This window comes from Paracidovorax valerianellae (assembly GCF_900102625.1).
In the GTDB taxonomy this organism is placed as follows: Bacteria; Pseudomonadota; Gammaproteobacteria; order Burkholderiales; family Burkholderiaceae_C; genus Paracidovorax; species Paracidovorax valerianellae.
Genome location: NZ_FMZC01000004.1, coordinates 1 through 54,875 on the forward strand (window position 1 = coordinate 1; position 54,875 = coordinate 54,875).

The 54,875-nt window shown below is 68.7% G+C and carries 56 protein-coding genes and 1 riboswitch (1 of these 57 running past the window's edge); of the genes, 26 read left to right on the forward strand and 30 right to left on the reverse strand.

Annotation, left to right across the window (positions count from 1 at the left end):
• The coding region (locus tag BLT03_RS07750) for a DUF6531 domain-containing protein (protein WP_245711286.1) at window positions 1-755 on the reverse strand (755 nt) is incomplete at its 3' end.
• A 285-nt stretch (window positions 756-1,040) separates the two neighbouring features.
• Here BLT03_RS07750 and scpC point away from each other — a divergent pair.
• Together scpC and BLT03_RS07760 are read left to right on the forward strand one after the other, a co-directional pair.
• The gene (gene scpC / locus BLT03_RS07755) at window positions 1,041-2,558 is read left to right on the forward strand and encodes a succinyl-CoA:acetate CoA-transferase ScpC (RefSeq protein WP_092742063.1); all 1,518 of its coding nucleotides are present in this window, start codon (window positions 1,041-1,043) and stop codon (window positions 2,556-2,558) included.
• A 97-nt stretch (window positions 2,559-2,655) separates the two neighbouring features.
• Window positions 2,656-3,078, forward strand: a complete 423-nt coding sequence (locus tag BLT03_RS07760; protein WP_092742065.1) for a hotdog fold thioesterase — start codon at window positions 2,656-2,658, stop codon at window positions 3,076-3,078.
• Window positions 3,079-3,099: 21 nt separating this feature from the next.
• On the opposite strand, the gene BLT03_RS07765 is transcribed toward BLT03_RS07760, so the two are convergent.
• The gene (locus BLT03_RS07765) at window positions 3,100-3,672 is read right to left on the reverse strand and encodes a cob(I)yrinic acid a,c-diamide adenosyltransferase (RefSeq protein WP_092742990.1); all 573 of its coding nucleotides are present in this window, start codon (window positions 3,670-3,672) and stop codon (window positions 3,100-3,102) included.
• Window positions 3,673-3,838: 166 nt separating this feature from the next.
• On the opposite strand from BLT03_RS07765, the gene BLT03_RS07770 reads away from it, so the two are divergent.
• On the forward strand, window positions 3,839-4,222 hold the full coding sequence (locus tag BLT03_RS07770) for an EF-hand domain-containing protein (RefSeq protein WP_092742067.1): 384 nt from the start codon (window positions 3,839-3,841) through the stop codon (window positions 4,220-4,222).
• Between the two features lie 101 nt (window positions 4,223-4,323).
• On the opposite strand, the gene BLT03_RS07775 is transcribed toward BLT03_RS07770, so the two are convergent.
• The 8 genes from BLT03_RS07775 to BLT03_RS07810 form a co-directional block, all read right to left on the reverse strand.
• Complete coding sequence (locus BLT03_RS07775) at window positions 4,324-5,127, reverse strand: amino acid ABC transporter ATP-binding protein (RefSeq protein WP_092742069.1); 804 nt, start codon at window positions 5,125-5,127, stop codon at window positions 4,324-4,326.
• Entirely contained in the window at window positions 5,111-5,764 is a 654-nt protein-coding gene (locus BLT03_RS07780) for an amino acid ABC transporter permease (protein ID WP_092742071.1), read from the reverse strand. Before BLT03_RS07780 ends, BLT03_RS07775 begins: the two co-directional genes overlap by 17 nt.
• A gap of 53 nt (window positions 5,765-5,817) precedes the next feature.
• Window positions 5,818-6,480, reverse strand: coding sequence for an amino acid ABC transporter permease (locus tag BLT03_RS07785; RefSeq protein WP_092742073.1), 663 nt, complete (start codon window positions 6,478-6,480; stop codon window positions 5,818-5,820).
• 68 nt (window positions 6,481-6,548) lie between these two features.
• Entirely contained in the window at window positions 6,549-7,358 is an 810-nt protein-coding gene (locus tag BLT03_RS07790) for a transporter substrate-binding domain-containing protein (RefSeq protein ID WP_092742075.1), read from the reverse strand.
• Window positions 7,355-8,128: a GntR family transcriptional regulator gene (locus BLT03_RS07795; protein WP_092742077.1), complete on the reverse strand. Its 774-nt coding sequence runs from the start codon at window positions 8,126-8,128 to the stop codon at window positions 7,355-7,357. The genes BLT03_RS07790 and BLT03_RS07795 overlap by 4 nt, the downstream gene beginning before the upstream one ends.
• An 83-nt stretch (window positions 8,129-8,211) precedes the next feature.
• A complete protein-coding gene (locus BLT03_RS07800; protein ID WP_092742079.1) occupies window positions 8,212-9,714 on the reverse strand; it encodes a carboxylesterase/lipase family protein in 1,503 nt (500 codons plus the stop codon).
• Window positions 9,711-10,706 (reverse strand): Bug family tripartite tricarboxylate transporter substrate binding protein, encoded by a 996-nt coding sequence (locus BLT03_RS07805; protein WP_092742081.1) that lies wholly within the window; start codon window positions 10,704-10,706, stop codon window positions 9,711-9,713. The genes BLT03_RS07800 and BLT03_RS07805 overlap by 4 nt, the downstream gene beginning before the upstream one ends.
• A 93-nt stretch (window positions 10,707-10,799) precedes the next feature.
• Window positions 10,800-11,528, reverse strand: a complete 729-nt coding sequence (locus BLT03_RS07810) for a TetR/AcrR family transcriptional regulator (RefSeq protein WP_092742083.1) — start codon at window positions 11,526-11,528, stop codon at window positions 10,800-10,802.
• Between the two features lie 136 nt (window positions 11,529-11,664).
• Between BLT03_RS07810 and BLT03_RS07815 the strand changes: the two genes are divergently transcribed.
• The 7 genes from BLT03_RS07815 (at window position 11,665) to BLT03_RS07845 (ending at window position 17,372) form a co-directional block, all read left to right on the forward strand.
• Window positions 11,665-13,089 (forward strand): FAD-binding oxidoreductase, encoded by a 1,425-nt coding sequence (locus BLT03_RS07815; protein ID WP_092742085.1) that lies wholly within the window; start codon window positions 11,665-11,667, stop codon window positions 13,087-13,089.
• A 17-nt stretch (window positions 13,090-13,106) separates the two neighbouring features.
• Complete coding sequence (locus tag BLT03_RS07820) at window positions 13,107-13,658, forward strand: STM3941 family protein (protein ID WP_092742087.1); 552 nt, start codon at window positions 13,107-13,109, stop codon at window positions 13,656-13,658.
• Window positions 13,659-13,664: 6 nt separating this feature from the next.
• The gene (locus BLT03_RS07825) at window positions 13,665-13,994 is read left to right on the forward strand and encodes a hypothetical protein (RefSeq protein WP_092742089.1); all 330 of its coding nucleotides are present in this window, start codon (window positions 13,665-13,667) and stop codon (window positions 13,992-13,994) included.
• A gap of 72 nt (window positions 13,995-14,066) precedes the next feature.
• Complete coding sequence (locus tag BLT03_RS07830; RefSeq protein WP_245711287.1) at window positions 14,067-14,489, forward strand: hypothetical protein; 423 nt, start codon at window positions 14,067-14,069, stop codon at window positions 14,487-14,489.
• Window positions 14,490-14,549: 60 nt separating this feature from the next.
• Window positions 14,550-14,933 (forward strand): hypothetical protein, encoded by a 384-nt coding sequence (locus BLT03_RS07835; protein ID WP_092742091.1) that lies wholly within the window; start codon window positions 14,550-14,552, stop codon window positions 14,931-14,933.
• 143 nt (window positions 14,934-15,076) lie between these two features.
• The gene (locus BLT03_RS07840; protein ID WP_092742093.1) at window positions 15,077-16,474 is read left to right on the forward strand and encodes an MFS transporter; all 1,398 of its coding nucleotides are present in this window, start codon (window positions 15,077-15,079) and stop codon (window positions 16,472-16,474) included.
• A 64-nt stretch (window positions 16,475-16,538) separates the two neighbouring features.
• Entirely contained in the window at window positions 16,539-17,372 is an 834-nt protein-coding gene (locus tag BLT03_RS07845; protein ID WP_092742993.1) for a shikimate dehydrogenase family protein, read from the forward strand.
• A gap of 86 nt (window positions 17,373-17,458) precedes the next feature.
• Here BLT03_RS07845 and BLT03_RS23830 read toward each other — a convergent pair whose 3' ends face one another.
• Window positions 17,459-18,007, reverse strand: a complete 549-nt coding sequence (locus BLT03_RS23830) for a hypothetical protein (protein ID WP_175537699.1) — start codon at window positions 18,005-18,007, stop codon at window positions 17,459-17,461.
• A 5-nt stretch (window positions 18,008-18,012) separates the two neighbouring features.
• The gene (locus BLT03_RS07850) at window positions 18,013-19,164 is read right to left on the reverse strand and encodes an AAA family ATPase (RefSeq protein ID WP_092742996.1); all 1,152 of its coding nucleotides are present in this window, start codon (window positions 19,162-19,164) and stop codon (window positions 18,013-18,015) included.
• Between the two features lie 171 nt (window positions 19,165-19,335).
• On the opposite strand from BLT03_RS07850, the gene BLT03_RS07855 reads away from it, so the two are divergent.
• Complete coding sequence (locus BLT03_RS07855) at window positions 19,336-20,346, forward strand: aldo/keto reductase (protein ID WP_092742095.1); 1,011 nt, start codon at window positions 19,336-19,338, stop codon at window positions 20,344-20,346.
• Between the two features lie 134 nt (window positions 20,347-20,480).
• Here BLT03_RS07855 and BLT03_RS07860 read toward each other — a convergent pair whose 3' ends face one another.
• Window positions 20,481-21,761: an MFS transporter gene (locus BLT03_RS07860; RefSeq protein ID WP_092742097.1), complete on the reverse strand. Its 1,281-nt coding sequence runs from the start codon at window positions 21,759-21,761 to the stop codon at window positions 20,481-20,483.
• 65 nt (window positions 21,762-21,826) lie between these two features.
• Here BLT03_RS07860 and BLT03_RS07865 point away from each other — a divergent pair, with 65 nt between their 5' ends.
• Both BLT03_RS07865 and BLT03_RS07870 read left to right on the forward strand, forming a co-directional pair.
• Window positions 21,827-22,846, forward strand: a complete 1,020-nt coding sequence (locus tag BLT03_RS07865) for an AraC family transcriptional regulator (RefSeq protein ID WP_139160348.1) — start codon at window positions 21,827-21,829, stop codon at window positions 22,844-22,846.
• Between the two features lie 56 nt (window positions 22,847-22,902).
• Window positions 22,903-23,529, forward strand: a complete 627-nt coding sequence (locus tag BLT03_RS07870; protein ID WP_092742099.1) for a flavin reductase family protein — start codon at window positions 22,903-22,905, stop codon at window positions 23,527-23,529.
• Here BLT03_RS07870 and BLT03_RS07875 read toward each other — a convergent pair.
• Complete coding sequence (locus BLT03_RS07875) at window positions 23,507-24,733, reverse strand: MFS transporter (protein ID WP_092742101.1); 1,227 nt, start codon at window positions 24,731-24,733, stop codon at window positions 23,507-23,509. The two genes, BLT03_RS07870 and BLT03_RS07875, sit on opposite strands and share 23 nt — an antisense overlap.
• A gap of 156 nt (window positions 24,734-24,889) precedes the next feature.
• On the opposite strand from BLT03_RS07875, the gene BLT03_RS07880 reads away from it, so the two are divergent.
• The 3 genes from BLT03_RS07880 (at window position 24,890) to BLT03_RS07890 (ending at window position 26,599) form a co-directional block, all read left to right on the forward strand.
• Window positions 24,890-25,798: a LysR family transcriptional regulator gene (locus BLT03_RS07880; protein WP_092742103.1), complete on the forward strand. Its 909-nt coding sequence runs from the start codon at window positions 24,890-24,892 to the stop codon at window positions 25,796-25,798.
• Window positions 25,799-26,006: 208 nt separating this feature from the next.
• Window positions 26,007-26,225, forward strand: coding sequence for a hypothetical protein (locus BLT03_RS07885; RefSeq protein WP_092742999.1), 219 nt, complete (start codon window positions 26,007-26,009; stop codon window positions 26,223-26,225).
• Window positions 26,226-26,296: 71 nt separating this feature from the next.
• Window positions 26,297-26,599 (forward strand): hypothetical protein, encoded by a 303-nt coding sequence (locus tag BLT03_RS07890; RefSeq protein WP_092742105.1) that lies wholly within the window; start codon window positions 26,297-26,299, stop codon window positions 26,597-26,599.
• Between the two features lie 43 nt (window positions 26,600-26,642).
• On the opposite strand, the gene BLT03_RS07895 is transcribed toward BLT03_RS07890, so the two are convergent.
• Together BLT03_RS07895 and BLT03_RS07900 are read right to left on the reverse strand one after the other, a co-directional pair.
• On the reverse strand, window positions 26,643-27,578 hold the full coding sequence (locus BLT03_RS07895; RefSeq protein ID WP_092742107.1) for an NADP-dependent oxidoreductase: 936 nt from the start codon (window positions 27,576-27,578) through the stop codon (window positions 26,643-26,645).
• A gap of 40 nt (window positions 27,579-27,618) precedes the next feature.
• Window positions 27,619-28,689 (reverse strand): alkene reductase, encoded by a 1,071-nt coding sequence (locus tag BLT03_RS07900; protein WP_092742109.1) that lies wholly within the window; start codon window positions 28,687-28,689, stop codon window positions 27,619-27,621.
• Between the two features lie 97 nt (window positions 28,690-28,786).
• Between BLT03_RS07900 and BLT03_RS07905 the strand changes: the two genes are divergently transcribed.
• A complete protein-coding gene (locus tag BLT03_RS07905; protein WP_092743002.1) occupies window positions 28,787-29,671 on the forward strand; it encodes a LysR family transcriptional regulator in 885 nt (294 codons plus the stop codon).
• Window positions 29,672-29,751: 80 nt separating this feature from the next.
• On the opposite strand, the gene BLT03_RS07910 is transcribed toward BLT03_RS07905, so the two are convergent.
• From BLT03_RS07910 to BLT03_RS07970, 13 genes are all read right to left on the reverse strand, one after another.
• Window positions 29,752-30,087, reverse strand: a complete 336-nt coding sequence (locus BLT03_RS07910) for a (2Fe-2S) ferredoxin domain-containing protein (protein ID WP_092743005.1) — start codon at window positions 30,085-30,087, stop codon at window positions 29,752-29,754.
• Between the two features lie 65 nt (window positions 30,088-30,152).
• Window positions 30,153-31,157, reverse strand: a complete 1,005-nt coding sequence (cobJ, locus tag BLT03_RS07915) for a precorrin-3B C(17)-methyltransferase (RefSeq protein ID WP_092743008.1) — start codon at window positions 31,155-31,157, stop codon at window positions 30,153-30,155.
• A 14-nt stretch (window positions 31,158-31,171) separates the two neighbouring features.
• Window positions 31,172-31,843, reverse strand: coding sequence for an energy-coupling factor ABC transporter permease (locus BLT03_RS07920; protein WP_092742111.1), 672 nt, complete (start codon window positions 31,841-31,843; stop codon window positions 31,172-31,174).
• Between the two features lie 69 nt (window positions 31,844-31,912).
• A complete protein-coding gene (locus BLT03_RS07925) occupies window positions 31,913-32,350 on the reverse strand; it encodes a cobalamin biosynthesis protein (RefSeq protein WP_092742113.1) in 438 nt (145 codons plus the stop codon).
• Window positions 32,347-33,156: a cobalamin biosynthesis central domain-containing protein gene (locus BLT03_RS07930; protein WP_217640150.1), complete on the reverse strand. Its 810-nt coding sequence runs from the start codon at window positions 33,154-33,156 to the stop codon at window positions 32,347-32,349. Before BLT03_RS07930 ends, BLT03_RS07925 begins: the two co-directional genes overlap by 4 nt.
• Window positions 33,153-34,019: a precorrin-2 C(20)-methyltransferase gene (gene cobI / locus BLT03_RS07935; RefSeq protein ID WP_092742115.1), complete on the reverse strand. Its 867-nt coding sequence runs from the start codon at window positions 34,017-34,019 to the stop codon at window positions 33,153-33,155. Before cobI ends, BLT03_RS07930 begins: the two co-directional genes overlap by 4 nt.
• Window positions 34,016-35,359, reverse strand: coding sequence for a precorrin-6y C5,15-methyltransferase (decarboxylating) subunit CbiE (gene cbiE / locus BLT03_RS07940; protein WP_092742117.1), 1,344 nt, complete (start codon window positions 35,357-35,359; stop codon window positions 34,016-34,018). The genes cobI and cbiE overlap by 4 nt, the downstream gene beginning before the upstream one ends.
• The gene (locus tag BLT03_RS07945; protein WP_092742120.1) at window positions 35,356-36,480 is read right to left on the reverse strand and encodes a cobalt-precorrin-5B (C(1))-methyltransferase; all 1,125 of its coding nucleotides are present in this window, start codon (window positions 36,478-36,480) and stop codon (window positions 35,356-35,358) included. Before BLT03_RS07945 ends, cbiE begins: the two co-directional genes overlap by 4 nt.
• A gap of 7 nt (window positions 36,481-36,487) precedes the next feature.
• Window positions 36,488-37,177, reverse strand: a complete 690-nt coding sequence (locus BLT03_RS07950) for a precorrin-8X methylmutase (protein ID WP_092742122.1) — start codon at window positions 37,175-37,177, stop codon at window positions 36,488-36,490.
• The gene (locus BLT03_RS07955) at window positions 37,174-38,181 is read right to left on the reverse strand and encodes a sirohydrochlorin chelatase (RefSeq protein ID WP_092742124.1); all 1,008 of its coding nucleotides are present in this window, start codon (window positions 38,179-38,181) and stop codon (window positions 37,174-37,176) included. Before BLT03_RS07955 ends, BLT03_RS07950 begins: the two co-directional genes overlap by 4 nt.
• Window positions 38,178-38,999, reverse strand: a complete 822-nt coding sequence (gene cobM, locus BLT03_RS07960) for a precorrin-4 C(11)-methyltransferase (protein WP_092742126.1) — start codon at window positions 38,997-38,999, stop codon at window positions 38,178-38,180. Before cobM ends, BLT03_RS07955 begins: the two co-directional genes overlap by 4 nt.
• A gap of 129 nt (window positions 39,000-39,128) precedes the next feature.
• Window positions 39,129-39,362: riboswitch (cobalamin riboswitch) on the reverse strand.
• A gap of 198 nt (window positions 39,363-39,560) precedes the next feature.
• Window positions 39,561-40,622 carry a peptidoglycan-binding domain-containing protein gene (locus BLT03_RS07965; protein WP_092742128.1) on the reverse strand — a complete coding sequence of 354 codons (1,062 nt, stop codon included), beginning with the start codon at window positions 40,620-40,622 and terminating at the stop codon, window positions 39,561-39,563.
• Window positions 40,623-40,730: 108 nt separating this feature from the next.
• The gene (locus tag BLT03_RS07970) at window positions 40,731-41,486 is read right to left on the reverse strand and encodes a class I SAM-dependent methyltransferase (protein ID WP_092742130.1); all 756 of its coding nucleotides are present in this window, start codon (window positions 41,484-41,486) and stop codon (window positions 40,731-40,733) included.
• 225 nt (window positions 41,487-41,711) lie between these two features.
• On the opposite strand from BLT03_RS07970, the gene BLT03_RS07975 reads away from it, so the two are divergent.
• The 9 genes from BLT03_RS07975 to BLT03_RS08015 all read left to right on the forward strand — a co-directional run bounded on the left by BLT03_RS07975 (window position 41,712) and on the right by BLT03_RS08015 (window position 54,206).
• Window positions 41,712-43,187: a UbiA family prenyltransferase gene (locus BLT03_RS07975; protein WP_271466137.1), complete on the forward strand. Its 1,476-nt coding sequence runs from the start codon at window positions 41,712-41,714 to the stop codon at window positions 43,185-43,187.
• Entirely contained in the window at window positions 43,181-44,494 is a 1,314-nt protein-coding gene (locus BLT03_RS07980; RefSeq protein ID WP_092742134.1) for an FAD-binding oxidoreductase, read from the forward strand. The genes BLT03_RS07975 and BLT03_RS07980 overlap by 7 nt, the downstream gene beginning before the upstream one ends.
• Before the next feature lie 51 nt (window positions 44,495-44,545).
• On the forward strand, window positions 44,546-45,313 hold the full coding sequence (locus tag BLT03_RS07985; protein WP_092742136.1) for an SDR family NAD(P)-dependent oxidoreductase: 768 nt from the start codon (window positions 44,546-44,548) through the stop codon (window positions 45,311-45,313).
• 3 nt (window positions 45,314-45,316) lie between these two features.
• Entirely contained in the window at window positions 45,317-47,041 is a 1,725-nt protein-coding gene (locus BLT03_RS07990) for a hypothetical protein (protein WP_092742138.1), read from the forward strand.
• A 44-nt stretch (window positions 47,042-47,085) separates the two neighbouring features.
• A complete protein-coding gene (locus BLT03_RS07995) occupies window positions 47,086-48,024 on the forward strand; it encodes an NAD-dependent epimerase/dehydratase family protein (RefSeq protein WP_092742140.1) in 939 nt (312 codons plus the stop codon).
• Window positions 48,024-49,364 carry an NAD(P)/FAD-dependent oxidoreductase gene (locus BLT03_RS08000; protein ID WP_092742142.1) on the forward strand — a complete coding sequence of 447 codons (1,341 nt, stop codon included), beginning with the start codon at window positions 48,024-48,026 and terminating at the stop codon, window positions 49,362-49,364. Before BLT03_RS07995 ends, BLT03_RS08000 begins: the two co-directional genes overlap by 1 nt.
• Window positions 49,365-49,376: 12 nt before the next feature.
• The gene (locus BLT03_RS08005; RefSeq protein ID WP_092742144.1) at window positions 49,377-49,787 is read left to right on the forward strand and encodes a GtrA family protein; all 411 of its coding nucleotides are present in this window, start codon (window positions 49,377-49,379) and stop codon (window positions 49,785-49,787) included.
• Entirely contained in the window at window positions 49,784-50,713 is a 930-nt protein-coding gene (locus BLT03_RS08010; protein ID WP_092742146.1) for a lysylphosphatidylglycerol synthase transmembrane domain-containing protein, read from the forward strand. Before BLT03_RS08005 ends, BLT03_RS08010 begins: the two co-directional genes overlap by 4 nt.
• Window positions 50,714-51,224: 511 nt before the next feature.
• Window positions 51,225-54,206: an IPTL-CTERM sorting domain-containing protein gene (locus BLT03_RS08015; protein WP_092742148.1), complete on the forward strand. Its 2,982-nt coding sequence runs from the start codon at window positions 51,225-51,227 to the stop codon at window positions 54,204-54,206.
• 96 nt (window positions 54,207-54,302) lie between these two features.
• On the opposite strand, the gene BLT03_RS08020 is transcribed toward BLT03_RS08015, so the two are convergent.
• Window positions 54,303-54,875, reverse strand: partial view of an SDR family NAD(P)-dependent oxidoreductase gene (locus BLT03_RS08020; RefSeq protein WP_092742150.1) — the 3' portion only. The gene runs 186 nt beyond the window's last position; 573 of the gene's 759 nt are visible here — the last part of the coding sequence; its start codon lies beyond the right edge, outside the window — the gene reads right to left on this strand; the stop codon is at window positions 54,303-54,305.

Genomic DNA, 54,875 nt, shown 5'->3' on the forward strand with positions numbered 1-54,875 from the left:
TCGGTGATGCCAGTGAGCCGCCCGGTGTCGTCGTGCCAGTAGTGCTGGCTGCGCCCGAAGCGGTCCAGCACCTGGCCCAGTCGGTGGTGGCCGTTCGTGCCCGGCCACAGCAGCCACACGGCGCCGCCGCTGCCACTACCACTACCACTGCCACTGCCACTGCCACTGCCCGAGGCGGCGATCACGCACCGGGGATCGGCCCGCACTTCTTCGGGCACGTGGGCCCAGCGCGGCTGCCAGGCCCAGGGCTGCAGCTCGCACGGGGTGCGCGAGAGGGGGGCGCCTGCGGGCAATGTGCCGCCTGCGCCACCGCCGCGCAGCAGCCACAGGTCTTCGCTGGCGCTGTACAGCGCCTGGCCAGGCTCCAGGGCTTCGCCGAAGGTGATGGCCCGCCCGCCGGTGTCCAGCAGCACGGTGCGCTCGGCCTGCAGCTGCAGGCCGAGCTCCATGGGCAGCTTCCAGCCGTAGCCCAGCAGCCCGCAGCTTGCGCCGTGTTCTTCGTTCACGTAGCTGCTGTACTGGCGCTGCCACACGAGCGGCATGGGCCCGGGCAGGCTGAAGTCCAGTTCGTCCCCGCCCATCAGCACCTTGGCACCCAGCGCCGGGTTGACGGGGCTGCCCACCGCCATGCCGCCGGGGCACACGGAGCAGGCCACGCCCCCCGCCGAGCCGATGAGCACGGTGGCCGAGCCCTGGACGATGGGCCCGCCCTTTTTGGTCATGTCGCCTTGCCGCGCCGCTGGTTTGCCACTCATGCTGTCGTTCTTTCTCGGGGGATTCGCTGCCGATTTCAAGGAAGGATAGGTGTGGGCAAGGCTTGGATGACGCTACCTAAGGCGGTAGGCGCGTAGCAACTGCGAACTTGAAGCGGCGGCGATCATATCCCGGCAGATGGAAAGATACCGACGTCTACTGGGGGAAAACGACTGAAAGTAACGAAAAATAGTTGACTTTCAGAAAAGCACCGAATACATCCTCGCAGCCATTGACTCATCAAGCGGGTTACGCTATGCGAGCTTTTTTGCATAGGAATCCCTCCCATGACCCCACCCAGCCGCGTTCTCAACCCCTTGCTGCGCGAACGCACCATGACGGCCGAGCAGGCCGCCGAACTGATCCCCAACGGCGCGCGCGTGGGCATGAGCGGCTTCACCGGCGCGGGCTACCCCAAGGCCGTGCCCACCGCCCTCGCGCGGCGCATCGAAGGGCTGCATGCGGCGGGCGAGCCGTTCAGCATCGGGCTGTGGACGGGCGCCTCCACCGCGCCGGAGCTGGACGGCGCGCTGGCCAAGGTGGGCGGCATCAGCATGCGCATGCCCTACCAGTCCGACCCGACCTGCCGCCAGCAGATCAACGCCGGGCAGATGCAATACGTCGATGCGCACCTGTCGCACGTGGCGCCCTACGTGTGGTTCGGCTTCTGGGGCAAGCTGGACGTGGCGGTGATCGAGGTGGCGGGCGTGTTGCCGGACGGGCGGCTGATCCCGTCCTCGTCGGTGGGCAACAACAAGACCTGGCTGGACCAGGCCGACCGCATCATCCTGGAGGTCAACAGCTGGCAGCCCGAGGGGCTGGACGGCATGCACGACATCTACTACGGCACCGACCTGCCGCCCAACCGGGTGCCGATCCCGCTGGTGCGCCCGGCCGACCGCATCGGCGAGCCCTATCTGCGCTGCGATCCGGCCAAGGTGGTGGCGGTGGTGGCCACGCATGCGCCCGACCGCAACTCGGCCTACGCCCCGCCGGACGACACCTCCCAGCGCATCGCAGCGCACATCATCGAGTTCCTGCAGCACGAGGTGGCCAAGGGGCGCCTGCCGCCCGGCCTGCTGCCGCTGCAGTCCGGCGTGGGCAACATCGCCAACGCCGTGCTGGCCGGCCTGAACCACGGCCCGTTCGACCACATGACGGCCTACACCGAGGTGTTGCAGGACGGCATGCTGGACATGCTGCGCTCGGGCAAGCTGGACAGCGCCTCGGCCACGGCGCTCTCGCTGAGCCCCGCAGCCACCGAGGAGTTCACCCGCAACCTCGACTTCTACCGCGAGCGCATCGTGCTGCGCCCGCAGGAGATCAGCAACCACCCCGAGCTGATCCGCCGCCTGGGCCTCATCTCCATGAACGGCATGATCGAGGCCGACCTCTACGGCAACGTGAACTCCACGCACGTAATGGGCACGTCGATCATGAACGGCATCGGCGGCTCGGGCGACTACGCGCGCAACGCCTACCTGTCGATGTTCCTCACCCCGTCGCTGGCCAAGGGCGGTGCCATTTCGTGCATCGTGCCCATGGCCTCGCACGTGGACCACACCGAGCACGACGTGCAGGTCATCGTGACCGAGCAGGGCCTGGCCGACCTGCGCGGGCTGTCGCCCTCGCAGCGCTCGCGCGTGGTGATCGAGCGCTGCGCGCACCCGGACTTCCGCCCCGCGCTGCGCGACTACGTGGCCCGCGCCGAAGCCAGCGGCGGCGGGCGCCATACGCCCCATCTGCTGGGTGAGGCGCTGTCGTGGCACGAGCGCTATCTGCAGACCGGCACCATGCGCGCCTGAGCGACTCGCCCGCCGCTGCGACCGCTGGATAATCCGGCCCACTTTCCCGGCCCCGCGCCGCGGGCCAGGCTTCTCCCATCGCATGCAAGGAACCCCCATGTCCATCTGGAAGCGCCCCATCGATCTGTCCATCATCCAGGCCGGCAGCGAAGACACCGCCGTGTCCCACCTCGGCATCGAGTTCACCGAAATCGGCGACGACTTCCTGCGCGCCCGCGTCCCGGTCGATGCGCGCACCAAGCAGCCCTACGGCCTGCTGCACGGCGGCGTGAGCGTGGTGCTGGCCGAAACCCTGGGCTCGGTGGGCGCTGTGTACGCCGCACCGGAAGGCTGGCACGCCGTGGGCCTGGACATCAACGCCAACCACCTGCGCTCCGCCCGCAGCGGCTGGGTGACCGGCACCGCCAAGCCGGTGCACATCGGCCGCACCACGCAGGTCTGGCAGATCGACATGGTCAACGACGAGGGCGAACTGACATGCGTGTCGCGCCTCACGATCGCCATGCTGGCGCCGCGCTGATCTCGCCGCGAAGGGTTTGATTTATTCAGGCGCGGATTCGGACCGCGCCATGCGCTCGCTTTTCCAGTACACGTCGTCCCCGCCATCCAGACGATTGAGCACGCGCGCCAGCACGAACATCAGGTCCGACAGCCGGTTGAGGTAGCGCCGCGGCGCATCGCGCATGGCCTCGGCCGCGCCCAGCGCCACCACCGACCGCTCGGCACGCCGGGCCACCGTGCGGCAGATGTGGGCCTGCGCCGCCGCCCGCGTGCCGGCAGGGAGAATGAATTCGGCCAGCCGCGGCAGCGCCGCGTTGTGGGTGGCCAGTGCCTCGTCGAGCTGCGCCAGCGCATCGTCTTTCAGCAGCTCGTAGCCGGGAATGGAAAGCTCGCCGCCCAGGTTGAACAGCTGGTGCTGCACGTCCGACAGCAGCGTGCGAACGCCGTCCGGCAGCGGCTCGCACAGCAGCAGGCCGATGTGCGAATTGAGTTCGTCCACATCGCCCATGGCGTGGGGGCGCGGGCTGTCTTTGGAGACGCGGGAGTTGTCGCCCAGGCCCGTGGTGCCGTCGTCTCCGGTGCGCGTGGCGATCTGTGTGAGTCGGTTGCCCATGGCTGTTCCTTGTGGGTTGCGGGCCGCGCCAGAGGCGGCCGCGGGCATTGTGCGTTACAACCGGCAGGCAAATGTGTATCGCGGCAACAGCGGGCAAAAACGCTGGCCGGGCACCGCATGTTGCGGTGCAATACAACCCTGTTCAACTTTCACGGAGCGTGAACCCATGGCAGCCCAGCAACGACGGTCCCTTCCCTTCGACACCCGCAGCGTGATGCTGTTCGCGGCGATCACCCTGGGAGGCGCCGCAGTGCACGCACAGACCGCCTCCCCCACCCTCACCTCGCCCTCCAATCAACCCAACCAGACCTCGTCGGGCACCTCCATGGGCCTGCACCCTGGCGCCAAAGGCGCTACTTTCGGCGGCGCACAGACGACCGCACAACCCACATCCGGCGCGTTTGACCGCGTCGACAGCGACAAGAACGGCCAGCTGAGCCTGGCGGAGGCAGCCCGACTGCCCGCCATCGGCAACCGTTTCAAGGAGCTCGACAAGGACCACAACGGTGCCCTCTCGCGCTCGGAATTCGAGGCTGGCGCCCACTCCTGACGCCACCCGGAGCAACTACCACACGAACTCCATTCAACCCCGACGGGCCCGCATGCTGGGAGGCATGCGGGCCTTGATGCGTGTGTGCCCGCGCCGCGCCGTCAGTCGTTCAGCGAGGACAGGAACTGCCGCAGCTCCGGCGTCTGCGGATCGCCGAACAGGTCCTGCGGCGGGCCCATCTCGTGCACGCGGCCCTGGTGCATGAAGATCACGCGGTTGCTCACCTTGCGGGCGAAGGCCATCTCGTGCGTGACCATCAAGAGGGTCATGCCTTCGCGGGCGAGCGACTCCACCACGCGCAGCACTTCGCCCACCAGCTCGGGGTCGAGGGCGGAGGTGATCTCGTCGCACAGCAGCACGGCGGGCTCCATGGCCAATGCACGGGCGATGGCCACGCGCTGCTGCTGGCCGCCGGACAACTGTTCGGGCATGGCATCAAATTTTTCGGCCAGGCCCACGCGCTCCAGCAGCTTGGCGGCCTGGGCGGCGGCGTCTTTCTGCGACCGCTGCTTGACCAGCGTAGGGGCCAGCATGACGTCGCGGCCCACCGAGAGGTGCGGGAACAGGTTGAAGCTCTGAAAGATCATGCCCACGCGCTGGCGCAGCTCGCGCATGGCCATGGCGCTTTCGTGCAGCAGCGGCTTGCCGTCCACGGTGAGTGCGCCGTCCTGAAAGGTCTCCAGCCCGTTGATGCAGCGCAGCAGCGTGCTCTTGCCCGAACCGCTCTTGCCGATGATGGCGATCACTTCGCCGGGCTGCACCGTGAGGTCGATGCCCTTGAGCACCTCGTTGGTGCCGTAGGACTTGCGCAGCGCGGTGATCTGCACGATGGGCCGGCCGGCCGCCACGGGCGCGGGGGCTGCCACGGCGGGGACATCGGCCAGGGTTTCAGCGACGTTGGCCATGGAACTTCCTTTCAAGGTATTGCGCGTACAGGCTCACGGGGAAGCACAGCACGAAGTAGATGAGCGCCACGCAGGCGAAGACGGCAAAGGGCTTGAAGGTGGTGTTGGCGATCATTCCGCCGGCCTTGGTGAGTTCGACGAAGCCGATCACCGAGGCCAGGGCCGTGCCCTTGACCACCTGCACCAGAAAGCCCACCGTGGGCGCCGTGGCGATGCGGATCGCCTGCGGAAGGATCACGTGGCGCATCTGCTCGCCGAACGACAGGGCCAGGCTGCCCGAGGCCTCCCACTGCCCCTTGGGCACCGAGGCCACGCAGCCGCGCCAGATCTCCACCAGGAACGCGCTGGTGTAGAGGGTGAGCGCCACGGCGGCCGAGGTCCAGGCCGACACGTTGAGCCCCACCAGCGCCAGCCCGAAATACGAAAGAAACAGCTGCATGAGCAGCGGCGTGCCTTGAAAGACCTGCACGTACAGGCCCACGGCGCGCTCCACCGCGCGCCCGCCCGTGAGCCGCGCCACCAGCAGCAGGCCGCCCACCAGCCCGCCGCCGACGAAGGCGATGAGCGAGAGCACGACCGTCCAGCGCGCGGCGAGCAGCAGGTTGCGCAGAATGTCCCAGAGGGTGAAATCGACCATCTCGCTGTCCTTGCTGAAGGTGTCTGTATCGCGTGTGCGGCATCGGTCCGCGTTCAGCGGCCGAAGAGAAAGCGCGGGCCGAGCCAGTGCAGCAACCGGCGCAGGGCGATCGACAGCACCAGGTAGATGGCCGTGGCCACGATGAACGATTCGAACGCGCGGAAGTTGCGGCTCTGGATCAGGTTGGCGGCATAGCTCAGGTCCTGCACCGAGATCTGGCTGCACACCGCCGAGCCGAGCATGACGATGACGATCTGGCTCACCATGGCCGGCCACACCTTGCGCAATGCGGGTGGCAGCACCACGCGCGTGAACACCTGCACGCGCGACAGCGCCAGGCTCACCGCCGCTTCGACTTGGCCGCGCGGCGTGGCAAGAATGCCGGCGCGGATGATCTCGGTGGAATAGGCACCCAGGTTCATCACCATGGCGATGAACGAGGCGGTCTCGGGCGAGAGCTTCACGCCCGCGGCCGGCAGCCCGAAGAAGATGAAGAACAGCTGAACGATGAACGGCGTGTTGCGGATCAGCTCCACATACGCCCCCACCGGCCAGCGCAGCGCCGCCGGCCCGCTGGCCCGTGCCCAGGCGCACGCGATGCCCACGGCCATGCCCACCACGGTCGCCACCGCCGTGAGGGCCAAGGTCCAGGCCACGCCGGTGGCCAGCAACGGCCACTGCGACAGCACGGCCATGAAGTCGAACTCGATGCGCATGGGGGGCCGATCAGGTCAACGGGTCAACAGGTCAGGGAATGCGACTGGGCGATAGGGCCTGGGCAGGCTCAGATCGGCAGATCGCCAGCGGGGCGGCCGAGCCACTTCTTGGCCATGGTGTCCAGCTCGCCGCTCTTCTTGGCGCTGGCAATGATTTCGTTGACCTTGGCCATCAGCGCGGCTTCGCCCTTGGGCAGGCCGATGAAGCACGGGCTGTCTTTCAGCAGCAGCTTGTATTCGGCCTGCAGCTGCGGGTTCTTCTGCATCATGTTGCCCGCCACCGAGGCGCTGGTGGCCACGAACTGCGTCTGGCCAGCCACGAAGGCGGCGATCGTGGCGTTGTTGTCCTCGAAGCGCTTCACGTCGATGCTGGGCGGCGCGACCTTGGCGAGTTCCTGGTCTTCCATCGCACCGCGCGTGACCGCGACGCTCTTGCCGGCCAGATCGGTCCAGGCCTTGGCGGTGAGCGACTTCGGTCCGAAAACGGCCTGGTAGAACGGTGCATAGGCCGAGGTGAAGTCGATGACCTTCTCGCGGTCCGGGTTCTTGCCCAGCGTGGAGATGACGAGGTCGGCCTTCTTGGTCTGCAGGTACGGAATGCGGTTCGCGCTGGTCACCGCGACCAGTTCCACCTTCACGCCCAGCTTGGCGGCGATCAGTTCGGCCATGTCGATGTCCAGGCCCTGGGGCTTGAGGTCGGTGCCGACGAAGCCGTAGGGCGGGTAGTCGGTGGGAATGGCGATCTTGATCGTCTTGGACTTCATGATGTCGTCCAAAGCGGTCTGTGCCTGCGCGGGCACGACGGCGCACACGAGGCCGGCGGCGGCCACGAGGCCCAGGGCCAGGCGGCGGGAGAGAAAGCGGGTGGCGAAGGTCATAGCAAGGCTCCTAGGTAGGTGGATGCGTCGCCTGGGGACGCGGCGGGGGATGGGGAAGCGGTGGACGAATCGGAAGAAGGCGATGCGCCTGCAGCGCGCCCGGTGCGCACGGGCGCCAGCGCGCTGCGCAGGTGTTCAAGCGGATCGGGGCTGGCCTGCAGGCGCAGGGCCGATTGCACCGAGCCGATGTGCTCGGCCATCAGCGCCTCGGCCCGGGCGATGTCGCCCGCCTCCAGCGCTTCGACGATGCGCACGTGGTCTTCGCACGATTGCGCCGCATCGTGCGAGGACTGGTAGAGCATGGCGATGAGCGTGGTGCGCGCGGTGAAGTCGCGCAGCGTGTCGGCCAGCAGGCCGTTGCCCAGGCACTCTGCCAGGCACACGTGGAAGTCGCCGAGCAGGAAGCTGCGCGCGCCCACGTCGGTGCCGGCCAGTGCCGCCTTTTCGCGTTGCAGGTGGGCGCGCAGCTTGCGCACCGCGGCCTTGTCCACGGTCTTCAACTGGTGCAGCAGGCCAAGCTCGATCACGCGGCGGGCTTCGAAGGCTTCGCGCGCCTCGTCTTCCGAAGGTTCGATCACGTACCAGCCGCGCCGCGCGCTCACGGTGACGATGCCGCGGGTGGACAGCCGCGTGAGCGCCTCGCGCACGATGGTGCGGCTGCAATCGAACAGCATGGCGAGCTGCTGCTCCCCCAGGCGCGAGCCGGGAGCGAGCTTTTGCGCCATCACGGCTTCGATGATGCGGTTGCTGATTTCGGTGGCGCTGGTCATTGCCACGGAACTACGCAGGTTCCGTGCCAACTGGTATACAAGCCAGATGCACCAGTTTGGCGCCTGGCCTGCGCGGGATCAGCTCACAGCACGCCGTCCCACGCCTTCATGGCGGCAGAGGCCGGCGCCGGACCGCACCAACCCAAGTCGTTGAAGAACTGCATCCAGGGCGTGGCGGGGACATGCTCGGGCCAGCCGGGATCGCCCAGCCTGGCGAAGTCGGCCCAGGCGCCGTGCATGGCATCGGCCAGCGACTGGGGCGCGGCTTTGCCGGCGAGTTCGCGGCCGGTGGAGGTGTCGAGGTTGCCGAAAACGAACGGCAGGTCCATGCCATGCGCGGCGCCCAGTTGCCCGTTGCATTGCGGCGAGCGCCATTCCAGTTCGTACAGGTGCACCGGCAGCCGGTGCGCGGCGGCCAGGGCCGCGATGCGGCGCGCAGGCACGCGGTAGTAGTAGTCGGACTGCATGGCGCACAGCATTTCGCCCGCATGGGCACCCCCCTGGCATGCGGGCAGCGCCGCATACGCCTGGCGGGCGGCGGCCGGCAGGCCCGTGTCCCGCATGAAGGCGGTGACGTCTTCTTGCGTGATGCGGTCGATGGCGCCGTTCGGCACGTGGTACAGGCGCATTTCCTCGGCATTGCTGCCCACCAGCACCTGCAAGGCCGGGCGCTGGGGCACTGCCCACCGGCGGTGCAATGCGGCCAGCGGCGCCTGCGCGAGCACTTGCCCGTCGATCACCGGGCGCAGCGGAAACAAGGTGCGGCGGCTGAAGCCGTGCCGGTCGCGAAGGGCTTCGTCTTCGGCCAGGCGGTGCACGGCGAACAGCACATCGGCCAGCGGCGCATTGCCCAGGCCCTGCAGCGTGGGCGGCACGCCCAGCAGTTGCCCCACGGCCACGCGCACCACGTCGGCTTCGGCCACCGTCTGGCAGGCCACGCTGGGACTTTGCAGGATGGCGCGGTGGAACAGGCCCTGCGCGGCCTCCATGCCCATCAGGCAGGCGATGGCGCCCGCGCCGGCCGATTCGCCGAACACCGTCACGCGGTCAGCGTCGCCGCCGAACGCGCCGATGTGCTCCCGCACCCAGCGCAACCCGGCCAGGATGTCGAGCAGGCCCCGGTTGGCCGGCGCTTCGCCGCCGAAGTGCATGAAGCCGTCCACCCCCAGGCGGTACTGCAGCGATACGAGAACGATGCCTTGGTGCGCGAACGAGGCGCCGTCGTACAGCGGGTCGCTCGCACCGCCCCGCAGGAAGCCGCCTCCGGGAATCCACACCATCACCGGCAGGTTCGCCCCCGCGCGCGGCTCAGGGGTCCACACGTTCAGGGCCAGGCAATCCGCACCGCCGAGCATGCGGGCGTTGGCGCCGCCGCCACGGGGCCACTGCGGCGGCACCGGCGCGAACGCCGTGGCATCGCGCAGGCCTGTCCAGGCATCGGCGGGCTCGGGGGCAGCGAAACGCAGCGCTTCCTGCGGGGCCTGCGCGTAGGGCACGCCCCGGAACACGGTCACGCCACGGTCATGGCGCCCCCGCAGCCCACCGCCGTGGGCCAGGTGCACGCTCGGCACGGTATCCAAAGTCATTCAGTGGCCAATCCCAATTTGTCGATCAACGGCTTCCAGACGGCAGTATCGCGCGCCGCCCAGGCGCGCGCATCGCCGGGAACCGAAGGCCCCAGGGTGACGTTCATGGCTTCCATGCGCGTGCGGTAAGCGGTGTCGCTGCTGCGGCATTTTTCGGTGGCGGCATTGAGCGCGCCCACCAGCGCGGGCGGCGTGCCGGCACGGGCCACCACCGCGATCCACGCGGTGCGGGCCAGGTCCTGGGCGGCTGGGAAGGCCTCGCCGATCGCGGGCACATCGGGCAGCAGCGGCGACCGTTGCGGCGCGAACACCGCCAGGGGCACGAGCTTGCCGGACTTCGCGTGGGGCGCGGCCGTGCCGATCACCAGGGTCATCGCATGGATCTGCTGGCCCATGAGCGCCGTCAGGCCCGCGCCTTCGCCCACGAACGGCACGTGCGTGCCCGCCACGCCCATGCGTTCGAGCAATGCGGCGGTCAGCAGGTGCGCGGGGCTGCCCTTGCCGGGCGATCCGAAGTCGAGCCCGCCCGGCTGCGCCCTGGCCAGGTCGGCCAGTTGCGCCAGCCGGGTCACGCCCTGCCCCGCCGGGACCGCCAGCACCAGCGGCGTGCTGCCGAGCACCGCCACGCTGGCGAAGTCGTGCGGCGGGTCGTAAGGCGGTTGCTTGTAGACGTAGGGCGTGATGGTCATCTGCGACATGCCGATGGTCATCAGCGTGTAGCCGTCCGGCGGCTGCGACTTGAGCGCGTTGACGGCCAGGATGCCATTGGCCCCGGGCTTGTTCTGCACCACCACCGGCTGGCCCAGCTCGCGTGCGGCGCAGTCGGCCCACGCGCGCGTCATGGCGTCGGACGCACTGCCCGGAGGCTGCTGCGCGATGAGCTGGATCGGCTTCGATGGATAAGCCGCCGGCTGGGCGGCCGCCACAGCCGCCAGCGAAAGAAGGGCAGCGCCGGCGATGGTGCGCAGCGCCGCGGGGCTATGGGGGTCCATGGGTTTTGTCTCCTGGGGTCGTGGTGGATGCCGGATACCGCGGGTGCCGCCACAGCGCGCCTGGCCGGGCGCAGGCGTAGGCCGAGTGCACCGCTATGCCCGGCGCGCTTTTTCTTTTTGAACCGGTGGCTGGGACGTGGGTATGCGCGAGCGCCTCGCCGCCGGTGATGTCGGTGATGCCGTTGGCGCAGCATCGCCAAGGCACTCGCAGCGCTGTGCGATCAGCGTGGCCAGGCAATCGAGCTGCGACAAGCCGGCTTCGTCGGCCGGGCGGAACATCTCCAGCAGGCCCAGGCCGCGCAGCGTGGAAAACACCAGCCCCACGAAGCCCTCGCGCTGCGGATCGCCGGCCAGCTCGGGAAACGCCTCGAAGAACCCCGCATGCATGCGCGCATTGAGCGTCTGGCGCAGCGCTGCGATATGCTGCACCACCTCGGGCTGGTTGCGGCTGCCCAGGTAGATGTTCCAGGCCGCCATGAAACGCGGCTGCGCATAGACGAGGTTCCACGCGGACTGCACGAAATGCTGCGCACGCTGCAGCGCCGGCAGCGAGGCGGCGGGCCACAGCAGCCCTTCGCGGTCTTCGGCGGCGATCAGCTCGCTCAGCACGCGCATCATCAGCACGGCCTTCGATTCGAAGTGATGCTGCACGGCCCCCGACGTCATGCCCGCCGTGCGGGCCAGCTCGTGGATCGACATGGCCTCGAAGCTGCGCGACTGGATGACCTCGATGGCCGTCGCGATCAGGTGCTGCTGAGTGGCCGCGCTGCGCTCGGCATGCGTGCGGCTGGGAACGGCCCTGCGAAGCGTGCGGTGGATCATCGGCAGCAAACGTTATACATTTCGAACGTAATGTAAATAGGCCGCTGCGCAGGGGTCAATCCCGGGCATACCCGGCCCGGCCGCGCTGCCTACAATGAAAAACCGCATACACGATGAATATGCCTGGAGACACGCCATGAACGCCCCTGCCGCCGCCACGCACCTGCTTCCCGAAATCCAGCTGCGCCCCGTCCCCCAAGCCCTGCTCGACGCGCTTTCCGCGCGCTTCGGTGCGCAGTGCTCTACCGCACAGGCCGTGCGCGAACAGCACGGGCGCGACGAAGGCTCGCTGAAGGCGCCGCCGCCATCGGCCGTGGTGTTCGCCGAGACCACGCAGGACGTGGCCGACGCCGTGGCATTGGCCGCCCGGCATGGCGTGCCGGTCATTCCGTACGGCGCGGGCTCGTCGCTCGAAGGCCACCTGCTGGCCGTGCAGGGCGGCATCAGCATCGACGTGAACCGCATGAACCGCGTGCTTAGTGTGGATGCCGACGACCTCACCGTCACCGTGCAGCCTGGCATCACGCGCAAGCAACTCAACGATGCCATCAAGGACACCGGGCTGTTCTTTCCCATCGACCCGGGCGCGGACGCGAGCATCGGCGGCATGTGCGCCACCCGTGCCAGCGGCACCAATGCCGTGCGCTACGGCACCATGCGCGAGAACGTGCTGGCGCTCGAAGTCGTGACGGCCAGCGGCGAGACCATCCGCACCGGCACGCGCGCCAAGAAGAGCGCCGCGGGCTACGACCTCACCCGCCTCATGGTGGGCAGCGAAGGCACGCTGGGCGTGATCACCGAAGTCACCGTGCGCCTGTATCCGCTGCCTGAAGCCGTGTCGGCCGCCATCTGCTCTTTCCCGAGCATCGAGGCCGCCGTGCGCACCACCATTCAGACCATCCAGCTGGGCGTGCCGATCGCGCGCGTGGAGCTGATCGACGCGCACACCGTGCGCATGGTCAACGCCCACAGCAAGCTGGGCCTGCGCGAAGAACCCATGCTGCTCATGGAGTTCCACGGCTCGCCCGCCGGCGTGAAGGAGCAGGCCGAGGTGGTGCAGGAGATCGCGGCCGAGTTCGGCGGCAATGCCTTTGAATGGGCCACCACCCCCGAAGAGCGCACCCGCCTGTGGACCGCGCGGCACAACGCCTATTTCGCCGCCGTGCAAAGCCGCCCGGGCTGCCGCGCCATCAGCACCGACACCTGCGTGCCCATCAGCCGCCTGGCCGACTGCCTGCTCGACTCGGTGACCGAAGCCGACGCCAGCGGCATTCCTTACTTTCTCGTCGGCCACGTGGGCGATGGCAATTTCCACTTCGGCTACCTGATCGACCCCGACAGCGCCGAAGAACGCCTGACCGCCGAGAACCTGAACCACCAGCTCGTCGCGCGGGCTCTGCGCCTGGGCGGTACCTGCACGGGCGAGCACGGCGTGGGCCTGCACAAGATGGGCTTCCTGCTGGACGAGACCGGTGCAGGCGCGGTGGACATGATGCGCGCCATCAAGCAGGCGCTGGACCCCAAGAACATCCTGAACCCCGGGAAGATCTTTGCGATGTGACACGGGCGGCCGAAGCCATGGCTGAGAAACGACTGACCTTGCGCCGCCGGCGCTGGACGCTCGTTTTTTCCCTGCCGTTCACCGTCCTGATGCTGGTCATCTGCATCTATTCGGTCTTTCTCATGTTCACCGGAGACCGGCTGGTCACTTTCATCGCCGGGCTCTCGGCATTCGGAACCTTCTGCGTCGGGGGCACGCTGGGAAAGGCCGTGGTCCAGGCCCTCTATGACCTTCAACCCGCCGTGATCATCGATTCACACGGGCTGAACGATGTCCGGGGCGGGAACGGCCTGGTGCCGTGGCAGGAGATCGAGCGGGTAACGCTGGACCTGGACGAGCAGCGCATCCTGGTGGATATGGCGGACCATGCAGTGCCCGAGCGGCGCAGGCGGGTCAGCAAGACACGGCGACTTCTCTCGGGCGGCGATTACACCGTGGCGCTGGCGGGCCTGAGCTACCACCCCCAGGAACTGGGACGGGCACTGGCCTGGCATCACCGGCAGAGCGGCAATCGCCGCGGGGTGCATGGCGGATCGGAGTCCGATCCCACTGCGGCGATTGCCGGTTGAACCGCGATGTTCAAAATCCTGCTGCTCATCGCGTTGGCCATTCCGCCCGGATTGGCCGCCAAGCTCGATGCGCCCCGATGGGCCTTGCTGCTTTCCGCCGTGCCCTTCGGCCTGCTCGCGATGCAGATGGGAGACTCGGACGAGCACCTGTTCGGCGACGCGTCGGAAAAGGTCGGGGGGTTTCTGTTCCTGCTCATGGGCATCGGCGGCGTCGCGCTGGGACTGCTGGCGTGGAGCCTGCGGGGCACCGCCTCGACCCTGGGAATGCTCTGGTGGTTTCTGCCGTTCGGCCTGGTGCTTTTGCTCGTCGGAATCGTCCGCCTTCTTTTCAAGTGATGGCCTTTTGCCCGGCGGCCCGTCATAGCGATGGCACCCATCTCAGCCCCTTCTTTTCCTGCGATGCAACACATGGCTCGTTCTCCCAACGGAACCCATCGGGCGGCGCTGCGCTTCGAAGGCGAGATCCGATTCGGTCCTGAATACTTTCGCCTGTCGATCGATGCCCGCACCGTGCCGAATCGAATCTTCGGGCAGCCCCTGCAGTGGTCGGCCGACTCGCGCTTCCTTGCCGCGCAGGAATGGCTGACCACCGACTACGCCAAAGGGCCCATCACCTGCGCTGCGCTCATCGATGTGGATGCCTGGAAGATCGCCCGGCTGCAAGTGCTCCCCAAAGGGTTTGCCGAGGCCTTCCGGTTCGGCGATGGCGTGCTCGTGTATCGAAAGACCTTCGCTGCGCAAGGCATCGAGTCCGAAACCGAAGTGGCGCTGGGCGCCATCGACAGCTGGCAGGACATTCACGCGCCGCCGATCCCTTGCGCGGACGCCTGATCGCCCTGCTGGGCCCATGCCTGCACCCTTCATCGTTTCAACCCTGCACCAGGAGGTCCCATGAAGTGCTTCGTCCACCGGGACACGGACGCCATCGGCACATGCCGTGCCTGCAACAAAGGGCTTTGCCCGACCTGCGTGAAGGACCTGGGCCATTCCATCTGCTGCCACGGCGCTTGCGAGACCAAGGCGCGCACGCTGGACTCGCAGGTCGCGCAAAGCAGCGTCGTTCTGGCCGCGCAGCGGCGCAACCGGTTTCTCGCACCCATTTTCTTCATCCTGGCCGGCGCTTTGTTCATCGCGTTCTCGGGCAGCGGAAAGGGGTCATGGTTCGGGTTCGGCCACGCGTTCGGACTGGGCTTCATCGTCTTCGGACTGGTTCTGGGCGTTGTGAGCCACCGGTACGCCAAGGATCTCGAACGCAAAGCTGATGGGCAGGTCTGAGGCAGTCCGCGTCTTGTTGTTCGGTGAAACGAATCTCACGCACGGAGTGACAAAAACGCAGCCCAATGCATGAGATGCTCCGCAAAACGCCCACCGCAGGCCTTAGCGCCCGCCGAACGATTCCAAACAGGGGAGACAAGTCCATGCCAGACCACAGCGCCGCCGACAGCGGCTTACAGCAAACGCGCAAGGCCACCGCTAGTGGCTGGATCGGCTCGGTGCTGGAGTACTACGACTTCTTCATCTACGCCACCGCCGCCTCGCTGATCTTTCCGCAGATCTTCTTCCCCGCGGGCAACCCGACAGCGGCCATCGTGGCGTCGCTGGCCACCTACGGCGTGGGCTATGTGGCGCGGCCCATCGGCGCCCTGGTGCTGGGCCACTGGGGCGACACCCATGGCCGCAAACAGGTGCTGGTGCTGTGCATGTTCTTGATGGGGTTGTCGACCCTGGCGGTGGGGCTGCTGCCCACCTACGCACAGGCCGGCCTGCTGGCGCCGGCGATGCTCGTGGTGCTTCGCCTGATCCAGGGCTTTGCGGTGGCGGGAGAAATCTCGGGGGCCAGTTCCATGATCCTGGAACACGCACCGCCCGGGCGCCGGGGCTTTTACGCCAGCTTCGCGCTGCAGGGCGTGCAGGCGGGTCAGGTGCTGGCGGCGGCCGTGTTCTTGCCGCTGGCGTACTTTCTGCCGGCCGAGCAGTTCAACACCTGGGGCTGGCGCATTCCCTTCCTGCTGAGCTTCATTGTGATCCTGGTGGGCTACTACATCCGCCGCGAAGTGCAGGAAACGCCCGTGTTCACCGCCGAGCGCCGGCAGGGCGCCGTGCCGCGCGCGCCCATCGTGCAGGCGTTCCAGGAGAACGGGGCGAACATGCTGCGCGTGGTCTGCATGGCGCTGATGAACGTGATTCCGGTCGTGGCGACGGTGTTCGGCGCGGCCTACGCCGTGCAGCCGGGCTATGGCGTGGGCATGGACAAAAGCGTGTACCTGTGGATTCCCGTGCTGGGCAACATCGTGGCCGTGCTCGTGATCCCGCACGTGGGCAACCTGTCGGACCGCATCGGCCGGCGCCCGCCCATCATCGTGGGGGCGCTGCTGTCGGGGCTGCTGGCTTTTCTGTACCTCTACGCCATCAGCATCCACCACGTGCCCCTGGCGATCGGCATGTCGCTGCTCATGTGGGGCGTGGTCTACCAGGGGTACAACGCGGTGTTCCCCAGCTTCTATCCCGAGCTGTTCCCGGCCCGCACCCGCGTGACCTCGATGGCGATCTCGCAGAACGTGGGCACCACGCTCACCGCCCTGCTGCCCGCGCTGTTCGCGGCCGTGGCGCCACCGGGGTCCGCCAACGTGCCCGCCACCGTGGGTGCCATCGCGTTCGCGGTGACGGCCGTCGCGGCGCTGGCCGCCTGGTCGGCCCGCGAAACCTTCCGCATCCCCACGAAGGACCTGGGCCAACCCGGCGCCCAGCCCCTGTCCGCTGCCGCGTACGAACAGGCCCGCCAGGAGACCCTGCGCAGCCACCCAGGCGGCCGATGACGCCGTTGCAACGATCCCCTTCACGACGCCCCGCCAGGCGCACCGCAGTCCCGCCATGCACCAGATCATCAACGGCAGCACCCGCCTGATCGCCCACCTGGGCTACCCGACCGAGGCCTTCAAGGCCCCGATGATCTACAACCCATGGTTTGCGCAACAGGGCATCAACGCCCTCGTGGTGCCCATGGGCGTACAGGCCGAGGATTACCCTGCCACGCTGCAGGTGCTGCGGCGCATGAGCAACTGGCACGGCGCGCTGGTGACCATGCCGCACAAGGTGAGCACGCTGGCGCTGGTGGATGCGCTCACGCCCACGGCCCGCATCGCGGGTGCCTGCAATGCGATCTTGCGGCTGCCCGACGGGCGGCTGCTGGGCGACCAGTTCGACGGCGCAGGCTTCGTGCGCGGCGTACAGCGCAAGGGCCTTGCCCTGGCCGGCCGGAGTGCGCTGGTGTCCGGCTGCGGCGGCGTCGGATCGGCCATCGCCGCGTCGCTGGCGGCCGCCGGCGTGGCCGAGCTGGCGTTGTTCGACACGGAGGCCCAGCGCGCGGGCGCGCTGGCCGATCGGCTGCGGCAGCACTACCCAGCCCTGCGCACGGCACAGGGCAGCAACGACCTGGCAGGGTTCGACCTCATCGTTAACGCCACGCCGCTGGGCATGCGCAAGGACGATCCCCTGCCCTTCGACGTGGACCGCATCGCCCCCGGCACCTTCGTGGGCGAGGTCGTGATGTCGCAGGCCCACACACCACTGCTGCAGGCCGCCATGGCCCGCGGCTGCCCGGTGCAGGAAGGCACCGACATGCTGTTCGAGATGATTCCCGCCTACCTGGAATTTTTCGGCTGGGGCAGCGCCACGCCCGAAGCGCTGCGCGCCGTGGCGTGCATCGTGTATTGAGATTTACTGCTCGGCCAAGAACATCGGCTGCGGCAGCTTCACACTTGCCGTGGCGAGACGAGCAATTCCCTCAAACGCATTCTGGCTCACTGCAGGCTGGGGGAGCGTTGCGATGCTCTTTCAGGGCTCCACTCCGTATGCACCCAGGCAGTGAGCCGGTTGTTATATGCAATCCCTTGGCTTGCCACCGAGCCATTTTGCTGAACCAGATCCTCTCGTACAGATCGGCTGGCACCCTTAGCCAGTGTTAGAAGATGGCTTTTAGGGTCGGGCAGAGTGTCAGGAGCTACGGGCAATTTTCTTTTGGAACCCAACAGCTTGCGCAACGCGTCATGGTCGGCCAAGACCCATGACTCCACTTCCCGCACCGCAACGCGCAACAGCAAATTTTCCGGCGCTGGCTGGCTTCCCAGCCAACCCTCTACCAATTTCTGAGGGCAGCTCAAACGGTCAAGATCGGTGATGATCAACACCGCCTGTCGCTTCGCCAACTCTCTCCATTTGGGCATGCCTGAACGCAGATAGCCAAAACCGTTCTTTCTCAGCAAAAGATTCAAGGTCACGACCACTGGTAACTCCAGCAAAAGCCGCTGGCCGATGGCTTCACTTAACGCGTCTTCCGTAGCCAATGCCACCAAAGTCATTGCCAAAGGCCCAACTGGTTTACTGACGCCGGGCGGGTCTTGGGCAATATGACTTCCGCCACAGACAAACCTGCCTGTATCTCGCGCGCTTCCTGCGCAGTGACCGTTCGCGCTGTAGAACCTTGCTCACCGGTCTCCAACAGTACGACGCCCCGGCCGTCGATGCCAGGATTGCTCAAGAGGGCTTCGCTGTGCGTACTCAGCAGAATTTGTCGCCGCACCTTCTTGTTGCGTTGCAAGCGCTGCAAGATCAGTGGAATCTCCTTCACGATCGCGTCGTTGAGGGAAATTTCGGGCTCCTCAAGCAACAGCAGCGAGTTACCCTCCAGCAGCGTCCACAGCAGCCCCAGCAGACGCAATGTGCCATCTGAAAAATGCTCTTCCGATTGCCAGCCTGCGTTTGGCCTGTGATGAACATATAAAGCCTCTAAATGCGGATGCCCGAGTTTGTCCGGCGTGAACCGTAACTCCGCGAACTGGGGCACGGCTAGTTTCAGCGCCTCGCCGATCTTGTTAAGGCGTGCCGTGCGTGCTCTTTCCGGCGTTTTGGCAATGCGCTCGAGAAAACCTTGCCCAAAAGGGTCATCTTCGATTCGATTGATGCCCATTTTTTCCGCAAATTTGAGCAATTGCGGCACCAGATGGAGATAGGTCAAGGTGCCGAAGAACTCCGCCAATTCTCGAAACTGCCCATTGGCACCGATCTGTTCCAGCCGCGTCTGCGTCAACAAGATGGGATCCGCCTTGTCGCTCGCATCGGGCCGCTGGAAGAGACGTCGCCCGTCCTTCCAGACCTGTTCATTTGAAATCAAGATTCTCTGCGCGCCTTTGCCTTCTGGCTTGAACCCCAACACATAGCGCCACTCAGGCGCCGAATCGGCGGTAGATGCCAACTCGATGTCGATCAACACTTCGTTATCAGTCCGTGCATGGAGACAACGCAGTTTGCTGATTCCATCGCGATCAGCCACAGCCGTTTGCAAACCCCCGCCTTTCGATTTGCTTACATCGCGCAAAAAGCGAAATGCATCCAGAAGATTGGACTTGCCTGAAGCATTCGGCCCCAGAAGGTAAGAAACCTCCCGAAGCGGCACGTCAATGGCCCGGAAATTCCGCCAGTTCTTCAGTTTGAGTCGGGTGACCAACATCATCTTCTCCTTGAAACGCCCCATAACGGATTACACGCGAGGGGCTTCGCATACCCGGGCATTGGATTATCGCGGCGGCACCGTCACGCGCCGTGCTACCGTGCCCATCGGTTTTCAACGACGGCTCGATTCCTTCCAAAAAAACTTCGTGCCTTGCCAAGGACGTTCTCAATGCACTCCAACCCCCGCTCCCTCGGCCCCTTCCAAGTCCACCCCATCGGCCTGGGCTGCATGAACCTCAGCCACGCCTACGGTGTGCCGGCCTCGCGCGAGCAGGCCGAGCAGGTGCTGCTGACCGCGCTCGACGAGGGCGTGACGCTGTTCGACACGGCGGCGCTGTACGGCTTCGGGGCCAACGAGACGCTGGTGGGGGACATCCTGGCGCCGCACCGCCAGCGCATCACGCTGGCGAGCAAGTGCGGCATGCAGGGCGTGGACGTGAACGGCGACGGCAAGCTGGTGCGCGTGATCGACGGCCGGCCCAGCACCTTGCGCGCCACCTGCGAGGCCAGCCTGCGGCGGCTGCGCACGGACGTGATCGACCTGTATTACCTGCACCGCTGGGACCGGCGCGTGCCCATCGAGGACAGCGTGGGCACGCTGGGCGATCTGGTGCGCGAGGGCAAGATCCGCAGCGTGGGCCTGTCGGAAGTGTCGGCCGCCACGCTGCGCCGCGCGCATGCCGAATACCCCATCACGGCAGTGCAGACCGAGTACTCGCTGTGCACGCGCAACCCCGAGATCGCGGTGCTCGAGGCCTGCCGCGAACTGGGCACGGCATTCGTCGCGTTCAGCCCGCTGGCGCGGGGCTTCCTGGGCGGCGCGCTGCGCGATGTGTCCACGCTTGTGCCGGGCGATTTCCGCCGCACCATGCCCCGCTTTGCGCCCGACGCGTATGCGGCCAATCTGCGCTTGCTGGATGCCTACGAGGCCATCGCGAAAGAGGCCGGCTGCACGCCCGCGCAACTGGCCCTGGCCTGGCTGCTGGCCCGGGGGCCGGAGATCATCCCGATTCCCGGCACCACGAGCGTGGAGCACCTGCGCGACGACCTGGGCGCGGTGGACGTATCGCTCGACGCCAGCCTGATGGCAAGGCTCGATGCGCTCATCCACGACGGCACGATGGCCGGCGACCGCTACCCGCCGCAGGCGCAGGCCGAGGTGGATACCGAGGTGTTCTGAGCGCACTGCGGAGCAGGTGGCAATTGCTATTATTTAGATAGCAATACTCCCTAGGGGAATATGCGCTGGAGGCTTAAAAGGCTTGAAGTGCCGAAGGCGGCAGGCAGGCCGCCAGCGATACCTGCCGGCGTCCGTCAGGCCGCCATGGGCCGCGACGCACGGGCCCGCGCCGCCACGCCCGCACCCACCACGCCGGCCGAGGCCACGCCCAGCACCAGCGCCGCCGCCGAGCCGTAGAAGATGCCGTGCGCCGCGCCGCGGTCCAGCAGGGCCCCGAAGATGGGCGCCGCCACGCAAAAGCCCAGGTCCAGGCCCGAATACACCGTGCCGTACACCCGCCCCGTCGCTCCGGGCGGCGCGGCGCGCTTGATCAGCATGTCACGCGAGGGGCCGGCCAGGCCGGTGCCCAGGCCCGCGATCGCGGCGAATGCCACGGCGCCCATGCCGGGCAGCCAGCCGGTGCCCACCAGCAGCAGCAGCACGCCCGTGGCCAGCAGGCACACGGTGATGATGCCTTCCAGCCGGGCCACGCGGCCGGCGAGAAAGCCCCCGACCACCATGCCGGCGGCGCCGCACAGCATGTAGCCCGTGACCACCATCGACGTGACGGACAGCGGCAGGCCGTACATCTGCTGCAGCGCGGGGCTGGCGAAGCTCTGGATGGCGCTCAGGGCGCAGGTCGTCCAGAAGAAGAACGAGAAACACAGCCACACCGAAGGCAGCTTGAGGAAGGCCATGGGGTGCTCGGCCACGGCTGCGGCGCCGGCAGCACCACCGGGCTTGGGCACCGCGGCCCAGGCGCCCTGGCGGTCGTCCAGCGCGTCGCGCTGCCACACCATGACGGCCAGCACCACGGCCGCCAGCGCGGCCCCGCACAGACAGGCGGTGCGCCACGATCCGGTGGCCGTGGCGATGCCGGCCATGAACACCGGCGCCGTGGCCCAGCCCAGGTTGCCCGAGATGCCGTGCACCGAAAAGCCGTGGCCCAGGCGCTGGGGCGACACGCGCTTGTTCAGGATGGTGAAGTCCACCGGGTGGAAGGGCGCATTGCCCAGGCCCGCCAGCGCCGCCGCCAGCACCAGCCCCGCGTAGCCCTGGGAGGTACCGGCCATCAGGCCCGCCACGGCGAAGCTGGAGAGCGCGAAGAACAGGATCGGCCGGGCGCCCACCCGGTCCACCAGAAAGCCCGACAGCGCCTGGCCCACGCCCGAGATGATGAAGAACACCGACACCAACAGCCCCAACTGCGAGTAGTTGAAGCCGAACTCCGCAATCAGGAACGGAAACAGCGGCGGCAGCAGCATGTGAAAGAAGTGCGACGAGCCGTGCGCCAGGCCGATGAGGCCGATGGTGCGGGCGTCCTGGCGCAGCGTGCCTGCGGGCGCTGTGGCGGGGGGATTTGCGGTGGAAGTCATGCCTGCGATCTTAGGCAGGCACGCGGCGGCAGGTTGACGATAGACTGCCAACTTCTATCGCGAACATGCCAAGCACTCTACCTTCCACGCTGCCGCGCACCACCGCACGCGCGGCCATCGCCGGTGCCGCCGCCGGCGCGCGTCCCTCGGTGGCGGGCGCCATCTCGCCGCCTGCACCGCCCGAAACGCGCCCGCGCCGCGCGGTCTCGTACGTCAGCTCGCTCACGCCCGATCTGTTCGTGCCGAGCGCGCAGCGCCCGGTGCGCGCCAAGACCCGCTGGCTGCCGGCCGACACGCAGGTGCTGCCCCACCGCCACCCCTGGGCGCAGCTGGCGATCTCGACCACGGGCGTGATCCACCTCACCGTGGCGCAGGGCACCTACATCGTTCCCCCGTCGCGCGCGCTGTGGATTCCCCCGGGCGTGGAACACGCGGTAACCATGGTGCAGGACGCCGACCTGCGCACGCTGTACCTGCACCAGCCGCGCGGGCGCTGCGGCCCGGGCGGGGCCGGGGGTGTGCAGCGCGAGGCGGACGACCCGGCCTGGCGCCAGTGCCGGGTGCTGGAGGTGTCGGAACTGCTGCGTGCCCTGGTGCGCGAAATGCCCACCGAGCCCGACGGTGCCGAAGTGCCGCCCACGGCCGAAGCGCTGCGGCGCGAGCGCCACCTGAGTGCGCTGATCTGCGACGAAGTGCGCCGCGCCGCCGCCCTGCGCCTGGGCGTGGACCTGCCGCGCGACAAGCGCCTGCTGCACCTGTGCAAGGCCGTGCTGGCCGACCCCACCCGCCACGCCACGCTGGAGGACTGGGCCCGCGACACGGGCGCCAGCCCGCGCACCGTGGCGCGCCTTTTCCACACCGAGCTGCGCAGCACCTTCACGCAGTGGCGCCAGCAGGTGATCCTGTCCAAAGCCGTGGCGCTGGCCGCCACGCGCGTGCCGGTGGGCCAGATCGCCGCCGAACTGGGCTACAGCGCCAGCGCCTTCAGCGCCATGGTGCGGCGCGCGGTCGGGCAGACGCCCGGGCGGTTCCTGGGGCAGCAACAACAGCAGCAACCGGCGTCGGTGGCGGCCGATCCGCACTGAGCGCCCGCAAGGCACAGGCCATCTTTGGCCGCGAGCCGGTGTATCGTCACACGACCATGACCCAGCCCTCCGACATCCACAGCTACGAACCGCGCCTGGGCCACGGCCTGCCGCACGATCCCTTCAACGCCATCGTGGGCCCCCGGCCCATCGGCTGGATCGCCTCGCGCAGCGCTGCGGGCGTGCTCAACCTGGCGCCGTACAGCTTTTTCAACGCCTTCAACTACACCCCGCCGATCATCGGCTTCGCCAGCATCGGCGCCAAGGACACGCTGGCCAACATCGAAGCCACCGGCGAGTTCGTCTGGAACCTGGCCACCCGCCCCCTGGCCGAAGCCATGAACCAGACCTGCGCCGCCGTGCCGCCCGAAGTGGACGAATTCGCGCTCGGCGGCCTCACCCCCGCGCCGTCGCAGATCGTTTCCGTCCCCCGGGTGGCCCAGAGCCCCGTCGCCATGGAATGCCGCCGCACGCAGATCGTGCAGCTCGAAGGCGTGGATGGCACCAAGGTGCCGACCTGGCTGGTGCTGGGCGAGGTCGTGGCCGTGCACATCGACCGCTCCCTGCTGAAAGACGGCGTGTACGACACGGCGAACGCAGGGCACATCCTGCGCGCGGGCGGCCCGGCGGATTACTTCACGGTGGGGCCGGAGCAGGTGTTCAAGATGTTCCGGCCGCGCTGAGGCCGCGCGCCGGACGCACCATCCACGCCACCGCCACGACGGCCAGCAAGGCGATAGCGGCCCCGACGAATCCCACGCTGCCCACGCCCCACAGCGGAATGCTTGCACCGCCCAGCACGGCGCCCAGCGCGATGCCGCCGTTGGCCGCCGACACGTTGATGGTGCCGGCCAGCGCCTGCGCCTGGGGCGCCGACTTCATCACGCGGATCTGGCAGATGGGATAGAGCGCGGTGTTGGCCACGCCCCAGACCGCCAGCGCCGCGGCCAGGCCCAGCGTCCACGGCGCGAGCAGGATCGACGCCACCATGCCCGCCGCCAGCAGCGCGCTGAACCCTGCCGTGGCGGCCAGCGGCTTGCGGTCCACCCACCGGCCGCCCAGCCAGTTGCCCAGCAGGCCCACCGCGCCGAAACCCATCAGCCACCAGCCGACGTGCGCGGGCGGAATGTGCGCCACCTGTTCCAGCACTTCAGCCAGGTAGGTGTAGCCGGTGAACATGGCCGTGAACACCACGACCGAAAGCGCCACCTGCGCCAGGAAGGCCGGGCTGCGCAGGATGCGGGCCTGTTCGGCGAGCGCCACGCGCCCGGTGGTCTTCAGGGTCGGCATGGCGAAGAACAGCAACACCGCCACCAGCAGCGACAGCGCCGCCAGCATCCAGAACGCCGCGCGCCAGCCGATGGCGTCGCCCGCCAGCGTGCCGAGCGGAATGCCGAACAGCATGGCGCCGGAGATGCCCAGGTACACCGTGGCCACCGCCCGCCCCGCGCGCTGCGGGCCGGCCAGCTGCGCGGCCGTGTCGCTGGCGGTGCCCCAGAACACGGGCAGCGCCAGCGCCGGAATCACCCGGGCGATGGCCAGCGTCCACAGGTTGGGCGACACGGCCGCCAGCGCATTGGACGCGGCGAACAGCACCAGCACCGCGAGAAACAGCCGCTTGCGCTCGATGTGTGCCAGCCAGGCCGTGAGCACCGGGCCGCACAGCATCACCACCACCGCGAACAGCGTGACCAGTTGGCCGGCCTTGGAGACCGAGACGCCCAGATCGCGCGCCAAAGCGGGCAGCAGGCCGACCATGAGGAATTCGGTGGTGACGATGACGAACGCGGCCACGGCCAGCACAACGGTGGAGGCGTGGCCGCTGCCGGAATGCGGCGCAGCGGCAGCGGGACGGAGGGGAGGCACGGCGGGGGAGCGGGTGGACATGGATCGAAAACCGAAGAGGCTGTGGTAGCAGCGCGCCAGGTTATTCAAGATCGCACTTCCGCTGTGCGATGTTTTTTCCTGGTTTAATGGAAATATTTTCCGCAATGGTCGGCCGCTGCAGTCACATGCACGCAGCAGGCACAACCCCATCCTTCCATGCACAGTTCCGAACGACTCAAAGGCATCGATGTGTTCGTCACCGCCGTGGCGGCGGGCAGTTTCACGGCAGCGGCCGACCGGCTGAACCTCACCGCCTCGGCCGTGGGCAAGTCCATCGCGCGGCTGGAGGCGCGCCTGAGCACGCGGCTGTTCGAGCGCACCACGCGCCGGCTGCAGCTGACCGACGCGGGCACGGCCTTCCACCGTGTGTGCGTGCGCGTGCTGGAAGACATCGAATCGGCCGAACGGGTGCTGGCCGAAGACGCGACGGAGCCTTCCGGCCGCCTGCGCATCGACCTGCCCGCCACCTTCGGCCGGCGCCAGGTGATGGGCCTGCTGGTGGACTTCGCGGCCGGGCACCCGGCCGTGCAGCCAAACATTTCGTTCACCGACCGCTTCGTCGATGTGATCGACGACGGCATCGACGTGGCCGTGCGCATCGGCGGCCCGGACACCTGGCCCGACGCCTTGGGACACCGGTTCCTGGGCCGGGAGCGGCTGATTTTCTGCGCCTCCCCGGCCTATCTGACGCGCAGGGGCACGCCCGGCACGCTGGCCGACCTGGCCCACCACGACGCAGTGACCTACGGCCGCGCGGACGGCACCACCAGCCCGTGGCTGATCGCGACCGACGGCGGACCGACCGAGCGGCGGGCCGTGGACAGCCGCGCCATCGTCGGCCACGGAGAAGCGCAGCTCGACGCCGTCATCGCCGGGCTGGGCGTGGCGCAGATGGCGACGTGGCTGGTGGGCGATGCGCTGCGCGCGGGCCAGTTGGCGCCCCTGCTGCCCGGCCAGGACATCGACGGCCTGCCCCTGCACCTGGTCTGGCCGCGCAGCAAGCAGCTGCTGCCGAAGGTGGACAGCCTGGTGAAGCACTTGGCGAAACACTTGCAGATCCGGTGAAGCAGGGTGGAGTTCACAGTGTTTTCAGGGCTCCACCGGCTATTTATCTGCGCTGGTAGCTATTATTTTCATAGCAAACTGCTCCTGACTCAGCCGCCAGCGCTTATGCTGCCGGCGCGACGGACTCTTTTTCAACCCCTGGCGCCGCCCCTGCCCTGCTGCGATGCCGCAGGGCGCGGCGCCGAATGCTCACGGAAAGCGCGACACCATGAACCCCACCCGGCTGATCGGCATTGTCTTGATCGTTGCAGGCGCACTCGGCCTGGCCTACGGCGGCTTCAGCTACACGAAGGACACCACCGTGGTGAAGGTCGGCCCGCTGGAGATCTCTGCCAAGGAAAAGGAGACGGTCAACATCCCGCTGTGGATCGGCATCGGTGCCATCGCCGTGGGCGGTTTGCTGCTGGTCCTGGGCACGAAGAAGTGATGCGGGAGAGGTTCCAGCCGCTGCCTCGCACGGTGCTGCGGGGCTGATCCGATGGAACGGGGTGCTTTCCCATGAACGCCGCTGCATTGCGCCGCTTCGTCGTGCGCTCCTGGTTCGGCCTGCTCTGCATTTTTCTGGGCTTTTTGCCGGTGCTGCTGCTTCTGGTGGGCTGGCCGCTGTTTCACCTGCTCGGGTGCCAGGGCAACGAAGGCTCGGGCATGCAATGCGCATCGGCCCCCTGGCTGTCCGATGTGGCGTACTCGGTGCTTTTGATCGGCGCCTGGGGATCGATGTTCACGCTGCCCTCGGCGCTGGTGCTGTACCTGGCCGGGGTCGTGGTGCGCTGGATAGCGCGCGAGCCGACGCAGCGCTGAGGCCGTGACAAGGCCGCATCACTCCAGCCACCGGCCCAAGTGATCAGCGCGCGAAGTCGGCCACCACCTTGCCGATGCGGGGGCCGGTGCGGTTGCGTTCGATGGCCGCCGGGATGTCGTTGAAGCCCACGACCTCGCTGAGCTTGGCGATCAGCGAGCCTTGCGCAATCTCGGCAGCGAAGTACGCCAGCAGCGTCGAATCCGCCTGGTTCACGAACCACCATCCGCGATGGCCGGCCGGTGTGCGGGCAGCGATGTCTGGCGCTGCCGTGCTGACGATGGCCCCGCCTTCGGCCAGCACGCCCCACGAGCGATCGAGCACCTCGCCGCCGACGTAATCCAGCACCAGGCCGATGCCCTGCGCCACCGACTCGAAGCGTTGGCTCCGGTAGTCGATGACATGGTCCGCGCCCAGGCTGCGGACGTGGTCGAGGTGCGCGGCGGATGCCGTGGCGAAGACTTCGGCACCGGCCCGCTTGGCGTACTGCACGGCATAGCCGCCCAGTCCTCCCGCGGCACCATGGATCAGGATTCGCTGCCCTGCGGCGATGGGCCCCGCCTGGTGCAGGCTCTGCCAGGCGGCCACGGCCGCCACGGGAATGCCGGCGGCCTGGACGTCGTCCAGGCCCGCTGGCGTGTGCACGAGGTTCGCCTCGGCGACCGGCACGAAGTCGGCGTAGGCGCCGAGCCGGCCCAGCGGGCCCATGACGCGGTCGCCGACCTGAAAGCGCGAGGCGCCGGGCCCGACCGCCTCGACGGTGCCTGCCAATTCAATGCCCAGCACCGCGGGCAGGGGCAGCGGGAAGACCTTCTGGACCAGGCCTTCGCGGACTTTCCAGTCGAGGCCGTTCACGCCCGCGGCCCGGACGCGGACCAGCACCTGGCCGTCGCCAGCGGTGGGCTTCGAAATTTCGCCGATCTCGGCGGCGGACGCGCCGCCATAGGCGCGGATCAGCACCGCGCGTTGTTTCGTCGTCATGGGAGGTTCTCCGGTGTGGATGCAATGCGGGCGGGCCGTGTCAGGCTGCTGCGCTGCCCAGGCTTGGGTAATCGGTGTAGCCGCGCGCATCGCCGCCGTAGTAGGTGGCGTGGTCGGGCGCGTTCATCGGGGCGTTGGTTTTCAGGCGCTCCACGAAATCGGGGTTGGCCAGCACCATCTGTCCGTAGGCTTCCAGATCGGCCAGGCCCGATGCGAGGTCGGCGCCGATCTGCTCGCGTGCGCGCCCAGGCCGGTTCACGATGAGCGTGCCGCGCCAGAGCTTGCGGATGTCCGCCACCAGGGCCTCGTCGCCCACGTGCATCACATGCACATACGCCAGGCCCAGCGGGGAGAGTTCGGCGGCCAGGTAGCGGTACAGGGCCGGCCCTTCGGCACCCTCATCGATGCCCCCCAGCGTGGCGCCGGGCGACAGGCGAATGGCGGTCCGGTCCGCGCCGATTTCCTCGGCGATCGCAGTGACCACTTCGATCGCGAAGCGGGCACGGTTCTCGATCGATCCGCCGTACCGGTCGGTTCGGGTGTTGGCGCTCGGGGCGAAGAACTGCTGGACGAGGTAGCCATTCGCACCGTGGATTTCGACGCCGTCGGCACCGGCTTCGATCGCTCGCCGGGCGGCCAGGCGAAAGTCCGCCACGGTCTGGCGGATCTCATCGGTGGTCAGCGCGCGCGGTTCGGGGATGGGCTGCATGCCCGCCATCGTGAACATCGGCGCGCCGGGCGCGATGGCCGAAGGCGCCACGGGCTGCCGGTGATGGGGCGTGTTGTCGGGGTGGGACATGCGGCCCGTGTGCATGAGTTGCAGGAAGAACCGCGCGCCCCTGGCGTGCACGGCCGCGGTGACGGCCTGCCAGCCTGCGACGTGGGCATCGGTGTAGATGCCGGGGGTGGTGAGATAGCCCTGGCCGTCGTCCGAAGGCTGCGTGCCTTCGGAAACGATCAGCCCGACATCTGCGCGCTGGGCGTAGTACGTGGCCGCGAGGGCCGAGGGCGTGCCGTCGGGCGCGGCGCGGGAGCGGGTCATCGGCGCCATCACGAGGCGGTTTGAAAGCGTGTAGCGGCCGACGGTGGCAGGGCTGAAGAGCGGGGTCATGGGGTTCTCCGGTTACGAAGCTGCATCTTCGATTAACCTATCCATGAGATAAAGATGGTTCATTGAGAATGATTGATCCAAAATTGACGCAATGGCTATCGAATACCTGAACGACATGGCGCTCTTCGTGGAAGTGGTGAAGGCCAAGAGCTTTCGCGCGGCCGGCGACGCCACGGGAGTACCCAACTCGACCTTGTCGCGCCGGATCGGCGCGCTGGAGAAATCGATCGGCCTGCGCCTGCTGCATCGCACGACCCGCAGGATCGAGTTGACCGAAGCGGGCCAGATCTACTACGAGAGTTGCCGGCGCATCGTCGAAGAGGCGCGGATCGCGCATGAGCAGCTGGGCGACATGCTGGCCCAGCCCAGCGGTGTGCTGCGCGCCTCGTTGCCGGTGGACTTTGCGACCATCTACATGGCGCCGCTGATCGCGGAGTTCGCCCGCCGCTATCCGGGCATCGCCTTCGACCTGGACCTCACCCCGCGCCGGGTGGACCTGGTGGCCGAGCCTTTCGACGTCGCCATCCGCATGGGCGAGCAGCCGAACTCGACGCTGATCGCGCGCCAACTGGCCCGTCTGACCACCCACCTGTACGCATCGCCCCGCTATCTGAAAACAGCCGGCGAGCCGGCCAACCCCGCTGAACTGGCGCAGCACGAATGCATCGGCAGCCCGAAGTTCGGCCCCTGGGTGCTGCATGAAAACGACGGGGATGCCACGGCCGACGTCGCCATCGGCCAGCGCTTCAAGGTCAACAGCGTGGGGATGTACCGCAGCCTGGCCGTGCTGGACCAAGGCATCGCGTTGCTGGCCGAAGGCGTCGTCGCGGACGATGTGGCCGAGGGGCGCCTGCGCCGCGTGCTACCGGGTTGGCATGGAAGCCCCGTGCCGGTGTACGCCTTGACCGAGACACGGCTTTTGCCGGCGAAGACGCTGCGCTTCATCGAGTTCCTGCAGGAGCGGCTGGTGGTCGGTCCTTAGGCTGCGGCCGGTGCTGGCTCCCGGGCAGGCCCGGTGCGGCAGGCCGCGCGTCCGGCCGACCGCCGGACGCATTCAGCCATTCAACCGCCCGAAGGTCCCTGGTGGAACACCAGGTCTTCCACGGGCTCGCCGCCCACCAGATGGCTTTCGATGATGCGGTCCATGTTGGCGGGCGTGACGTCGTAGTACCACGTGCCATCAGGTTGCACGCACATCACCGGGCCGCCCTTGCAGGCGGCGAAGCAGCTCACGCGGCTGCGTTTGACGCGCAGTTCGCCGTCGTTCAGGCCGGCAGCCTTGAACTTGTCGCCCAGGCTGTCGAACAGCGCCTGGGCCTGCCCGTCTTCCGCGCAGCGCGGGCCGGTGCAGATGAGGATGTGGCGGCGGTAGGCGCCGATCTTCGGTTTGATGGCCATGCGCACGGCGGTGGGTGCCGCCGTGGCGGGCGCGGTGTCGGATTCGGATGCGTTGGGTACTTGGCTCATGCCTCTTCCTCGGTGGTGGCGACGGCCTCGGCGGCAAGGGGCTGCGCCAGGGTGTCGCGGATGTAATCGGCCGGCAGGCGGTGGCGCCGGGCCAGCGTCTCGATGCTTTCGCCGGCGGCGTGGTCGAGCTGCAGATTCTCCAGCCAGCCGTTCAATCCGGTGGACAGCGACCGGCCCGGGCGCTCGCCGGCCAGCGTGGTGCCGCCGCCTTCCACGTCGTATTTGTTGGCGTAGCCGCGCGGCGTGACCATCAGCCCGTGCCGCACGATGGTGTTGCTGTTGCCGATGAGCACGGTGCTGAGCATGCCGATGTCGGCCTCGCACATGGTGGCCAGCGTGGCGAACTCGATGCGCTCGCGGCGGCGGTACGCGCTCTTGACGATGGCCACGGGCGTGTCGGGGCTGCGGTGGCGCAGGAAGAGGCGCTGCGCCTCCTCGATCTGGCGCGTGCGGCGGCCGCTCTTGGGGTTGTACAGCGCGACCACGAAGTCGGCCAGCGCCGCGGCGTCGAGCCGGCGCGCGATGGTGGGCCACGGCGTGAGCAGGTCCGACAGCGAGATGGCGCAGAAGTCGTGCGTGAGCGGCGCGCCCACGCGGGCCGCGCAACTGTTGATGGCCGAGGCGCCGGGCACGATCTCGACCTCGATGCCACCGGGCTCGACCACGCCATGTTCATCGAACGCTGGCGGCGTCCAGCCGGCCTGGAACAGCACCTCGAACGTGGGCCCGGCCATGCCGTACACGCCGGCATCGCCCGACGAGATCAGCGCCACCTTCTTGCCTTCGCGCGCCCGGGCCAGCGACTCGATGGCGCGGTCCAGCTCTTCGGTCATCGACTTGCGGATGATTTCCTTGCCCTCGATCAGGTCGGCCACCAGCTTGATGTAGGTGACGTAGCCAATGATGGTGTCGGCCTCGGCGATGGCGGCGCGGGCGCGGGCGGTCATGTGGTCGGTGCTGCCGGGGCCGATGCCCACGAGCATGATTTTTCCTGCGGACATGGTGCGTGCGTCCTTCACGCGGCGGGCGCAGCGGGTGCCGTGGACCGGGCGGCCACGCGCTGCAGCGCGCGCTCGTCGATGCAGGCCGCGAGCCAGCGGCTGCCGCGCACACGCGTGGCGGCCAACAACAGGCCGATGGTGAGCAGGGGCTCGACGGCCACCAGGCTGGCGTACGACGCGGCGAACAGTGCCCAGTCGGCCACCGGGGCGGCATCGCTGCTGATCGACAGCCAGAAGCCGACCATCAACGTCACGCCGGCGTAGTACATCGCGTCGAGCTTGAGCACGTTGGCCACGCTGATGCGCTGCATGCGGCGGCCCAGGGCGTGGTGGGTCGCGACCAGCGGCACCGCCAGGCTCAGGAAGTTGATGGCCAGGTGCGCCAGGTCCTGCGGCTCGAAGACGAGCGCCTGCACCAGCAGCCCCAGGCCGAAGCCGAACAGCGTGGGAATGAAGCCGAACAGCAGGTAGATGGGCATGGCGCCCACGAGGTGCAGCTCCGACGGGCCCACGGGCAGGTGCCAGGCCTGCATCAGCAGGCTGAAGAAGAACGCGGCCAGCGCGGTGCGCAGCCAGGCCGTGGGACTTTTGAGCAGGCCCATGGCGTGTGCGCCCAGCAGCGCCGACGCGGCGGCCGAGGCGTAGGCGATCTTGTCTTGCGAGAGGATGCCGATTTCGATGTGCATGGTGTGAGCCTTTCGGACGGGATAGGAAGAGAAAAAAACGGGGATGAGAAAGAAGGTGGACAGGGGTGGTCAGCCAGCGTCCGCCGCGATGCGTGCGATCGACACCGTGGCGTTGCGCCCGTCGCTGCCGCGCAGCCGGTGCTTTTCCACCAGCAGGGCCGACGCATCGTGCGCGGCACCCGCCGCCAGCAGCGCTGCGGCTTCGCTGACCGAGGGCGTGCCCATGTAGCGCAGCACGGTGTCCGACGGGTTGGGCACCGGCACGGCGGCCAGTTGCGCCGCGCTGTACCACCGCAGCGGCCAGCCGTGGCGCGCCGCCAGCGACAGGAAGGCGGCTTCGTCGGCCTTCGCTTCGATGCTGGCCGCGACCGCCACCTGCGCGATGTCGGCCCCGGCGTGGGCCAGTGCCGCGCGCAGGCAGGCCTCGACCGTGGCCTCGGGCGTGCCGCGGTCGCAGCCCAGGCCCACGGCCAGGCGCAAGGTGCCGCTGCCGGGCGCCGTGGTCATGCGGCGGCGCCTTCCACCGGCGGGCGATAGACCACCAGGCGCTCGTGCAGGGCCTGCCACTGCGCGGGCGGCACGTCGGCGTGCGTGACCCACAGCACGGCGCGGTAGTGCGCCAGATCGACATCGGCCAGGCGGTCGAAGCACGCGATGTTGGCAGGCAGCGGCGTGGGCCGGTTCCACCAGTCGCGGCGGCCGGCCTCCTGCACCACGGCGATGGGCTCGCCGTTGACGACATGCGCCGACACGCGCGTGATGTTGATCTTGGGCGCCTCCACGCGCCAGCCCAGGTGGCGGCCGAGGATGTCCACCGGAATGGTCTTGCCCACGTCGGACGCGGTGGTCAGCACGGGCGTGGCGCCGATCAGCGCGGCGATGCGCTCGCTCCATTCGTTCGCGCCGCCGACATGGCCCGACAGCACCGGAATGACGAACTGGCCGGCGTCATCCACCACCGTCACGCCGGGGTCTTCGTCCTTCGACTTCAGCACCGGCGCGATCAGGCGCACCACGGCGCCCAGCGACACGAAGAACACCAGCTGGTCGTAGCCCGCGAAGAGCGGCGCGATCTCGTCGCGCAAGGCGCCTTCGTAGGCGCGCACGGTGTTGGGCAGGCCGTCGAACGCGCTGGCGAACTTGGCGGCCGTGCACACATGGGCCTGCGGCACGTCGCGCGCCAGTTGCGCGGCCTGCGCGGCGCCGTGGCGCGTGATGGCCACGAGGCACACGCGCACCGACTCGGGGGCGATGGCCGGGGCGGAAAGCACCACGGGGCTGGGGCCTGGGCTTAGGGTGGAGGTCGAGGTCATTCGTCTGGCTCCGTTTCGGCAAGTGAGAGGCCCGCAGCGCCGGCCAGCGGCGCGATGGGCGAGGTTTTCTTGAGGCAGCCTTTGATGCGCTCGCCCCGGATGCGATGCGGGTTCTTCACCACCATGAGCGAGAGGTAGCTGACCTTGGTGCCGCGCAGCGCGGGCAGGTCCACCCCGTTCACGCTGCGCTCGTCGGGCGCACCCACGCGCTCGATGAACTGCGTGTGCGGCAGCAGTTCGCGCTGCATGAGCCAGTCGATCAGGTCGTCCATCAGCGGCTTGACCTTCATCAGCACCAGCGTGTCGAAGTCGGTCAGCAGGCGGTCCACGGCGCTGACGCCGTAGGCGGCGGGCACGATGGCGATGGTGTCGTCCTGCTCGGCCAGCGGCATGCCGCGCGCGGCGCAGGCGGCAGCGAAGGCGTTGACGCCCGCGATCACCGGGGTGTCGATGCGCGCGTCGAGCGCCCGCACCGTGCGCGCCAGGTGACCGAAGGTGGCGTAGGTGCTGGCATCGCCCTCCACAAGGAACAGCACGTCCTGCCCGGCCAGCAGCCAGGGCAGCACGGTGTCGGCCGCACGCATCCACGCGCGGGCCAGCTTGTCGCCGTCGTGCGTCATCGGAAACAGCAGCGTCTGGTGCGTGGCGGGCGGTGCGAGCCCCGCGCGCTGCACGATGTCAAACGCATAGCTGGGCGTCTTGGTGCTGCGCGCGGGATAGGTCCACACGGTGCCGGTGCGCTGCAGCTGGGCCCACGCGGCGCGGGTGATGAGGCCCGGGTCGCCCGGCCCGAGAGACACACCGATGAGGCGGCCCAGCGGCGCGGCCGGCAGCGCGTTGCCAGGTGTGGCGAAGCCCGTCATGCGCCCTCCTCCGTCGGCGCGGTCGGCGCATCGCCAGGGCCTGCCGGCTGCGCGCAGACGATCCACACCGGGTTCTCGGCGGCCATGCGGTGCATGTGCAGGATGGGCTTGCTGCGCGCGGCCTGCAGTTGCAGCACGTCCCACGCGGCGCCGGCCTGCTGCAGCGCCTGCGTGGCGGCGGCCAGGTTTTCCAGCGTGACGAAATTCATCACCAGCCAGCCGCCCGGGCGCAGGCGCTTCAGGCACAGCGCAATCAGTTCGGCCAGCTCGCCGCCCGATCCGCCGATGAAGACGGCGTCGGGGTCCGCCCATCCGTCCAGCCCCTCGGGCGCCTTGCCGTGCACCAGCGTGTGGTTGGACACGCCAAAGGCCTGCACGTTCTGCCGCGCGATGGCGGCATCGGCCTCGTTCTTTTCGATGGCCCACACGTGGCCCTGCGGGCACAGGCGGGCGGCCTCCAGGCCCACCGATCCGCTGCCCGCGCCGATGTCCCACACACGGCTGTCGGCCCGCAGCTGCAGGCGCGCCAGCGACACCGCGCGCACTTCCTGCTTGGTGATCAGGCCCTTGTCGGGCTGGCGCTGGTGGTAGGCCGCATCGGGCAGGCCGAAGCGCACCGGCACGGGCCGCTGGCGCGTGCGCACCAGCAGCACCACGTTGGGGTCGGCAAAGGCCTGCTGCGCGGCGTCTTCGGGCGCCAGTTCGGTCCACACGCGCTCGTCGGCCGTGCACAGGCGCTCGGCCACGGCCATCTGGAAGTCGCCGCCCTGTCCTTCGGCCAGCAGCAGCCGCGCGATGCGGCCGGGCGTGTTGTCGGGGCTGGTCAGCACGGCCAGCCGGTCGTGCGCGCGCACCGCCTGAGCCAGCGCATAGAGCCCGTGCGACGGCGCCGCGCCCTGCTGCCATTCGCCGGCGTCCTTGGCGTGCACCGACACGATGCGCGCGTCCTGCCAGGCCAGCCCCAGGCGCGCGCAGGCCAGCTGCAGCGTGGAGACGTTGGGAATGACCTCGATGGCTTCGATGCACAGGCGCGAGGCCAGGTAGCTGGCAATGCCGTGGCACAGCGGATCGCCGGTGGCCAGCACCACGCTGGCCTGCTGCGCATCGCGCGCGGCGGCGATCCAGCCCGGCACGGCGGACAGCTGGCCCGTGAGGTCGCGCCGCGTGGCGCCGGGGGCGATGTCGTCTTCGAACAGCGCGAGCGTGCGCGCCCCGCCGATCACGAGGTCGGCGCGGCGCAGCAGCGCGAGCGCGGTAGCGCCCAGGCTGGCGGCGCCATCGTCGAGCACGCCGATCACGCGGCAAGGCTGGGGGTCGGAAAGTCGGTCAGGCTGGGTCATGCGGTGGCGGCGGGGCCGGAGACGGCCTCGGTGATCTTGGTGCCGTCGAAATCGCAGACGAGCACGGTGAGGTGGAAACGGTCGCCGTAGCGGTCGGGGGCGGTCAGGGTGCGCACCACGGCCTGCGCCAGCGCGCTGTGGAAGGCGGGCCCCAGGCCGAGGGCCTGCATGCGCTCGGCGCCGAAGCGGGCGGTTTCGGCGGCGGCGATCTCGGCGCACACCTCGGGCGGCGCGCCCACGCCGGCGGCCAGTTCGGCCAGCAGTTGCGTATCGACCTCGGCCCGGTTGGCGTGGGTGATGGTCTCGCCCTGGGCGATCTTCGTGAGCTTGCCCACCATGCCGCCGATGACCACCTCGCGCAGGCCTTGCGCCACGGCCTCGTCCAGCGCGTAGCGCAGGAAATCGCCCATCTGCACGAAGCAGGCGGCGGGCAGGCCGGGCCGCTCTTTCATGGCGAACTGCTCGGTGCGCCCGCCGGTGGTCAGCACCACCACGCCGTGGCCCAGCGTGGCCGCCACCTGCACGCCCTGCACCACGCTGGCACGGTAGGCGGATGTGGAATACGGCTTCACGATGCCGGTGGTGCCCAGGATGGAAATGCCGCCCAGGATGCCCAGGCGGGCGTTGAGCGTCTTCTTCGCCATCTCCACGCCCTGCGGCACCGAGATCGTCACTTCCAGGCCCGCATGCGCCAGCAGCGGCTCGCCCACGGCGCGCACGTTGTCTTCGATGTTGCTGCGCGGCACCGGGTTGATGGCCGGGCCGCCCACCGCCAGGCCGAGACCCGCCATGGTGACCGTGCCCACGCCGAAGCCGCCCTGCAGTACGAAGGCGCCGGCCTGGCCGGGCAGCAGGCGCACGTCGGCGGTGAGGTGTGCCTTGTCGGTGCAGTCGGGGTCGTCGCCCGCGTCCTTGATGACCATGGCGTGCGAGCTGCCGCCGTCGCAGCGGCCGTCCTGCACCGCGAAGCGCACCAGGTCGCCGTTGGGCAGCAGGCAGTCCACCGCGTCGGGCACGGAGCCCTGCAGCAGCCCCAGCACGGCGGCGCGCGCGGCGGCGGCCGAGCAGGCGCCGGTGGTGAAGCCGGTGCGCGTGCCGCGGCGGACGGTCTTTTCCATCATGGCGGGGTCAGCCTCCGGCGGGCGGCGCCTGTTTCTGCCGCGCCTCGGCCAGCGCCAGCAACGCATGCAGCGCGGCCACCACGAGCGTGGAGCCGCCCTTGCGGCCGCGAATGACGATCCAGGGCACGTCGCGCACCTGAGCCATCAAGTCCTTGGATTCGGCGGCCGACACGAAGCCCACGGGCATGCCCACGACCAGCGCCGGGCGCAGGCCCTCTTCGGTGATCAGGCGCACCAGTTCGATGAGCGCCGTGGGCGCGTTGCCGATGCCGACGATGGCACCGTGCAGCAGCCCCTGCCGGTGTGCCTTGCGCATGGCCTGCACGGCGCGCGTGGTGTCTTCGGCCTGGGCCTGGGCGATCACGTCGGCGTCGCTGATGAACTGGTGCGTGCGCATGCCGAAATGGCCCAGGCGCGGCTGCGACAGGCCCGAGCAGATCATCTCCACATCGGCCACCACGGGCGTGCCGCCGCGCAGCATGGCGGCGATGCCGGCGTCCACCGCCTGGGGATGAAAGTCGGTCAGGCCGTTGAATTCGAAGTCGGCGTTGGCGTGGATCATGCGGCGCACGATGGGCCACTGCGCTGCCGTGTACGGGTGCGGGCCGGCCTCGGCGTCGATGATGGCGAAGCTGTCGTGCTCGATGGCCTGGCCAGCGCGGGTGAGCTGTTCGGTGACGGTGTTGACGGTGCTCATGCGGCGGCTTCCTGCGGATGGACATGCGCAGGGTGGTGGCCGTGTGCGTGGTCGTGGTCGTGGTCATGCCCATCGTGGGGATGTGGGTGCGGATGCCCTGGCGCTTGCCGGTGCAGCACCACCTCGGCGGTCACCACCGCCGGCTCCGCGGCAGGTGCGTGGGCATGCGTGTGCTCGTGGCTGTGTCCGTGCCCCAGGTCGTGGGCGATCTCGCGGTACTTGCAGCCGTCGCAGGGCAGCAGGCTGCCCGCCACGCCGCCCAGCAGGTCGGTCACGCGGGTGTCGAGCAGTTCGAAAATCTCGCGCTCCAGGCCGAAGTGCTGCGACTGGGCGAAGCGCACCTGCGGGTACTGCGCCCGCAGGTGGTCCACCTGCCGGCCGATGCGCTGCATCAGCGTGCCCGTGTACAGGTAGTACGGCAGCACCACGATCTGCCGCATGCCCAGCAGCACCTGGCGCTGCACCACGCGCTCCAGGCGCGGCCAGGTGATGCCGGTGAAGGCGATCTCGACCAGTTCATGGTGGCCGTCTTCCTGCAGCCAGCGGGCCATCTTGGCCACGTCGCCATTGGCCTGCCGGTCGGACGAGCCCCGGCCCAGCAGCACGACGCCGGTGGTGGTGGGGTCGGGCATGTCCAGCGTGTTCATGCAGCGGCGCAGCTGGCGCTGCAGGATGGCCAGAATCGGCTCGCATGCGGTGAGGTGCGGGCCGTAGAGAAACTCTACGCCCGGGCAGTGCGCGCGCGCATGCTCGATGGCCTCGGGAATCTCCATCTTCACGTGGCCCGCGGCATTCAGGATGAGCGGCAGCACCAGCACCCGGTCGCTGCCCTCGGCCGCCTGCAGCAGGCCGTCATGCAGGCCGGGCGGCGCGAATTCGATGAAGCACACCTCGATGCGCCACGTGGGCTGGCGCACGCGCCACTGGGCCACGAACGTGTGGATCTCGTCGTTGCCTTCGGGCTCGCGCGAGCCATGGCCGATCAGCAGGATGGTGTTTTTCATGGGGCGCGCTCCAGCGGGGTTGAGGGGTCACGGGGTGGCTCGCTGGCCTTGCGGAAACGGTGGGTGAAGGTGGCGTCGTACAGCTTGGACTTGGCCAGTTGCGTCCATTGGCGGGCACCCAGCGTGGGGCTGGCGATCACCATGGCCTGGCTCACCACCTTGGCGTCGCGGCAGCGGTCGCGGATGTCGGCCAGCGTGCCGCGCACGATCAGCTCTTCGCCCGGCCAGCTGGCCTTGTGCACGACCAGCATGGGCGCGTCCTCCGCCCAGCCGGCCTCGCGCAGCCCGGCCTGCACCTTGTGCAGCAGCGTGATCGACAGAAAGATGCACAGCGTGCAGTGGTGCCGGCCCAGCTCGGCCAGCGACTCGCCCGGCGGCATGGGCGTGCGGCCCTCAACGCGCGTGAAGATCACGCTCTGCGTGACCTCGGGCAGCGTGAAGCTTTCCACCGCCGCGGCGGCCGACGCCATGGCCGACGACACGCCGGGCACCACGCGCACCGGCACGCCGGCGGCGTCCAGCGGCTGCACCACCTCGATCAGCGCGCCGTAAAGGGCCGGGTCGCCGGTCTGCAGCCGGATCACGGTGCCGTGCTTTTGCGCCTGCAGGATGAGCCAGGCCGCCATCTGCTCCAGCGTCATGTCCTTGCTGTCGGCGATGGTGCAGCCGGGCGGCGCCCAGCGCGTGACCGCCTCGTTCACGAGCGAGCCCGCGAACAGAATGGCGCCGGCCCGCTCAATGAGCGCGCGGCCCTTGACCGTGATGAGTTCGGGATCGCCCGGACCGGCGCCGACGAACCAGACAGTGCCTGGCGTCATGGCCAACGGGCTGGCACGCGTGCCAGCGCAGAAATGATTTGCATGGGGACCACAGGAATGCATTCGCCCGGACCCCTGCCTCCCCGCAGGTTCCGTGAAATGGCGCACGCTGCCAAGGCAATACCTTCGCAGTGCGCACCCCTGTCGGCCGGTATCCGGGCTGGCGAAAACCGATGGGCCCTTCCCAGATGCCGAGGCATCCAGTGGGCACATTCCATCGGGTGAAGGCGAGGCCTTCTTTCGCTTACCGTTGCGGGGGCAGCCCAGGTTGGGGTGCGGTCCATGCCGGACGCGCCCTTCCTGGTTCCCGTTTAACTGCGCGGTCGCAATGACCGAGCGAGCACCAACGGGCGGGAGTATAGAGCGGCTGTGGGTGTTTCATGCCGTGTGCCGGGATGAAACATGCCTGCGTAGCTATGCATTTGATAGCAACCATTGCAAGTTCAGCAACGCATTCCGGGAAACTGTGACACCCGGTAAAAACGGGCTTCAGGGCGATGCGAAGCCTTGATGAAAAACGGGCGCCGCAGCGCCCGTTTCGTTGCACTTGCGTGCGAGCGGTCAGCGCGAGAGCGCTTCTGCCGTGGCGGCGTCCACGCGGCCCGTGATCGGCAGTCCTTGGCTCTTTTGGAAGTTGCGCAGCGCAGTGGCCGTGCGTGCACCGGCAGCGCCATCGGGCGTGCCCACGTTGTAGCCCAGGGCGTTCAGGCGCTCCTGCGCTTCGCGCACCGACATCGCGGGCGCGCCAGCAGGTGCGGGAACGCCGGCACGGGTCTGCGATGGCGCGGCACCGCCGTCCACGCCCAGCCGGCCGCCGCCGCCCAAGCCTTGGCCCTGCACGCTTTGCGCCTTGTAGTTGCGCAGCGCCACGACCATCTGGTTGTAGGCGTCCATGAAGGCAGCGGTGAGCACCTTGCCTTGCGCCGTGTTCTGGTAGCCGCCCACCGCGCCGCCGGCCGAGCCGCCGAACAGGCCGCCGAAGCCTGCGAAATCGCTCTTGGAAGCGCTGCCTTCGGATGCCGAGATCTGCACGCCCGAGCGGTTGTCCACCAGGGTCAGCATGGCGCTGGCTTCGCGGGTCTTGAGCCCGCCGCCCAGTGCGCCGATGGCCCGGCCGCTGCCGCCGCCGATGAGCCCGCCCAGCACGCCGCCGATGCCGCCGGCGTCGCTGTTGGAGAACACGATTTCAGGCGACAGGCCGTAGTCGGAGGCGACCATCTGGCCCTTGCCGAAGTTGCTGCCGCCGCGCATTTCGCCGGACTGCATGAGCGCGCGCTCGCGATCCATGGCGGTCATGCCCGAGGCGCTGCGCTCCACCACGATGAAGCAGTTGGATTGCTGGATCAGCAGGCGCAGCAGGTTGGCCGTGGGTGGCAGGCGGTATTCGTTGCGCAGGATGGTGTACCAGCCGGCCTGCTGGTTTTCCACCAGCGAGACGGTGCCCAGGGGCGCAGCGCACTTTTGCAGGTCACTGCTTTCGTTGGCGGTGGCACCGCCGGCGGCCGCGCCGGTGGCGACCGTCTTGGACTCGGCACTGCCCATCTTCATGTTGGTGGTTTCGCATCCCGTCAGCAGGAGGGCGGCGCAGGCGGCGGCCAGCAATGGCAAGGTCTTCTTGGACATGGGAGGGTTCCTCTCAGGGAAAAAGGTGGAGGCGCCACCTCGTGGACAAGGCGGCGCAGAACAAGGGGCAGCGGCCGCAACGCCAGACCTGCCAGGGGAGGCGACGGATCATAGCGCCGCGGCTGGGCTGCTGGCTACCGGCCTGGCACCCATGCGATAGACCCACACCGCGTGCCCGCCGCCCGGCTGCAGCCGGGCGTGCGGCGTGGCGCCGGGGATCTCGAACGCCAGGCTGACCAGCCAGGTGCCGGGCGCCATCTCCGCCTGCGCCTTGGCTGCGGCACGGGCCATGCTTTCGGGGCGCTGGAACAGGTACACCAGGCCGTAATCGCTCCAGTCGGCGCGCCACAGGTCGCCACGCCGGACCTTCGCCCATGGGCAGCGCAGCGCGCACAGCAGGCGCAGCGGCACGCTCCACTCCACGCCCTCCAGCCGGGCTTGCGGGTAGGCGCGGCGCAAAGCGAGCAAGCCGTCGCCCAGGCCGCACCCCGCGTCCAGCACCCGCGCGCCCTCCGCCAACGCCACCGCGGCGGGCAGGCCCAGCAGCGCGTCGTGCGGCGTGGGAAACAGGGGTGCATCGCGCCAGGCGTTGATCGGGTACACCAGCAGCAGCAGCGCCAGCGGCACCAGCCAGGCCCAGGCCGGCACGCTGGCCGCGCCCGACAGAGCCAGCGACAGCGGAAACCCCGCCGCGATCAGCCCGCGGCGCCACCAGCCCGTGCCCAGCACGCTGGCAGCGGTGCCAACCGCGCAGGCAGCGACCAGCGCAGCCACCGGCGCGACCCGGTCGTGCAGCCCGAGGTAGGCCAGCCATGCGGCGGCCCAGGCCAGAAGGGCGGGCAGGGGCCAGGGAAGTCGGGGCATGGAAGGGAGGCGGCTTCGAGAGATGGGACAGGCGCTCGGACAGGAACAAGTTTAGTGACCGGGCGGACTGCGGCGTCTTCGCCACACTCGGCGCGGCAGGTGTAACGCCGGGGTCCCGTCAAAGGCAGGACGGATACCGGCTTTTACAATGTTCTGTTGCTCTTGCACACAGAGCGTTACCCGCGCCTTCTGTTTCCATTCACGCCTTCCCACCAAAGGTCTCTTTTGCGCTCGCCCCTTGATTCGCCCTTGCCCGCACCGGGCCCGTCTTCGGAACCACCGCTGGTGGTGGACCTGGACGGCACCCTCATCCTGACGGACATGCTGCACGAATCGTCGCTGCAACTGTTGCGGGACGGGCCGTGGCGCGTGCTCGCCATGCCCTTGTGGCTGGCGCGTGGCAAGGCAGCGCTCAAGCAGGAAATCGGCCAGCGGGTGCGAATGGATGTGGCCACCCTGCCCTACAACGAGCCGTTCGTGCAATGGCTGCGCGCCCAGCACGCGGCGGGCCGCCGCACGGTGCTGTGCACCGCCTCGGATCGCACCGTGGCGCAGGCCATCGCGGCCCATCTGGGCTGTTTCGACCAGGTGATGGCCAGCGATGGCGCCACCAACCTTGCGGGGCCGGCCAAGGCCGCCGCCCTGGTGCAGGCCTTCGGCGAGCGCGGCTTCGACTACGCCGGGAACTCGCAGGCCGATGTGACGGTGTGGCAGGCGGCACGCTCGGCCATCGTGGTCAATGCCTCGGGCGGTGTCACCCGGCAGGCCGAGGCGCACGGCAACGTGGCCGAACGCTTCGCTCGGGCGCCTGCGGGGATCAAGCCCTGGCGCAAGGCACTGCGCCTGCACCAATGGCTCAAGAACCTGCTGCTTTTCGTGCCCATGGTGGCTGCGCACCGCCTGGCTGACGGCCCGGCCTGGGGCAGCCTGCTGGTGGCCTTCCTGGCTTTCAGCCTGTGCGCTTCGTCGGTCTACGTGGCCAACGACCTGCTCGACCTGGAAAGCGATCGCCGCCACCCGCGCAAGCGCCTGCGGCCCTTCGCGTCGGGCGCGCTCGCGGCCTGGCAGGGCGTCGCCCTGGTGCCGGTGCTCACGGTGGCGAGCTTCGCATTGGCCTGGCAGGTGGGCCAGGGGTTCTTCGGCTGGCTGCTGGGCTACTTCGCCATCACCTGGGCGTATTCGCTGGCGCTCAAGCGCTGGGTGCTGGTCGATTGCATCGCGCTGGCGGTGCTGTACACGCTGCGCATCGTGGCGGGCGGCTATGCCATCCAGCAGCCGCTGTCGTTCTGGCTGCTGGCGTTTTCGGGCTTTCTCTTCCTGTCGCTGGCGTTCGTCAAGCGGTATGCCGAGCTGATGGTGCAACAGGCCGCGGGCAAGACCCAGGCGCACGGGCGCGGCTACCTCACATCGGACGCCCCCATCGTGCAGAACCTGGGCATCGCGGCCGGCTACACCGCGGTCGTCGTGCTGGCGCTGTACCTGAACAGCGAATCCGTGCTGCTGATGTACCGCGCCCCCGAACTCATCTGGGCCGCCGTGCCGGTGATGGTGTTCTGGGTGAGCTGGATGTGGCTGCGCGCGGTGCGCGGCGAGATGCACGACGACCCGCTGGTCTTCGCCTTCAAGGACCGCGCCAGCCTCGCCGCCGGCGTGCTGTTCAGCGTGGCGATGGTCGCCGCGGCCCTGGGATTGCCGTGGTAGCCGTGCGCTCCTGGGGCCGGCTGAGCGCCGACGAGCACGACGTGCGCGTGCTGGCGGAGCGCCCGCTGGCCCAGCTGCCGCGTGAGCCCGGCCAGCACGGCCTGGCGTTCGGCATGGGCCGCAGCTACGGTGACGTGTGCCTTAACCCCGGCGGCACGCTGTGGTCCCTGCGCGGCCTGGACCGCTTCATCGCCTGGGACGAAGCCACCGGCGAGCTGACCTGCGAAGCCGGCATGCTGCTGCGCGACATTCAGCGCACCTTCGTGCCACGTGGCTGGATGCTGCCCGTGACGCCGGGCACCCAGTTGGCCACGGTGGGCGGTGCCATCGCCAACGATGTGCACGGCAAGAACCACCACGTGCACGGCTCGTTCGGCGATCACGTGCAGGAGTTGCGGCTGCTGCGCACCGACGGCCTGTCGATCCGCTGCGGGCCACAACTGCACCCGGAATGGTTCGCCGCCACCGTGGGAGGACTGGGCCTGACCGGCGTGGTCACCCAGGCCACGCTGCGGCTGCGGCGGGTGCCAGGCCCCTGGCTGGACACCGAGACCCTGCCCTACGGATCGCTGGGCGAATTCTTCGCCCTGGCCGATGCGTCCGAGGCCGACTGGGAGCACACCGTCTCGTGGATCGACTGCCTCTCGGGCGCCCGGGCGGGGGGCACGCGCGGCATCTTCCTGCGGGCCAACGCCGCGCCGCCCGAATCCCAGCACGGCCCCGGACCGAAAGACCGCCAGCGCACCGTGCCGTTCGCCCCCCCGGTTTCGCTCGTCAACCGGCTGAGCCTGCGCCCCTTCAACGCGGCGTACTACCACCTGAACCGGCGCCGCGCGGGTCGTGCGCTGCAGCACTACGAACCCTTTTCCTACCCGCTGGACAACCTGCAGGAGTGGAACCGCATCTACGGCCGCCGGGGCTTCTACCAATACCAATGCGTGGTGCCCCGCCCGCACGGGCCGGACGCCGTGGGCGCGCTGCTGCGCGAGATCACCGCGTCGGGCCAGGGCAGCTTCCTGGGCGTGCTCAAGACCTTCGGCGACCGCGAAGCGGTGGGCCTGCTGAGTTTTCCGCAGCCGGGCGTCACGCTGGCTCTCGACTTTCCCAACCTGGGCGATCGCACCTTGCGGCTGTTCGACCGGCTCGATGCCGTGGTCGCCCAGGCCGGCGGGCGGCTGTACCCGGCCAAGGATGCGCGCATGCCGCGCGACCTGTTCGAGGCCGGCTACCCCAAGCTGGCCCAGTTCCTTCCGTACCGCGACCCGAATATCCGGTCGGCGATGTCGCTGCGCCTCCTGGGCGACTGACCGGCGCGCTCCTTTCCACAACAAAAACGAACGAACGATTCCACCGCCAACATGCAAAACAACCACAACGGATCGCAGACCATCGCGATCGTCGGCGCCACGTCGCTGATCGCCCAACACTGCGCACGCCAATGGCTGCAAGCCGGCGGCATCGGGCGGATGGTGCTCGTGGGCCGCGACGCGGCTCGGCTGCAGGGTGTGGCCGACGACCTGCAGGTGCGCCAGCCCCAGGCCCGCATCGACGTGCTGGCCGGCGACGTCACGCAGGCCGCGTCCATCGCCGCGCTGGTGCAGCACCTGGCGGCCCAGGGCGTGCCGGACGTGGTGCTGATCGCCCACGGCAGCCTGCCCGACCAGTCGCAGTGCCAGAACGATCTGGCCAGCGCCGAGCAGGCCATGGCCGTCAACGGCCTGTCGCCCGTGCTGTGCGCCGAGGCCTTCGCCGGCGCGATGCTGGCGGCCGGGCACGGCACGATCGGAATCATCGGCTCGGTGGCCGGCGACCGCGGGCGCAAGTCCAATTACGTCTACGGCGCCGCCAAGGGCCTGGTGGAGCGCTATGCCGAAGGCCTGCAGCACCGCCTGGCGGGCACGGCCGTCAAGGTGGTGCTGGTCAAGCCCGGACCGACCGACACGCCGATGACGGCGCACCTCAAGGCACGCGGCGCCAAGCTGGCCAGCGTGGAGCAGGTGGCCCAGGCCGTCGTGCGCGGCATGGCCCGCGGCACGCCCGTGGTCTACGCCCCCGCGAAATGGGCGCTGATCATGGCCGTGATCCGCAACCTGCCCCGCGCCATCTTCCACAAGATGGACATCTGAGCCATGCGGTGGACCCCTGAACGCCGCCGCCTCTGGGCGGCGGTGGCCCTTGCGGGCTATGCGGCGCTGTTCGCGCTGGTCACGGCCGTGGCGGCCTGGCGCACTTTCACGTCCGTTCCGATCTGGGACATGTGGGGCGCGGTGGACTTCTATGCCGACATGCGCGACGGCGGTGGGTGGCAGGCCTGGTGGAGGCTTTTCAACGAGCACCGCATCGTGCTGTCCAAGGCGCTGTTCTGGATGGAATACCGCTGGTTCGGCGGCACGCAAGCCTTCCTGATCGCAGTCAACTACCTGCTGGTGGCAGGCAGCATCGCCACGTTCTGGGCCTTCCTGAAGGCGCGGGTGGGGCCCATGCCCCGCACCACGGCGGTATCGGCCCTGGTGCTGCTGTCCGTCTGGCTTCTGTCGTGGATCCAGCAGGAAAACCTCACCTGGGCGTTCCAGAGCCAGTTCTTCCTGGCCCAGTCGCTGCCGCTGGCCGGGCTGTACTGCCTGTACCGCGCCACGCAGGCGACGCAGGGCACGCGATGGCACGATGAGCGCTGGTTCATCGGTGGCTGCGCGCTCGGCGTGCTGAGCATCGGCACCATGGCCAACGGCATCATGGCGCTGCCCATGATGGCGCTGTACGCCGCCGTGGTGCGCATGGGCTGGCGCCGCACGGCGGTGCTGGCGGTGCTGGCCGCGCTGGGCGTCGGCATCTACATGGCGGACTTCGTCGCGCCGACGCCCCGGCCCGGCCTGCTGGCCGTGCTCATGAGCCGGCCGCTGGGCATGCTGCAGTACACGCTGCAGTACCTGGGCAGCCCGTTCCAGCACCTGAGCCGGCACATGGAGTCGATGTGGATCAGCCAGGCCTTCGGCGTGCTGTTCACGGGGCTGACGCTGGCCCGGCTGGTGCCCGCACTGCGCGCCCCACGCGCCCATGCGCTGGATCTGTCGCTGCTGACCTTCGTCGCCTTCGTGGCAGGCATTGCCTTCGCCACAGCCAGCGGGCGCCTGCAACTCAGCATGGAAGGTTCGCTGTCCAGTCGTTACACCACGCCCACGATGATGGCCTGGGCCGCCCTGGGCGTGCTGTACGCGCCCCGCCTGATGGCCCTGCGCGGCCTCGCCAGGGCCGGCGCCACGCTGCTGCTGGTCGTCGTGCTGGCCCAGATGCTGGCGATACAGGCGCGCGAAACCAAGCGCACCGACATTGCCCACCTGCGCATGACCGGCGCCCTCGCACTGGCGATGGGCGTGCACGACGAACGCCGCATCGGCATGCTGATCTGGGACCGCCACCTGGGCGAGCTCATCGTCGCCAAGGCAGTGCGACACGGCCATTCGATCTTCGGCCAGCCTCCGCTCTCCGACGCCGCCACGGCGCTGGGCTCCCGCCTGGACGTGCCGCCCGCCCGCTGCACCGCCTTCGTGGACTGGGTGCAACGCGTGCCGGGCGATCCGCGCTTCGTCGCGGTGAGCGGCGCGCTGCTGCCCGAGGGCGACGGCCCCCCGCCCGAATCGATGCGCCTCGTCGCTGCCGACGGCACGGTGGTGGGCATGGGCGTGCCCCACCGCTGGCGCAAGATGAGCGCACCGGGCGGCGTTGGCGCACCGGCGCGCTACCTGACCTTCACCGCCTATCTGCAGGCGACGCCCGAGACACTGCCGGCCGACGTGACGCTGACCGCGCCCGGCACTGCCTGCTCGGTGGCCCTCAAGGTGCCGCAGCCGCAATGAGTGCGCCCTCCAATCTCCCAGACATCGCTGAGAAAAAGACTCCCATGAAGAACGCCAAAATCATCCTGCCGGGAGGCGCTGGCCTCGTGGGCCAGAACCTCGTGGCCCATCTGAAGCTGCACGGCTATCACAACCTCGTCGTGCTGGACAAGCACACGAGCAACCTCGCCATCCTGCGGCAGGTGCACCCGGACATCGTGGCCGAGGACGCCGACCTGGCCGAGCCCGGCACGTGGGAGCGCCATTTCGAAGGCGCTGACGTGGTGGTCATGCTGCAGGCGCAGATCGGCGCGCCGCAGGCAGATCCCTTCGTGCGCAACAACCTCACCTCCACGGGCCGCATCCTCGAACTGATCCAGCGGCACCGCATCGCGCAGACCGTGCACATCAGCTCTTCGGTGGTCGAATCGGTCGCCCAGGACCACTACACCGAGACCAAGCGCGCCCAGGAAAAGATGGTGCTGGACAGCGGCATTCCCTGCGTGGTGCTGCGGCCCACGCTGATGTTCGGCTGGTTCGACCGCAAGCATCTGGGCTGGCTGTCGCGCTTCATGCGCAAGGTGCCGGTGTTTCCCATTCCAGGCAGCGGCCGCTACATGCGCCAGCCACTCTATGCGGCGGATTTCTGCCGCATCATCGTGCGCTGCATCGAAGAGCGCCGCGTGGGCGGCGTGTTCAACATCACGGGGCTGGAGAAGGTGGACTACATCGACATCATTCGCCAGATCAAGGCAGCGACCGGCGCGGGCGCTTGGATCGTGAAGATTCCCTACGGCCTCTTTTCTCTGCTGCTCAAGGTCTGGGCGCTGTTCGACAAGGACCCGCCCTTCACCGCCGACCAGCTCAAGGCACTCGTCGCCCACGACGAGTTCGAGGTGATCGACTGGCCCGGCATCTTCGGCGTGCGCGCCACCCCGTTTGCCGAGGCCATCCACGAAACGTTCAACCACCCGGAATACAGCCGCGTGGTGCTGGAGTTCTGATGAGCGCGCAGCCCTCCTCTTCTGCCGCATCCACGGCCGCCACTCCCGGCCAGCGCATCGCCGTGCTGGGCGCCGGCCCCATGGGCCTGGCCGTGGCCTACCAACTGGCGCGCGACGGCCACCGGCCCGTGGTCTTCGAGGCCGATGACCGCGTGGGCGGCATGACGGCGATGTTCGATTTCGACGGCCTGCCCATCGAGCGCTACTACCACTTCCACTGCACCTCCGACCACGCCTTCCTGCAGATGCTGGACGAGCTGGGCCTCAAGGACAAGATGCGCTGGCGCGAAACGCGCATGGGCTACTGGTTCCAAAAGCGCCTGCAGCCCTGGGGCAACCCGGTGGCGCTGCTGCGCTTTCAGGGCCTGGGCCTGATCGCCAAGTTCCGCTACGGCCTGCATGCGTTCCTGTCCACCAAGCGCACCGACTGGAAGCCCCTGGACGGCGAAGAGGCCACGGCCTGGATCCGCCGCTGGGTGGGCAAGGAAGCCTACGAAGTGCTGTGGCGGCGCCTGTTCGACTACAAGTTCTACGACCATGCCGGCAACCTGTCGGCCGCGTGGATCTGGAGCCGCATCCGCCGCATCGGCCGCTCGCGCTACAGCCTCATGCGCGAACAGCTCGGCCACCTGGACGGCGGCTCGGCCACCCTGCTGGACGGCATGGTGGCGGACATCCGCAGCCACGGCGGCGAAATCCGCCTGTCCACGCCGGTCACCCGCGTGCGCATGGACGGCACCCGCGTGCAGGGCGTGGAAACCGCGCAGGGCTTCGAGGCCTTCGACAAGGTGGTGAGCACCATCCCCCTGCCCTACGTACCCCGCACCATGCCCGACCTGCCGCCCGCCCTGCTGGCGCAGTACGGCGCGCTGCAGAACATCGCCGTGGTCTGCGTGATCGCCAAGCTGCGCAAGCCCCTCACCGGCAACTTCTGGCTCAACGTGAACGACCCGGACATGGACATTCCCGGCCTCGTCGAATACAGCAACCTGCGGCCGCTGCAGGAGTCGGTGGTGTACGTGCCCTTCTACATGCCGGGCGAGCATCCCAAGTTCGCCGAGCCCGACGCGGCCTTCCTCGACAAGGTGCGCCGCTACCTGAAAACCATCAACCCGAAGCTGCAGGACGACGACTTCCTGGCCCTGCGCGCCAGCCGCTACCGCTACGCGCAGCCCATCTGCCCACCCAACTACCTGGAGAGCCTGCCGCCCGTGCAACTGCCCGTGCGCGGCCTGTGGGTGGCCGACACGTCCTACTACTACCCCGAGGACCGCGGCATTTCGGAAAGCATCGGCTTCGGGCGGCAGATGGCCGCGCAGGCGGCTGCGGCGCGCGTGTAGGCACGGCCCATCATGCTCGCCCAGTTCCGATCCCGGCAGTTCGTGGCCTTCCTGGTCACCGGCGGCGTGGCTGCGCTCGCCAACTTCATCGCGCGCATCGTGCTCAACCAGTGGATGCCGTTTTCCTATGCCGTGGTGCTGGCCTACGGCGTGGGCATGGTCACGGCCTTTCTGCTGGCGCGCGCCTTCGTGTTCCAGGGCAGCCAGCAGTCGGTGCACAAATCCGCCGCGTTCTTCGTGCTGGTGAACCTCGTCGCCGTGGCGCAGACCTGGGCCGTGAGCGTGCTGCTGGCGCGCCAGGTGCTGCCGGCGCTGGGCGTGACCGCCTTCGTGCCCGAGATCGCCCATGCCGTGGGCGTGGCGGTACCGGTGTTCACCAGCTACCTGGGCCACAAGCGCTGGTCCTTCGCCGACCGCGCATGAAGCCGGGCCACGCCGTCGCTGCGGCCGGGGCCTGCACGGCGGCCTACGTGGCGGCCCTGGCCTGGGCCGACGCGCGCAACCAGGTCTTCGCGCAGCTGCCGCAGGTGTTCGCGTGGATGCCGTCCATGGCGGCCATCGCCTTCGCCTCTTACCTGCTGCGCTACCTGCGCTGGCGCTGGCTGCTGGCGCGTGCGGGGCATACCGTGCCCTGGGGCGCCGGTTTTCTCGGGTACCTGTCGGGCTTCGCCTTCACCGCCACCCCCGGCAAGGTGGGCGAGCTGGTGCGCGTGCGCTATTTCGCACGCCATGGCGTGCCGGCCGCGCGCACCGTTTCGGCCTTCGTGTACGAGCGTGCGTTCGACCTGCTGTGCGTGGTGCTGCTGGCGGCGCTGGCCATCCCCGCGCTGCCGCTGTTCGCGGTTTTGGTGGCTTTCGTGGCGGGCATGATCGGCGCCGTCGTGGTGGTGGCGGCGAGGCCGTCCTGGCTGCTTCGCAGTGCCGCCTGGCTGCGCCGCCGCGGCTGGCCTCGCGTATCGCGCGCGGTGCGGGCCTTGGCCATGGGGCTGGCGGGCTGCAAGGCATGGCTGCATCCGCTGGACCTGGGGCTGTCTCTGGGCCTGGGCCTGGCGGCGTGGGGCATGGTGGCCTTGTCGTTCGCCTGGCTGCTGCACGGGCTGGGCATCGACCTGCCCTGGCGCGATGCGGCCTCCCTCTACCCCACCGCCATGCTGGCCGGCGCCGCCTCCATGCTGCCCGCGGGCATCGGCACCACCGAGGCCACCCTGGTCGCCCTGCTGGCGCTGCAGGCCGTGCCGATCGGCCTCGGCACGCTGGCCGCCGTGGGCATTCGCGTGGCCACGCTGTGGTTCGCGGTGCTGTGCGGCTTCGCAGCGATCGCGGTGCTGGAGCGCCGGCGCGGGCCTTGAACCCACCGGCCCTTCGGCCTCTGCCTGCGGAACGACACTTCCCATTCGTTTTCCGCCACTGATCTTTGGTGTGTATTGGCACGCAGTCTGCGTTGCTGCATGGCGCCACCGACCTTAGAAATTGCATCACTGATCTTCAGTGGGGCTAACCCCCCAGCAACCCTGGACCAGTCCCTCTGCCGACCTCGCCTGGGAACAGCGATGTCTTGGCCCGCGCATGGCGATGGATCGCATGCCCTGCGCGCCGTCCCTCAAATTCACCAATTTCAGGTAACGACAAAGAAGACAACCTCTCGTAGCATCTTCGGTTGTTCGCTTAAGCGCCCCCTTTCAAACCCGGTCTTCGACACCGCTGTGCCATGACCCGGTGTTTTGTCGCAGAAACGCTCCCAACGCACCCGTTGGGATTTCCGGTCAAGGGGGCGGGGGCTTGCTGACACCTCAAGCACTGGTCTGTGTCGCACAGCTTTGCCTCCTCCATGTACAGAAACAAGTCCGAAGGACTCCGAAAATGACCGTGCCTGCGCAACTGCATCCCGTCCTGGACTTCGCCTGGCTTCGCAGATTCTGGGTATGCCTTATTGGGGCATTGGTTCTTGGCGCCAGTGGCTCGGCCCTGGCGCAACCCGCCTGGAGCAGTGCGGCCAACCTTAACTCCGTGCGCTACCAGCACACGGCCACGCTGCTGCCCAGCGGCAAGATGCTGGTCACGGGAGGGGCCGACAACAGCGGCAATTCTCTCGCCAGCGCGGAGCTGTACGACCCGTCCACCAATGTCTGGAGCAGCGCGGGCAACCTGGTCAATGTGCGCTCCCAGCACACGGCCACGCTGCTGCCCAGCGGCAAGGTGCTGGTCTCGGGAGGTTTCGACAACAGCAACGGCGACCTCGCCAGCGCGGAACTGTACGACCCGTCCACAAATGGCTGGAGCAGCGCGGGCAACCTGGCCAATGCGCGCTACGTGCACACAGCGACGCTGCTGCCCAGCGGCAAGGTGCTGATCTCGGGAGGGTACGACGGCAGCGGCAGCGTCGCCAACGCGGAGCTGTACGACCCGTCCACCAATGGCTGGAGTAGTGCGGGCAACCTCGTCAATGGGCGCTGCCTGCACACGGCCACGTTGCTGTCCAGCGGCAAGGTGCTGGTCACGGGAGGTCAATTCAACAACAGCAATTTGCTCGCCAGCGCGGAGCTGTACGACCCGTCCACCAGTGTGTGGAGCAGCGCGGGCAACCTGGTCAATGGGCGCTACTACCACACGGCCACGCTGCTGCCCAGCGGCAAGGTGCTGGTCTCGGGAGGAATCGGTGACAGCGGTATCGTCGCCAGCGCGGAACTGTACGACCCGTCCACCAATGTCTGGAGCAGCGCGGGCAACCTGGCCAACGCGCGCTACGGGCACACAGCCACGCTGCTGCCCAGCGGCAAGGTGCTGGTCTCGGGAGGAATCGGTGACAGCGGTATCGTCGCCAGCGCGGAACTGTACGACCCGTCCACCAATGTCTGGAGCAGCGCGGGCAACCTGGCCAACGCGCGCTACGGGCACACAGCCACGCTGCTGCCCAGCGGCAAGGTGCTGGTCACGGGAGGGGGCGACGGCAACGGCATCCTTGCCAGCGCGGAGCTGTACGACCCGGCCACCAGTGTCTGGAGCAGCGCGGGCAACCTGGTCACTGCGCGCTACCTGCACACGGCCACGCTGCTGCCCAGCGGCAAGGTGCTGGTCTCGGGAGGGTACGACGGCAGCAGCATCGTCGCCAGCGCGGAGCTGTACGACCCGTCCACCAATGGCTGGAGCAGCGCGGGCGACCTGGTCAATGCGCGTTACCAGCACACGGCCACGCTGCTGCCCAGCGGCAAGGTGCTGGTCTCGGGAGGGTACGACGGCAGCAGCATCGTCGCCAGCGCGGAGCTGTACGACCCGTCCACCAATGGCTGGAGCAGCGCGGGCGACCTGGTCAATGCGCGTTACCAGCACACGGCCACGCTGCTGCCCAGCGGCAAGGTGCTGGTCACGGGGTACGGCGCGCCCGCCAGCGCGGAGCTGTACGACCCGGCCAGCAATGGCTGGAGCAGCGCGGGCAACCCGGTCAATGTGCGTTACCAGCACACGGCCACGCTGCTGCCCAGCGGCAAGGTGCTGGTCACTGGAGGAGTCGGTAGTTCCTTCGCCAGCGCGGAGCTGTACGACCCGGCCACCAATGGCTGGAGCAGCGCGGGCAACCTGGTCAATGGGCGCTACCGGCACACGGCCACGCTGCTGCCCAGCGGCAAGGTGCTGGTCATGGGAGGTCAAGGCAACAGCGGCCTCGTCGCCAGTTCGGAGCTGTTCACATCAGACCTGGGCGCTCCCACCACCCGTCAACCGGTTCTGTCCAGTGCCAGTCCAGGCGCCCTGCAGCCAGGGGCTGCGTTGACCCTCGGCGGCACGCTGCTGCGCGGTGACAGCGAGGCCAGCGGAGGCTCTACCAACAGCTCGGCGACCAATCTGCCGCTGGTGCAGCTGCAGCGCCTGGACAACGGGGCAACCGCATGGCTTGCACCCGCCACGTCCAGCAGCACCAGCTACACCTCGCAGCCTTTGCCGTCTTCGCTCGCCAACGGCTGGTATGCCTTGCGTGCGGTGGTCAACGGCATTGCTTCCGACGCACTGCTGGTGCGTGCCGTCACCGTGCCCAACCCGCCGACGGCGGTAGCGTCCTCGACGGGCGACGGTGCCGTCGCATTGACCTGGGCCGCGCCAGCCGATGACGGCGGCAGCGTTGTCACCGGCTACACCGTGCTCAAGCAAGCTGTGCCTGCGGGCGCCAGCACGGTGGCGTGCACGACGACCGGGGCTTTGGGCTGCACGGCCTCGGGGCTCACCAACGGCCAGGCCTATTCCTTTACGGTGCGGGCCGCCAACGGGGTGGGCGACGGCGCCCTGTCTGCTGCGGTGCAGGCTACACCGCAGCAGTTCGTCAACCCGAGCGTGCCCCTGACGGGTGTGCCTGGCGGGGGCAATGCCTCCGTGCAGATCGCTGGGGGGCCTGCGGGATGCACAGTGGGCGCGCTGAACATCGACACCTCCGTGCCCCCTGGGGCGCCCAGCAACGCGAGCTTTCCGCTGGGCGTGCTGCGCTTTACCGCCACGGGGTGCGACAACGCCACCCTCACGGTGAAGGTGACCTATCCCAGCGCCATACCGGCTACGGCCCAGTTACGCAAGTACGGCCCGCAAACGTTCGGAGCACCGAACAGCTGGTTCACTCCCAGCGTGTCCAGCATCAGCGGCGACCGCCTGACGGCCAGCTTCCAGGTGACGGACAACGGCGAGGGCGATGGCAATGCCAGCCTGGGCAGCATCAGTGACCCGTTTGCACCGATGGTGCTGGCAGCGGCGCCTGGTCCCAACGGCGTGGCCTCCATTCCTACGTTGAGCCAGTGGGGGCTGATGCTGATGTCGCTGATGGGTGCGGGAATGGGCATGTTGGCTGTGCGCAGGCGCACTTGAGACGGCAGTACCTGTGCGCTGGTGCGCTCCTGCAAGGCCGCGCCCGTGGCATCGCCAGGAATGGGCTCCACACCAGCCCACGGGGTTGCATGCCCTTCAGTGCGCGAAGAAATGCATGCCGCCATCCACCGGAATCACGGCGCCGGTGATGTAGCGCGCCAGCGGCGATGCCAGGAAGGCCGACAGGTGGCCGATGTCTTCCGGCTCGCCGAAGTAGCCGATGGGAATGTGGCGGGCGATGAATTCACGCCGGCTTGCTTCGTCGGGGTGCAACTTCTCAAGCACCTGCTCGCTGCGGATGCGGCCCGGCGCCAGGGTGTTGACGGTGATCCCCTGCGCCGCCACTTCGCACGACAGTCCCTTGGCCCACAGGTGCAGCGCTGCCTTGGCCGCCGTGGCGGCGTTCAACGCCCGTGGCTCCATCGAACCGCTGAGGTGGATGATGCGGCCCCACTGCCGCGCCTGCATCGACGGCAGCACCGCCTGGGTCAGCCGGCGCGCGGCGCTGAAATTGAGCGCGAAAGCCTCGTCCCAATCCGCATCCGATGCATACAGCCCGGTAGGCCGCGCGCCCCCCGCGCAGTTGACCAATATGTCGATGCCTCCGAGCGCTGCGGTCGCCTCGGCCACCATGCGCTTCACGCCCTCCGCATCGGTCACGTCGCCCGC

What these genes read in the sequence shown, in the direction of transcription:
- BLT03_RS07925 (WP_092742113.1), bottom strand. Translation starts at nt 32,350, where the DNA reads ATGACCACGGCGCCCGGCAGCGGCACCTTGCGCCTGGCCGTGGGCCTG.
- BLT03_RS07850 (WP_092742996.1), bottom strand. Translation starts at nt 19,164, where the DNA reads ATGTTGGTCACCCGACTCAAACTGAAGAACTGGCGGAATTTCCGGGCC.
- BLT03_RS07865 (WP_139160348.1), top strand. Translation starts at nt 21,827, where the DNA reads ATGCCAAGCACTCTACCTTCCACGCTGCCGCGCACCACCGCACGCGCG.
- BLT03_RS07820 (WP_092742087.1), top strand. Translation starts at nt 13,107, where the DNA reads ATGGCTGAGAAACGACTGACCTTGCGCCGCCGGCGCTGGACGCTCGTT.
- BLT03_RS07995 (WP_092742140.1), top strand. Translation starts at nt 47,086, where the DNA reads ATGAAGAACGCCAAAATCATCCTGCCGGGAGGCGCTGGCCTCGTGGGC.
- BLT03_RS07880 (WP_092742103.1), top strand. Translation starts at nt 24,890, where the DNA reads ATGCACAGTTCCGAACGACTCAAAGGCATCGATGTGTTCGTCACCGCC.
- BLT03_RS07895 (WP_092742107.1), bottom strand. Translation starts at nt 27,578, where the DNA reads ATGACGACGAAACAACGCGCGGTGCTGATCCGCGCCTATGGCGGCGCG.
- BLT03_RS07920 (WP_092742111.1), bottom strand. Translation starts at nt 31,843, where the DNA reads ATGCACATCGAAATCGGCATCCTCTCGCAAGACAAGATCGCCTACGCC.
- BLT03_RS07825 (WP_092742089.1), top strand. Translation starts at nt 13,665, where the DNA reads ATGTTCAAAATCCTGCTGCTCATCGCGTTGGCCATTCCGCCCGGATTG.
- BLT03_RS08000 (WP_092742142.1), top strand. Translation starts at nt 48,024, where the DNA reads ATGAGCGCGCAGCCCTCCTCTTCTGCCGCATCCACGGCCGCCACTCCC.
- BLT03_RS07930 (WP_217640150.1), bottom strand. Translation starts at nt 33,156, where the DNA reads ATGACCTCGACCTCCACCCTAAGCCCAGGCCCCAGCCCCGTGGTGCTT.
- BLT03_RS07840 (WP_092742093.1), top strand. Translation starts at nt 15,077, where the DNA reads ATGCCAGACCACAGCGCCGCCGACAGCGGCTTACAGCAAACGCGCAAG.
- BLT03_RS07805 (WP_092742081.1), bottom strand. Translation starts at nt 10,706, where the DNA reads ATGGACCCCCATAGCCCCGCGGCGCTGCGCACCATCGCCGGCGCTGCC.
- BLT03_RS07785 (WP_092742073.1), bottom strand. Translation starts at nt 6,480, where the DNA reads ATGCGCATCGAGTTCGACTTCATGGCCGTGCTGTCGCAGTGGCCGTTG.
- BLT03_RS07795 (WP_092742077.1), bottom strand. Translation starts at nt 8,128, where the DNA reads ATGACCAGCGCCACCGAAATCAGCAACCGCATCATCGAAGCCGTGATG.
- BLT03_RS07810 (WP_092742083.1), bottom strand. Translation starts at nt 11,528, where the DNA reads ATGATCCACCGCACGCTTCGCAGGGCCGTTCCCAGCCGCACGCATGCC.
- BLT03_RS07970 (WP_092742130.1), bottom strand. Translation starts at nt 41,486, where the DNA reads ATGCCCCGACTTCCCTGGCCCCTGCCCGCCCTTCTGGCCTGGGCCGCC.
- BLT03_RS07835 (WP_092742091.1), top strand. Translation starts at nt 14,550, where the DNA reads ATGAAGTGCTTCGTCCACCGGGACACGGACGCCATCGGCACATGCCGT.
- BLT03_RS07870 (WP_092742099.1), top strand. Translation starts at nt 22,903, where the DNA reads ATGACCCAGCCCTCCGACATCCACAGCTACGAACCGCGCCTGGGCCAC.
- BLT03_RS07855 (WP_092742095.1), top strand. Translation starts at nt 19,336, where the DNA reads ATGCACTCCAACCCCCGCTCCCTCGGCCCCTTCCAAGTCCACCCCATC.
- cobI (WP_092742115.1), bottom strand. Translation starts at nt 34,019, where the DNA reads ATGACGGGCTTCGCCACACCTGGCAACGCGCTGCCGGCCGCGCCGCTG.
- BLT03_RS07885 (WP_092742999.1), top strand. Translation starts at nt 26,007, where the DNA reads ATGAACCCCACCCGGCTGATCGGCATTGTCTTGATCGTTGCAGGCGCA.
- cobJ (WP_092743008.1), bottom strand. Translation starts at nt 31,157, where the DNA reads ATGTCCGCAGGAAAAATCATGCTCGTGGGCATCGGCCCCGGCAGCACC.
- BLT03_RS07965 (WP_092742128.1), bottom strand. Translation starts at nt 40,622, where the DNA reads ATGTCCAAGAAGACCTTGCCATTGCTGGCCGCCGCCTGCGCCGCCCTC.
- BLT03_RS07860 (WP_092742097.1), bottom strand. Translation starts at nt 21,761, where the DNA reads ATGACTTCCACCGCAAATCCCCCCGCCACAGCGCCCGCAGGCACGCTG.
- BLT03_RS07815 (WP_092742085.1), top strand. Translation starts at nt 11,665, where the DNA reads ATGAACGCCCCTGCCGCCGCCACGCACCTGCTTCCCGAAATCCAGCTG.
- BLT03_RS07770 (WP_092742067.1), top strand. Translation starts at nt 3,839, where the DNA reads ATGGCAGCCCAGCAACGACGGTCCCTTCCCTTCGACACCCGCAGCGTG.
- BLT03_RS07765 (WP_092742990.1), bottom strand. Translation starts at nt 3,672, where the DNA reads ATGGGCAACCGACTCACACAGATCGCCACGCGCACCGGAGACGACGGC.
- BLT03_RS08005 (WP_092742144.1), top strand. Translation starts at nt 49,377, where the DNA reads ATGCTCGCCCAGTTCCGATCCCGGCAGTTCGTGGCCTTCCTGGTCACC.
- BLT03_RS07775 (WP_092742069.1), bottom strand. Translation starts at nt 5,127, where the DNA reads ATGGCCAACGTCGCTGAAACCCTGGCCGATGTCCCCGCCGTGGCAGCC.
- scpC (WP_092742063.1), top strand. Translation starts at nt 1,041, where the DNA reads ATGACCCCACCCAGCCGCGTTCTCAACCCCTTGCTGCGCGAACGCACC.
- BLT03_RS07990 (WP_092742138.1), top strand. Translation starts at nt 45,317, where the DNA reads ATGCGGTGGACCCCTGAACGCCGCCGCCTCTGGGCGGCGGTGGCCCTT.
- BLT03_RS07800 (WP_092742079.1), bottom strand. Translation starts at nt 9,714, where the DNA reads ATGACTTTGGATACCGTGCCGAGCGTGCACCTGGCCCACGGCGGTGGG.
- BLT03_RS08010 (WP_092742146.1), top strand. Translation starts at nt 49,784, where the DNA reads ATGAAGCCGGGCCACGCCGTCGCTGCGGCCGGGGCCTGCACGGCGGCC.
- BLT03_RS07900 (WP_092742109.1), bottom strand. Translation starts at nt 28,689, where the DNA reads ATGACCCCGCTCTTCAGCCCTGCCACCGTCGGCCGCTACACGCTTTCA.
- BLT03_RS07780 (WP_092742071.1), bottom strand. Translation starts at nt 5,764, where the DNA reads ATGGTCGATTTCACCCTCTGGGACATTCTGCGCAACCTGCTGCTCGCC.
- BLT03_RS08015 (WP_092742148.1), top strand. Translation starts at nt 51,225, where the DNA reads ATGACCGTGCCTGCGCAACTGCATCCCGTCCTGGACTTCGCCTGGCTT.
- BLT03_RS07890 (WP_092742105.1), top strand. Translation starts at nt 26,297, where the DNA reads ATGAACGCCGCTGCATTGCGCCGCTTCGTCGTGCGCTCCTGGTTCGGC.
- cbiE (WP_092742117.1), bottom strand. Translation starts at nt 35,359, where the DNA reads ATGACCCAGCCTGACCGACTTTCCGACCCCCAGCCTTGCCGCGTGATC.
- BLT03_RS07875 (WP_092742101.1), bottom strand. Translation starts at nt 24,733, where the DNA reads ATGTCCACCCGCTCCCCCGCCGTGCCTCCCCTCCGTCCCGCTGCCGCT.
- BLT03_RS07955 (WP_092742124.1), bottom strand. Translation starts at nt 38,181, where the DNA reads ATGAAAAACACCATCCTGCTGATCGGCCATGGCTCGCGCGAGCCCGAA.
- BLT03_RS07760 (WP_092742065.1), top strand. Translation starts at nt 2,656, where the DNA reads ATGTCCATCTGGAAGCGCCCCATCGATCTGTCCATCATCCAGGCCGGC.
- BLT03_RS07830 (WP_245711287.1), top strand. Translation starts at nt 14,067, where the DNA reads ATGGCTCGTTCTCCCAACGGAACCCATCGGGCGGCGCTGCGCTTCGAA.
- BLT03_RS07945 (WP_092742120.1), bottom strand. Translation starts at nt 36,480, where the DNA reads ATGATGGAAAAGACCGTCCGCCGCGGCACGCGCACCGGCTTCACCACC.
- cobM (WP_092742126.1), bottom strand. Translation starts at nt 38,999, where the DNA reads ATGACGCCAGGCACTGTCTGGTTCGTCGGCGCCGGTCCGGGCGATCCC.
- BLT03_RS07790 (WP_092742075.1), bottom strand. Translation starts at nt 7,358, where the DNA reads ATGACCTTCGCCACCCGCTTTCTCTCCCGCCGCCTGGCCCTGGGCCTC.
- BLT03_RS07910 (WP_092743005.1), bottom strand. Translation starts at nt 30,087, where the DNA reads ATGGCCATCAAACCGAAGATCGGCGCCTACCGCCGCCACATCCTCATC.
- BLT03_RS07950 (WP_092742122.1), bottom strand. Translation starts at nt 37,177, where the DNA reads ATGAGCACCGTCAACACCGTCACCGAACAGCTCACCCGCGCTGGCCAG.
- BLT03_RS07985 (WP_092742136.1), top strand. Translation starts at nt 44,546, where the DNA reads ATGCAAAACAACCACAACGGATCGCAGACCATCGCGATCGTCGGCGCC.